The organism is Nocardioides sp. zg-1230 (assembly GCF_013155335.1).
Taxonomy (GTDB): Bacteria; Actinomycetota; Actinomycetes; order Propionibacteriales; family Nocardioidaceae; genus Nocardioides.
In genome coordinates this window covers 1-56,945 of the sequence record NZ_JABJQZ010000008.1, presented here as the reverse complement: position 1 = coordinate 56,945, position 56,945 = coordinate 1, and the positions used below count along the sequence as shown (strand labels likewise).

The window sequence follows — 56,945 nt, the reverse complement described above, 5'->3', positions numbered from 1 at the left end:
CGGGGTGCTGGGGTAGATGTACGACGAGAAGCGTGGGCACTCCCACCGCGCCACGGAGCAGCCCGACGGGCTCGCGGCGGCGTAGGTGCTGAACCGACCGGGCGTGCCGCCGCTGCCGTGGTCGTCCCCGGTGGCGACGACCACCGCCTTGTGGGTGCCGGGGAAGTACCAGAACCGGGGCACGGGCAACCGGTCGCGGGCCGTGACGGTCACGAGGTTGGCCAGCAGCCGCTGCTGCTCGTCGGCCTGGGGGATGTGCGCCTTGGCCAGGTCGACCCAGTCGGTGGCGCCGCTGCCGCCGAAGAAGAGGTCGTTCGACCGGTTCGGCGTGGCGCCGTCGCGGTTCTGCCCGGCCCAAGCGAGGTTGCCCTGGCGCGTGGCGATCACCGAGCGAGCGAGGTCGAACGCGAAGGTGGCGACCTGGCCACCATTGCTGCCGACGCTGCGCAACGTCACGGCCGGCAGCCCGGTGCTGGTCGTGGCGTTGGAGTACAGCGTCGCCACGGCGGTGGCGCCGTTGAGGGAGTAGCGGTCGGCGGACCCGTGGAACTGCATGGTCTCGGTGGTGATGCCCGCGCCGGGCTCGGTGGCGGCGTTGACGGCGAGGTAGCCGTCACCGACGGTGCCTGTCTGCGCCGTGATCCCGGCAAGGGCGTGCAGGCGGGTGTCCGGTCGCAGCGCGACGAGGTTGCCCCCGGCGTTCACCCAGCTGGTCAGGGCCGTCACCTGGGCGTCGGTGATCGCGACGTCTCCCAGGACGACGACGGCGTACGGCGCCAGCGCGGCGGCGTCGAGGGCGTTGACCCGGAGGTTGGCGAACTCGTTGAGCCCCTCGGCCCGCAGGATCTCGGTGAGGTACGCCGAGGACGGGTTGCCGTTGCTGGTCACCACGGCGATCGGCCCGCCGGGGCCGTCCGCGATCCCGGGCGGGGGCTCGCCGGCGGTCTGGAAGGACCACGACACCGGTGCCATGGTGTTGCCCGAGGTGTCGCGGGCGCCGCTCACCTCCACGGTGTAGGAGGACGTGTAGGTCAGGTCGGCGGCAGGCGTCAGCGTCATGGTCGAGGTGCCCACGTCGTACGCCGTCGTGGCCGGGACGGTCTGGCCGCCGGAGGTCCGGAGCGCCATCGAGACGCTGGAGCCGGTGACGAGCTCGTTGAAGGTCACGCTGGGCCGGACCCCCACCGGCACGCCGGTCGCGTCTGCGGCGGGGACCCGGGACGACACGGTCGGCGGGGTCGTGTCGTTGGACTGCTCGGAGAACACGACGTCCACCCAGTAGTTCTCGCTGTTGTAGGTCAGGTTCGGGAACGTGCTGGGAGCGCCGGTGTAGCGGTAGAGGCCGTTGCCGCCGTCGGTGCCGTTCTGCAGGGCGGTCAGCGGCCCCCGGGTGGTGGCGGCGTTGGCGAAGTAGCCGCCGTTCACGACGTAGCGGCTGGGCGTGAAGTACGAGGCCACGTAGGTCGTGCCGGCACTGACCGGGATGGGTGCGGCGAAGGTCGCCTGCTGCCAGCCGCTGGCCGACTCGTTCGTGAAGGTCACCTGGCCCAGCCGGGTGCCGGTGGCGGTCCACAGGGAGCCGACGTGCGTACCGGTGCTCTGGCTGGGCTTGTAGTAGCGGATGCCGGTGACGAAGCCGGCCGTGCTCGTCCGGAACCGCACGCCGAGCTCCACCGAGCTGGTGTCGGGGTCGGTGCCCGCGGGGGCCGCGGTCGCGGGCCAGATCGTGCAGGGGCAGCCCGACGTCGTCGCCGCGGTGGTGAAGGACCAGGACACGCCGTCCATCTGGTTGCCGGCCGCGTCGCGTGCCCCGCTGACGGTGGCCGTGTAGGTGGCGCTGGTGCCGAGGGTCGCCGTCGGGTCGAACGTCACGGTTCGGCTCGCCGCGTCGTACGTGGTGGAGCCGGCGACGAGGGTGCCACCGGGGCCCCGCAGCTCGACGACCGGGGTGGCGGCCTGGACCGCCTCGCTGAACGTCGCCGTCACGTTGGTCGCTGTCGCCACACCGGTCGCCCCGGTCGCTGGCGTCCGGGCGGTGACGGTCGGCTTGGTGGTGTCCACGGCCTCGGTGGTGAACGTCCAGGAGACCGGGTCCACCTGGTTCCCGGCGGCGTCGCGCGCGCCGCTGACCGTTGCGGTGTAGGTCGTGCTCGCGGTGAGCGCGGCGGTCGGGTCGAGTCGCGACGTGCGCGTCGCCGCGTCGTACGACGTCGTGCCGGCGACGAGCGAGCCACCCGGGCCGCGGAGCTCGAGCGCCACCGACCCTGCCTGCACCGGCTCGCTGAACGTCGCGGTGACGTCGCTGCCCACGGGGACGCCGGCGGCCCCGGCGTCGGGGCTGCGGCCCGTCACGGTCGGCTTCGTCGTGTCGGGGCCGTCCTCGAAGACGACGTCGACCCAGTAGTTCTCGCTGTTGTAGCTCAGGTCGGGGAAGGCGCCGGCCGTGGCGGTGTAGCGGTAGACGCCGTTCCCGCCGTCGGTGCCGTTCTGCAGTGCCGTGAGGGGGCCTCGGGTCGTCGGGCCGCCGGCGAAGTAGGCGCCGCTGACGGCGTACCGGCTCGGTGTGAAGTACGACGCCACGTAGGTCGTGCCGGCGGTGACCGGGATCGGGTCGGCGAAGGTGGCTTGCTGCCACCCGCTCGCGGACTCGTTGGTGAAGGTCACCTGCCCGAGCCGGGTCCCGGTGCGGGTCCACAGCGAGCCCACGTGGGTGCCGCTGGTCTGGGTTGGCTTCCAGTAGCGGATGCCGGTGACGAACCCGTCGGTGCCGGCGCGGAACTTCACGCCGAGCTCCACGGAGCTGGTGTCGGGGTCGGTGCCTGCCGGCGTCGCGGTCGACGGCCAGATCGTGCACGGGCACCCGGACGTGGCGGCGGTGGTGGTGAAGGACCACGACACCGGGTCCATCTGGTTGCCCGAGGTGTCCCGGGCGCCGCTGAGGTTGACGGTGTAGGTCGTGCTGGCCGCGAGGTTGGCGTTCGGGTCCAGGGCGGCCGTGCGGCTGGCGTCGTCGTACGCCGTGGTGGCAGGCACCAAGGTGTTGCCGGGCCCGCGCAGCTCGAGCGCGATCGTCGATTGCTGCACGGCCTCGCTGAACGTCGCGGTCGGCGAGACCCCCAGCGCCACCCCGGTCGCACCGACGGCGGGGGTGCGTGCGGTGATCGTGGGGCTCGTCGTGTCCGGGGTGTCGGTCGTGAAGGACCACGTCACGGGGTCCATCTGGTTGCCGGCCGGGTCGCGAGCACCGCTGACCGCTGCCGTGTAGGTCGTGGTGGCCGCCAGGGCCGCCTGCGGGTCGAGGGTGGCGGTGCGGGTCGCGGCGTCGTACGACAGCGTGGCCGGCACGACGGCGCCCCCGGGTGCGCGGAGCTCGAACGCGACCGTGGACTGCTGCACCGGCTCGGAGAAGGTCGCGGTGACGTCGGTGCCGAGCGGGACGGCCGTCGCCCCCGGCGCCGGGGTGCGGCCGTTGAGGCCCGGCTTGGCCGTGTCGTTGGCCTCGGTGAAGACGACGTCGACCCAGTAGTTCTCGCTGTTGTAGGTCAGGTTGGGGAACACGCCGGCCGTCGCGGTGTAGCGGTAGACGCCGTTCCCGCCGTCGGTGCCGTTCTGCAGCGCGGTGAGGGGGCCGCGTGTCGTGGGACCGTTCGCGAAGTAGCCGCCGCTCACGGCGTAGCGGCTCGGGGTGAAGTAGGAGGCGACGTACGTCGTCCCGGCCGTCACGGGGACAGGCGTGGCGAACATTGCCTGCTGCCAGCCGCTGGCGGTCTCGTTGGTGAAGGTGACCTGGCCCAGACGGGTGCCGGTGCTGCTCCACAGGGAACCCACGTGGGTGCCGGTGCTCTGGGTCGGCTTGTAGTAGCGGATGCCGGTGACGAGGCCGTCGGTCGAGGCCCGGAACCGGACCCCGAGCTCCACGGAGCTGGTGTCGGGGTCCGTGCCGGCCGGCGTGGCGGTGGCCGGCCAGATCGTGCACGGGCACGCGGCTGGCGGCGAGCCCACGGTGACGCTCGCGGTCGATGCCGTGCCGAGGTTCGCGCTGTCGTCGACGGCACGCGCGCGCAGGGTGAGGCTGCCCGTGGCGGACGGGGTGAACGTGTAGGTCCACGAGGCACGCCCGGTCGCCCGTCGCCACGTGGCCCCGTTGTCGGTCGACACCTCGACGCCGCCGACCCGGCCGCCACCGGTGTCCGTGGCCGTGCCGCTGATGGTGACGGGTGAACCCACGGGGAGCGTCGCGCCCGCCGCCGGGGACGTGATGGCCGTCGTCGGCGCCGTCGTGTCAGTCGATGCCGTGGCGGGGGTGAGGCCGGCGGTCAGCGTGTCCGGCTGGACCCCCATGTCGGCGAGGAGGTTGACCGTGGCCTGCTGGGCGGCCGTGTCGGGAGGGGCGGAGCCGCGGTCGTGGTTGCCGTCGAGCGCCCACGCCCACTGGATCGTGCCCGCGCTGAAGACCAGGGCGCCGCTGGCGGCCCGGTAGGTCGTCATCGCATGGGTGGCCTGCCCCTGGGCGTAGCTGTTTCCCTGGTCCTGGAGCCGTTGGCCGCTGTCGGTCGTCTGGGACACGCGGAACAGGCCCGCCGGTCGGGAGTCGTTGTCGGGGTCCTCGTCCCACTCGTAGCCGATGACGTTGCTGCCGATCGTCGTCGTCGCGTTGTTGCCCAGGCTCGCCACGCGGGTGTTGCGCCAGAACCGCATCTGGCCGTCCGCCTGGCCGACCACCATGTCCACGGCACAGCAGTTGATCGCGAACCACGTCCCGGTGAGCCCGTTCTCGGGGCGGCCCCCGTCCGCGGGCGGGCTGAAGCGCGGGTCGCGCCAGGTCCCGGTCCAGGTGTTGGCGAGCGGGTCGATCTTCGCGTTGGCGTGGGTCTCCTTGTAGGACACGAGGGTGCGGTGCGGGGTCCCGGAGCCGTCGATGCTGTTCTCCCAGCGGGTCTTCCAGAAGACCTCGTTGCCCGAGAAGAAGGCCAGGTGGACGCCCGCGTCGCGGGCCGCCTCGACGTTCGCCCGCTGGGTGCCGGACCAGTACTCGTCGTGCCCGACGCTCAGGAACGCCTCGTGCTCGAGGAGCTCGGCGCCGCGGCGGTCGGTGTCCACGCCAGAGCTGTAGCTGACGTCGTACCCGTTGGCCTCCAGGAAGCGCACCATCGGGTACTCGGCGTTGAAGACCCAGTCCTCGGGCGCGTTGGCGCGGGTCGTGAACGGGCGGTTGTAGCTGACCTTGTACGCGCGTCCCGCGGGGGCACCGGTGTAGAGGCTGTTGCCGCCGTAGGTGTTGTAGGCGTGCCACGTGGTGTCGGAGGTCTGGAAGAGCAGGTCCGAGCCGCCGTCGTCGTCGCGCACCACGAAGAAGACGTGGCTGGAGCCGGCAGTGCCGTCGGTGCGCACCAGCTTGGCGAAGTAGATCCCCGACACGGCGGTCGCCGGCACGGCCCAGGACGCGTTCTGGGTCCAGTTGCCGCAGTCGACGAGGCCGGTCGTGGAGTTGGTGAGGCAGTTGGGCTGGTTGTTCAGCACCGTGGGGGTGACGGTTGCGACCCGACGCGCCCCGGCACCGGCGTAGTAGCCCATCCGGTAGATGTCGAGCCGGTACGACGAGGCGCTGGTGTCGACCTTGAACCCGACCGTCTGACCCTGGTCGACGCTCATGTCGGTCGCGAAGCCCTGGATCGAGGACGAGCCGGCCCCGGTGATGCCCCATTCGCTCTCGGGACTGCCCGGGAGGGTGTTCTCGCAGGCCACCGGGTTGGTCACGGGCGGGTCGCAGGGCGCGGCGGCTGCGGGCGTGGCCGCAGTGACGATGCTGAGGGTCGTGGCCGCCAGCAACAGCGTGAGCAGCACGGCAAGGCGTCGAGGCACGGGCACGGCAACGCTCCTTCTCCCGGCCCACGGACCCCTCGCGCCCCGCGCGTCGACCGCCGCGGACACCGTGTCCTCCATCCTGAGTCGGCGTCGCGCCGACGTCATGCCCAGAACTGGGCATCGGGGGCGCGGCGGCCGTACCCGGCTGGCGATAGCGTGCCCGGCATGCCCCTCGAGCCAGCCCAGCGCTACCGCGGACCGGTCCTGCCCGACGGCGAGCCGCGTGACCTCTACGTCGTCGACGGCCGCGTCACCTACGAGCCCCAGGCGGGGGCCGACACCGTCGCAGAGGGCTGGATCGTCCCCGGCCTGGTGGACGCGCACTGCCACCTCGGGCTCGACGACTTCGGCGCCACCGACGACGCGGCCACCGAGCAGCAGGCCATCGCCGACCGCGACGGCGGGGCCCTGCTCATCCGCGACGCCGGCTCGGCGGCCGACACCCGCTGGATCCACGACCGCGACGACCTGCCCCGCCTGATCCGGTGCGGTCGGCACATCGCCGCCACGAAGCGCTACATCCGCGGCTACGCCCACGAGGTGGAGCCGGCCGACCTGGCGTCGTACGCCGCGCAGGAGGCCCGCAGCGGCGACGGGTGGATCAAGCTCGTCGGCGACTGGATCTCTCGGGACGAGGGCGACCTCGCACCGTCCTTCCCGGCGCAGGCGTTCGCCGACGCGATCTCAGCGGCCCACGCCGAGGGCGCCAAGGTGACGGCGCACTGCTTCGGCCACGGGGTGCTGCCCGGGCTCATCGAGGCGGGCATCGACTGCATCGAGCACGGCACCGGCCTGACCGAGGACCTCATCGACGCGATGGTCCAGCACGGCACCCGCCTGGTGCCGACCGTCATGCAGCTCGACAAGTTCCCCGAGCACGCTGCCGCGGGGCAGGAGAAGTTCCCGGCCTACGCCGAGACGATGAACGACCTCTACTCCCGCATGCCTGCCACGATCATGGCGGCCTACGAGGCGGGCGTGCCGATCTACGCCGGCTCCGACGGCGGCGGCATCAGCCGCCACGGCAACATCGCCGGCGAGATCGAGGCGCTCGTGCGGATCGGGATGCCGGCGCACGACGCCCTCGGCGCGGCCAGCTGGCGGGCCCGGGAGTGGCTGGGGGTGGACGGTCTCGTCGAGGGCGCGTCCGCCGACTTCGTCGTCTACGACCGCGACCCGCGCGCCGACCTGTCCGTGCTGCGTACGCCGACGCGGGTCGTGCTGCGCGGCCAGTCAGTCCTGGGCTGAGTGCTGGGCTGAGTGGGGGCTCAGTGGTGGGCTGAGCCCATCGACGACGAGGGGCGGTCACCCGGCCGGGTGACCGCCCCTCGTGCGGACGCGATGTGCGATCAGGCGGTGGTGTCCGCCTCGGTCTCGCCCTCGAGCTCGGCCTGGGCAGCCTTGACGTGGTCGCGCACGTCGCGGATGTCGGCCTTGGTGCTGGTGGCGGTGATCTCCAGCGCGGCGGCCTCGGCGGCCGCCAGGTGGCTGACGGCCTCCGGGTCGGTCGCTGCGGCCTCCTCGAGGCCCTCGACCTTCTTCACGATGTTGACAACGATCCGGAAGTTCTCGACGCGGAACGAGCGCAGCTCCTTGCGGACGGCCCGGGTGTCGACGGTGCTGTCGGCCGCCTCGACGGCGGCCTTCAGGTCGGTCAGGGCGGTCCGAGCGTCGGTCACGTTGGCCACGACCTCGGCCTCGGTGTCGTCGGCCAGGGCCTCGACGGCGTTGCTGGTCGACAGCCGGGCGAGGCGCTTGTCCTTGCCCGCGATGTCCTTGAGCAGCTGCTTGGTCTGCGCCTTGACCGTCTTCGCCGGCTTGGTCGGCTTGTCCGGCGCTGCCACGGCAGTGGCGGACAGCGCGGACGGCGCGACGAGCGCAGCGGTGGCGAGGGCGGTGGCGGTGATGCGCCGGGTGGTGTTCATTGAGAGTGCTCCTGTGAATTGGGGGGATGGAGTACTGACGGCGACCCACCTTGCAGTAAGTCGGTGGTCCAGACAATTCGAGGAACGGGCATGTCGTGTAGTCACTTCGGGCCATGTCCCCTCGGACGACCTGCTGTGTCGAAACCGATTTGAGCGGCGATGCCCCGGCGGGATGGGATAGGCCCGTGAGCACACTCGTCGACCTCTTCCCGCCGCTGGGCCTGCACGTGCAGGCCGGCCCCCTCGAGCTGCGGGGACTCTCCGACGAGCTCATCCTCGAGCTGTGCGACCTCGCGGAGCGGGGCATCCACCCTCCCGACGAGATGCCGTTCTACTTCCCGTGGACCGCGGCCCCGCCCGGCGAGCTCGCCCGCAACACCGCGGCGTACCACTGGGGCAAGCGCTCCACCTTCTCGCCCGAGGAGTTCTGCCTCGACCTCGCCGTGCTCCTCGACGGTCGGGTCATCGGCGCCCAGGGGGTCGCATCCAGGCACTTCCCGGTGACCAGGACGGGGGAGACCGGGTCGTGGCTCGGGCGCGAGTTCCAGGGGCGCGGGCTCGGCACGGCCATGCGCCGGGCGATGTGCGAGCTGCTCTTCGACCACCTCGGCTTCGAGGAGATCACCTCGGCGGCCTTCCTCGACAACCCCGCGTCGCTCGGCGTCTCCCGCAAGGTCGGCTACCGACCCACCACGGTGAGCCGGATCAAGCGGCGCGAGGGCGAGCTCGCGCTCAACCAGGGCCTCGTCCTCACCCCCGAGGACCTCGTCAGGGGCGCCGAGCCCATCCGCGTCACCGGGGCCGAGGCCGTGCGCGCCTTCATCGGTCTGGACGCCGCCTGAGCCCCGCGAGAAGATGAGCGGGACGGGTCAACCGTCGAGCTGCCGCGCGGCTGTTCCCTGTCATGGAGGCATGGCATGCGAGCCGCTGAGCAGCAGGAGTACGACTGGTACTTCCGGGCCTGCTTCGCGCCGGTGTCCAGGACGGTCTACCTGATCGTCCGCGACCGGGGTCGCGCCGAGGACATCACCCAGGAGGCGCTCTACCGCCTGCTGCGGCACTGGCGCACCGTCTCGGCGTACGAGCGCCCGGAGGCGTGGGTGAGGAGGGTCGCGATCCGGATCGCGGTCCGCGAGGTGCAGCGCGCCGCGGCCCGTCCGGAGAAGGAGCGGCTCGCCCAGCCGGCGTCGTACGACGAGACCCCGGACCCCGACGTGGCCAGGGCCGTGGCCGAGCTCGCGCCCATGCAGCGGGCAGCCGTCGTCCTCTACTACTGGGAGGACCGGTCCGTGCACGAGATCGCCGAGCTCCTCTGCGTCTCGGACTCCACTGTCAAGCAGCACCTCTACCGGGCGAGGCACCGGCTCGCGACCGTGCTCGGCGAGGAGGAGGTCGACGATGTCCGTCGATGACCGCCTGCGCCGGGGTCTCGAGACCAACGCGATGTCGTTCCGACCCGAAGGAGAGGCGCGCCTCGTTCGCGTCCACCGGCGCAACCGTCGTCACACCGTGCTCACCGGAGCATCGGCGGTGGTCCTGCTGCTGGGCAGCGGCGCGACGCTCGGGTGGGTGCTGGGCGGCGATGGGGTGGCCGGGGGGCGAGGTGCGGACCCGGTCGACGCACGCACTGCCACGGTCGCGTCCCCGTCTCACCCGGTGATCCCTCCCTCGAACTGGCGCAGGGTGATCACCCGTGAGGAGCTGGTCGCAGCCGGGGCCGACGGTGCCTTCCTGCGCGAACACCTGGGGTCCGCCGACCGACTGCCCGTCCTTCTGTCCTTGTCGCGTGACGTCTTCAGCCAGAGCGGTCGCTACGCCGACGGCTGGAGCGGAGGCGATGCCGGACGCGTGTCCTACGACGACGAGGGTCGGCTCGTGCTCACCAGCAGCAGCAGCGGCTGTCCCGGCTGCGTGCTGGCGCTCGACTGGCGCCTCGAACCGGGGGAGCTGCACCTCGGCGACGCCACCGGCATGCTCGATCCCATCGACCGGGTCGTGTACGTCGGTACCTGGCAGTCCGCGGACGATTGAGGTCAACCCCGGACCTTGCCGGTGGCTGTAAGAGGGCATCACCTACTCACGGAGGGACCCCGCCATGACGTCTCGCTCGTTCAGGACGCGAGCAGCTGTCCTCGTGCTCCTGCTCACCGCCACCGCGTTGCCGGCCTCGGTCGCGCAGGCCGACCCACCTGAGGAGGTCGACCAGTCCTTGCTGGTGCCGACCACCCTCGACTCGTCCTTCGCGCCGTTCACGTGCCGCGTGCGCCGGACCGGGCCTGTCTGCACCGGCGAGCGACACCTCGACACGGGGTGGCAGCCGGTCGACTTCCCGTGCCACACCCAGCTGCACAACCGGTTCGTCTCGTACCGTCACCAGACGCGCTACTACGACCACGACTACCTCAACTACGACCGCCACTTCCGCAGTCGCGACATCGACTACTTCAGCGCCACGCCCGGCGGTCCGACGACGGCGACGATCATCACCAATGTCCGCTTCGACGAGCCGTTCGGCGTCCGGGGCGACGATTCGACCGTCACGATCATCACCACCGGCACCATCTGGGACATCCGCCCCGCGGATGGCCCGTCGCTGGTGCGCGTGGTCGGGACCGTCGTCGAACCTCCGGGGGAGGTCGGCACCTTCAGCGGCCACGTCACGCGGGAGGGCGTCACGACCCACCACGAGGAGACGCCGCTGGACGAGGTGATGCCGGAGACGTACTTCTTCGAGACCGTCTGTCGAGCTGCCACGGGCGGGTGAGGCGACCCGATTGGTGGGTGGGTCGTACCTCTGGCAGAATCTTCCCTCGTGTCCTGCGCGCCCGGACCCTCTCATCCGAGCGACGCAGAGCCCTTCGAAGGACCAGCACCGGTGACCCCACCTGGGAACGGTCCCTCACCCACGACAATTCCTGAGGAGACACCACAAACGTGGCCGTCAAGATTCGTTTGAAGCGCCTGGGCAAGATCCGGGTGCCGCAGTACCGCATCGTCGTCGTCGACTCGCGCAAGAAGCGCGACGGTCGGGTGCTCGAGGAGATCGGCAAGTACCACCCCAAGGAGGAGCCCTCCCTCATCGAGGTGACCTCCGACCGCGCCCAGTACTGGCTCGGCGTGGGTGCGCAGCCCTCCGAGGCCGTCGAGGCGATCCTCAAGGTCACCGGTGACTGGCAGACGTTCAAGGGCCTGCCGGGCACCGAGGGCACCCTCAAGGTCAAGGAGCCCAAGCGCTCCAAGCTCGACATCTTCAACGAGGCCCTCAAGGAGGTGTCCGCCGAGTCGAAGGGCTCCGCGACCACCTCGAAGAAGAAGGCCGACAAGAAGGCCGACGAGCCCGCCGCTGCCGAGGCTCCGGCCGAGGTTCCCGCGTCGGAGACGCCCGAGGGCGCCGCTGACGCCGCGGAGGCTACCGAGACCGTGACGGCCGAGGACGCCGGCAAGAGCGAGGCGTGAGCGACGTGCTGGCCGAGGCTCTCGAGCACCTGGTGCGGGGCATCGTCGACCACCCCGACGACGTCACGGTCCGCGACAAGCAGCTGCGTCGAGGCTCGATCCTCGAGGTCCGGGTGCACCCCGACGACCTCGGCAAGGTGATCGGCCGCAACGGCCGCACCGCGACCGCCTTCCGCACCGTCGTCTCGGCCCTCGCCGGCCGCGGCGGCGCGCGGGTGGACTTCGTGGACACCGACCGCCGGCGGTAGCGCTAGGCACCTGCCGGTGTCCGCGAAGCATCCGACGTAGCGTGGACACCGACCGCAGGCGCTGACCACAGCATCATCAGGCGGGCGTCACCCCTATCCGGGGTGGCGCCCGTCGTGCATGTCCGGCCCTGAGTCGCTGGGAGACTCACCGCCGAGTCCCTCTACGCTTGCCCGGTGAGCGAGGACATCGAGGTCGTGGTCGGCCGCATCGGCAAGCCCCACGGCATCCGCGGCGAGGTCACCCTCGACGTACGCACCGACGAGCCCGAGCGGCGCTTCGCCCCTGGTACGACGCTGCGCGCCGAGGCACCCGCGGGGGCCGACCGGCGTCCGTCGAGCCTCACCGTCGCGCGCGCCCGGTGGCACCAGAGCACGCTCTTGGTGACCTTCGAGGAGCTGGCCGACCGCAACGCCGCGGAAGCCGCGCGCGGCACCGTCCTGTACGCCACCATCGGCCTGGACGAGACCCCTGACGACCCCGAGGAGTTCTACGACCACCAGCTCGTCGGGCTCGACGTCGTCGACGTCGACGGCACGCCGCTGGGCACCGTGACGGCGCTGGTCCACGGTTCGGCGCAGGACCTGCTGACCGTCCGCACGGCCGACGGCCGTGACGCGCTCGTGCCGTTCGTGACCGCGCTCGTGCCCGAGGTCGACCTCGAGGCCGGTCGGGTCGTGGTGGCCGACCGGCCGGGCCTGGTCTCGCCCTTCCCCGACGACGCGGCGGACGAGGCCGGGTCGTGAGGATCGACGTCGTCACCATCTTCCCCGACTACCTCGCCCCGCTGCAGCTGAGCCTGCCGGGCAAGGCGCGCGACAAGGGGTTGCTCGACATCGAGGTGCACGACCTGCGGCAGTGGACGAGCGACCGCCACCGCACCGTCGACGACACGCCCTACGGCGGCGGCGCCGGCATGGTCATGAAGCCCGAGCCGTGGGGACAGGCCCTCGACGCCGTGGCGCAGGGAGCGACCATCGTCTTCACCACTCCGAGCGGTGAGCCCTTCACGCAGGCGCTGGCCCACGAGCTGAGCGGCGTCGACCACCTCGTCTTCGCCTGCGGGCGCTACGAGGGCATCGACCAGCGGGTCATCGAGCACGCCGCCACGATCGGCACGGTGCGGGAGGTCTCGCTCGGCGACTACGTCCTCAACGGCGGCGAGGTCGCGGCGCTCGCCATCACCGAGGCGGTCGTGCGGCTGCTGCCGGGCTTCATGGGCAACGCCGAGTCCCTGGTCGAGGAGTCGCACGCCGACGGCCTGCTGGAGTACCCCGTCTACACCAAGCCGGCCTCCTGGAACGGGCGCGACGTCCCCGACGTGCTGCTGTCCGGCGATCACGCGCGGATCGCCGCCTGGCGCCGCGAGCAGGCCGAGCGTCGCACGGCCGAGCGCCGTCCCGACCTGCTGCCGGCGACCGGACTCGTGGCTGCCCTCGACGACCTCGACGTGCGCCCGGCCGTCCCTGCCGACGCGGGCGAGCTCTACACGCTGCAGCGCGCCTGCTGGCTGCAGGAGCTCGAGGCCAACCCGGGCGTGGAGATCCCGGCGCTGCGCGAGTCGCTGGACGACGTACGCCGCGGGCTGGGGGAGTGGACCGTCATGGTCGCTCGCGAGCCGAGCTCGGGACGCCTCGTCGGAGCCGTCCGGGGTCGCGTCGACTCGCACGGCGAGTGGGACATCGGCCGGGTCATGGTCGCCCCCGACCTGCAGGGACGGGGTCTGGGACGCGCGCTGCTCGAGCTCGTCGAGGCACTCGCCCCGGCCGGCGTGACGACGTACGTCCTCTTCACGGGGGCGGGCTCGACCGACAACCTGCGCATGTACAAGAAGGCGGGGTTCCGCCTGCGCGCCGACCGGAAGGCCCCGCCGGGTGCCGTCGTGCTCACCAAGGATGTCCGGAAGCGGATTTCACGCTGACCGCTGGGCTCTGGCAGACTTCACCCTTGGTCCGCTCGAGGCCAGGGTCGCCCGGATGCATCAGTCGATGCACCGCGCCGGGGTCCCGCCGTACCGCACCTGCCACAGGGGGCGCGCCGGCCGGTCGCACCGAGCACCAGCCAAGTCCATCACCACCACGAACCGCGGCTGACCTGTGGCACTCGCGAGGAGCAACGTCATGACCAACGTCATCGCCGACCTCGGCACCGCCATCAAGCGTGACGACGTCCCGGACTTCCGCGCCGGCGACACCGTCAAGGTCCACGTCAAGGTCATCGAGGGCAGCCGCTCGCGTGTCCAGGTCTTCCAGGGCGTCGTGATCCGCGTGCACGGCTCGGGCATCGGCCGCACCTTCACCGTCCGCAAGGTCTCCTTCGGCGTCGGCGTCGAGCGCACCTTCCCGGTCAACTCCCCGATCTTCGAGAAGATCGAGGTCGTGACCCGCGGCGACGTGCGCCGCGCCAAGCTCTACTACCTGCGCAACCTGCGCGGCAAGGCTGCGAAGATCAAGGAGCGCCGCGAGGCGTGATCCGTCGCACCGCGCCGCGAGGCGTCGGTTCGACCAGGGACTCGTTAGTCTCTGCGAGTGACTTCCGATGGCCGCGGTTCCTCGTCCCTCTCAGCGGGCGAGGAACCGCGGTCGTCGCGTGTGAAGGAGCAGTCTGAGGATGGCGCGATGAGTGGTCGCACCCAGCGGGTGTCGGAGCAGAAGGCCGGTCGCGGCAAGCGCAAGCAGCTGCCGCTGTGGCAGGAGACGATCCTGCTGCTCGGCGTCGCGCTGGTGCTCGCGATCGTCATCAAGACCTTCTTCGTCCAGGCCTTCTACATCCCGTCGGAGTCGATGGAGCCGGGCCTCATCCTCAACGACCGGATCCTGATCCAGAAGGTCTCCTACTGGGGCGACGGCGAGCCCGAGCGCGGCGACGTCGTGGTCTTCAAGGACCCGGGCGGCTGGCTGCCGCCGGTCGACTCGGCCGGCCCCACCAACCCGGTCGCCAAGGTGATGGCCAAGGTCGGGCTCTACCCGACCGGTGGGCACCTCGTGAAGCGCGTCGTCGGCGTCGCCGGCGACACCATCGAGTGCTGCGACGACCAGGGGCGCCTCATCGTCAACGGGCAGCCGCTCGACGAGTCCGACTACGTCAAGCGTGGTGGCGCGAGCTGCAACGGGCCGATGCCGACCAACGGTGCGTGCGACGAGAAGTGGACCGTGGGCCCCATCCCCGACGGACACATCTTCGTCATGGGTGACAACCGCTCCCGCTCCGCCGACAGCTCGCAGAAGATGTGCCAGTCCGACGAGACAGAGTGCGTCCCGGGGGACGAGTTCGTCCCCGTCGACCTGGTCGTCGGCAAGGTCTTCGTGCTGCTGTGGCCCGCTGACCGCTTCCGCTGGAACTCCCGTCCGACCACGTTCGAGGACGTGCCGGACCCGACCCCGTGACGCTCTCGCCACAGCTGCCGCCCGAGCCGCTGCCGGGCGGGATGACCGTACGCCGCGACGCCGGGATCTACGGCTACGAGCGTGCGCTGCGCCGGGCCGGGCTGGACCCGATCGCGGGCGTCGACGAGGCGGGGCGGGGTGCGTGCGCCGGGCCGCTCGTCGCCGGCGCCGTCATCCTCCCGCCGGGCAAGGCGGGCATCGTGCCGGGGCTGGCCGACAGCAAGCTCCTCACCGAGGCCGCACGCGAGCGCGTCTACGCCCAGGTGGTCCGCCGGGCGCTGGCGTGGTCGGTCGTGGTGATCGACAACGAGGAGTGCGACCGGCTCGGCATGCACGTCGCCAACGTCGAGGCGCTGCGTCGCGCGGTGGCCCGCCTCGGAACGCGGCCGTCGTACGTCCTCACCGACGGGTTCCCCGTCGACGGCCTCGGCGTCCCGGGCCTGGCGGTCTGGAAGGGCGACCGCGTCGCGGCCTGCATCGCAGCAGCCTCGGTCGTCGCGAAGGTGACGCGCGACCGGCTGATGGTCGGCCTGCACGACGAGTGGCCCGACTACGACTTCCGCACCCACAAGGGCTACATCACCGCCGACCACGAGGCAGCGCTCGCCCGGCTCGGCCCGTGCCCGGCCCACCGGATGCGGTTCGTCAACGTGCGGCGTGCGGCGGGTCTGGAGCCGGTCGGCGAGGACCAGGTGGCTAGTGTCGGCCTCGAGCCGGGCAGCACGACCGAGGAGGACCGATGAGCGCCGAGGATCTCGAGAAGTACGAGACCGAGATGGAGCTCACCCTCTATCGCGAGTACCGCGACGTCGTGGGCATCTTCAAGTACGTCGTGGAGACCGACCGTCGCTTCTACCTGTGCAACCAGGTCGACGTGAAGGCCCGTTCGGAGAGCGGCGACGTCTTCTTCGAGGTCTCGATGACCGACGCCTGGGTCTGGGACATGTACCGCCCGGCCCGCTTCGCGAAGAACGTGAAGGTGCTGACGTTCAAGGACGTCAACGTCGAGGAGCTCGCGCCGCAGGACATCGACCCGCCCAAGGACTGACCGGCGCCCGGTCGCTCTGGCGGTGTTGCCGCAGATCTGGCCACCGATCGTCCACAGCCCCGCCGATCCGGGCGTCCTCCACAGGTGCGGCGCGGTCCCCGCCAGCTCCGTCGGTGCCGCGCGGTGTGCTGGTGCCTTCCCGCACCTGTCCACGGAAGGCGCCCACCATGGCCCGACGAGCTGCCGCTTCCCCGTTCGCCCCCGACCCCGCAGCCGAGCACCGTCGCCGGCTGGGGGAGCGCGGCGAGTCGATCGCGGCCCGCCACCTCTGCCGGCTCGGGCTGGTCCTGCTCGACCGCAACTGGCGTTGCGACGCCGGTGAGATCGACCTGGTGCTGCGTGACGGCAACACCCTCGTGATCTGCGAGGTGAAGACCCGCACGTCGACCGACTTCGGTGATCCGCTCGAGGCGGTCGACCGGCGCAAGGCCGACCGGCTGCGGCGCCTCGGGGCGCGCTGGCTGCTCGTGCACGACTGCCATCCCGACGACATCCGCATCGACCTGGTGGGCGTCCTGGCGCCGCGCGGCCGACCGGTCGAGGTCGAGCACGTCGAGGGGGTCGGCTGATGGCCTTCGCGACCGCTCGCTCGCTGGCGCTCAAGGGAGCTGACGGCCACGTCATCGACGTCCAGGTCGACGTCTCCCCGGGCCTGGTCAACACCACGATCGTCGGCCGGGTGGACAAGACCTTGTCCGAGGCCCGCGACCGGGTGCGGATGGCGATCAACAACGACTGCGGACGCTGGCCGGCGACCAAGCGGGTCACGATCCTGCTGGCGCCCGCCGACCTCCCCAAGAGCGGCACACACTACGACCTCGCGATCGCGATGGCGGTCATGGCCGCCGACAAGAAGCACGAGGACCTGACGCCCGACCTGCTCGAAGGCTGGGCGTTCATCGGAGAGCTGTCCGTCGCCGGTGCCCTGCGCCCGGTGCCAGGGGTCCTGCCCATGGTGATTGCCGCAGCCGCCCACGGCATCACCCGCGTCTTCGTCCCCGAGCCGCAGGCCGGTGAAGCCGGGCTCGTGCCGGGGATGACGGTGTTCGGCGTCCGGTCGCTGGCGCAGGTGTCCGCGGTGCTCCGCGGGACGGAGGTGCCCGAGGCCGACCCCGTCGTGGGGCCGTCGTCCAGCCCCCTGGCGACGTGGCGCGGCGAGGACCGCCTGACCGACCTCGACCTCCGTGACCTCGACGGGCTCGAGGACGTCCGCTACGCCGTCGAGGTCGCCGCGGCGGGCGGTCATCCCACGATGCTGATCGGCCCCCGCGGCACCGGGAAGACGTCGATCGCCGAGCGCATCCCCACGATCCTGCCCGACCTGACGACCGAGCAGGCCCTGGAGGTGACGGCGCTCCACTCGGTCGCCGGCGTCCTTCCGGAGGGGACCGGTCTCGTGCGCCGTCCGCCGTGGTTCGCCCCGCACCACTCGGCCACTGCCGCGAGCGTCCTGGGAGGCGGCACCGGCCGGGTGCGGCCGGGGCAGGTCAGCCTCGCGCACCACGGCGTGCTCTTCCTCGACGAGTTCCCGCACTTCCGTGCCGATGTCGTCGAGGCCATGCGGCAGCCGCTCGAGTCCGGGGAGGTGACCATCGCCCGCGGCGAGGAGTCGGCCACCTATCCGGCCCGCTCGCTGGTGGTGCTCGCGGCCAACCCGTGTCCGTGCGGCAACTTCCACGGACTCTCCGGCGGCAGCTGCGAGTGCAGCGACGTGCAGCGTTCCCACTACCGTCGCAAGCTCACGGGTCCGATCCTCGACCGGGTCGACATCTGGATGGAGGTGCGCCCCCAGGGCAGGCGGACGGGGTCGTCGTTCCGCCCGGAGCCGGAGTCGTCCGCCGACGTGCGGGCGCGGGTCGTCGAGGCCAGGGCGCGCCAGTCGCGCCGCTACCGCGACTGCTCCTGGCTCCTCAATGCGTCCTGTCCGGGCCCGGTCCTGGTCGAGCGGTGGCCCCTGGAGCCCGCGGGCCAGCGAGTCGTCGACAAGGAGCTGGCCGACGGCAGGCTGACCCGACGTGGGTTGACCCGCGTGCAGCGCCTGGCGTGGACGGTGGCTGACTGTGCGGGGGTGGCGAGGCCGGGCGAGCGCGAGGCCGAGATCGCCCTGGCGCTGCGGTCCGACGACTCCGCCCGCTCGCTGCCGGCGAGCGTCGTCCGGGTGGCGTCGTGAGTGCCGCACACCTGCGGTCCGTGCCGCCCGTCGCGGAGCCGATGAGCCGGACGCGCGACGCCGAGCGCCTCGCGCGGGTGACCCTGAGCTGCGCCGTGGAGCCCGGTGACGGCACGACGTCGTCGCTCGTGCGCCAGATGGGCGCGGAGCGCGCACTCGAGAAGGCGCGGTCAGCGGGTGAGGGCGAGCCCGGGGAGATGCTGGCGCTGCGGCTGGCCGAGGTCGACGCGGTCCGGCAGCTCGACCAGGCCGAGCGGTGCGGCATCCGCTTCCTCGTCCCGGGTGACGCCGAGTGGCCCGTCGGCCTCGACCAGCTCGACGACGCCATCACCACGGACGGGTTCGGCGGCACGCCTCCGGGCCTGTGGGTGAAGGGTCCGATGCCGCTCACCGAGCTCGCCACCTCGGTCGCCGTGGTCGGCTCGCGGGCCGCCTCGGTCTACGGCGTGGAGATGACCCGCTCGGTCTGCGCGCACCTCGCGCTCTCGGGGGTGCCGGTCGTCTCCGGTGGGGCGCTCGGCATCGACTTCGAGGCGCACGACGCCACGCTGTCCGCCGACGGTGTCACGGCCGCTGTCCTGGCCTGCGGTGCGGACCGGGTCTATCCCGCCCACAACCGGCTCCTGCTCCAACACCTCGCCGCCGAGTTCGCCGTCGTGTCCGAGCAACCACCCGGCTCGGCGCCCACGCGGCCGCGGTTCCTGGCCCGCAACCGGCTGATCGCCGCCATGACCACCGGCACGGTGGTGGTCGAGGCGGCCCTTCGGAGCGGCGCCCTCAACACGGCCGGGTGGGCCGAGAGCCTGAACCGCCACGTGATGTGCGTGCCGGGTCCGGTCACCAGCTACACCTCCCGGGGCGTCAACAACTTCCTCCGCGAGGGCCGCGGCACCGTCGTGACCCACGGCGCAGAGGTGCTCGAGCTGGTCGGCGCGGCGGGGGAGCACCTGGTCGAGCCACCGCGGGGCGAGGATCGACCGCGCGACGACCTCACTCCGACCGAACGGACCGTCGTGGAGTGGGTGCCGGTCAGCGAGCCGGCGAGGGTGGACTCGATCTCCCGCCTCTGCGGGCTCCCGCTCCGCACCACCGAAGGCGCGCTGCGTCGACTGAGGTCCAAGCGGTTCGTCCAGCTCACCGATGAGGGATGGCGGCTCGCGCCTGACGTGTGAGCACCCTCGGCGCGCCTAGGCTGCGAGGGTGAGCGAGCCGGCCGTGCCCGACCAGGGCGAAGGGAAGGACCTTCCCGAGTCCTTCATCCGCCTCCTCGGCGACTACGAGCGCCACCTCGTCTCGGAGCGCGACCTCGCCCCGCACACGGTGCGCGCCTACCTCGGCGACATCGCCGGGCTGCTCGACCACTGCCAGCGGCTCGGGGTCACGGACGTGGCCGACCTCGACCTGCGCACGCTCCGCAGCTGGTTGGCGCGGCTGCAGACGACCGGTCGCAGCCGTACGACGATCGCGAGGCGGGCCACCGCCGCGCGGGTGTTCACCGCGTGGCTGCACCGGACCGGCCGGTTGCCGAACGACCCCGGGGCCGCGCTGGGCTCGCCCAAGAAGCACAAGACCCTCCCGCCGGTGCTGCGTGCCGACGAGGCCGAGGCGCTGATCCGGTCGGCCGCAGACCTCGCCGACGACGGCACCCCGGTCGGTGTGCGCGACGTCGCGATGCTCGAGCTGCTCTATGCCACGGGAATCCGGGTCGGTGAGCTCGTCGGCCTCGACATCGACGACGTGGACGACGAGCGCCGGGTCGTGCGCGTGTTCGGCAAGGGCCGCAAGGAACGCTCGGTGCCCTACGGCACCCCGGCCGGTCGGGCGGTCGACCGCTGGCTGACGGCCGGCCGGCCGCGCCTGCGGGTCGAGGGCTCAGGCCCGGCCCTGTTCCTGGGGGTGCGGGGGCGGCGCATCGACCAGCGTGCGGTCCGCCACCTCGTGCACCGCCGCATCGCCGACGTACCCGGGGCTCCCGACATCGGACCGCACGGTCTGCGCCACACGGCCGCCACCCACCTGCTCGAGGGCGGCGCCGACCTCCGCTCCGTGCAGGAGCTCCTCGGCCACGCCTCGCTCGCGACCACCCAGCTCTACACCCACGTCACGACCGACCGGCTGCGCCGGGCCTACCAGCAGGCCCACCCCCGCGCCTAGCCGGATCCCTCCGGCGGGCCGGGAGCGTCATACGGATCCGCACCCATGCGTGCTGACGGGTATGACGTCGGCCGGCGGGCGCTGGGCAGCAGCGTGTCAGGGGACGCTTGCCAGCCGCTCAGGCGATCCAGTCGACCGGGCGTCGCCAGCGTGCGAGGGGTGGGCTCCACGGAATCCGTGCGGTGACGGGGTCGTCGCGCCACAGCGGGAGGAGCCGCACCGGACCTCCGCCGACGAGGGTGAGCGGGTCGAGATAGGTCCGGTCGTCGCCGTCGCCCTCCACGAGTCCCCAGTGCAGGCAGGCGGCGGGGAAGCAGTGGCTGTCGGTGACCACCAGGCGGCCGAGCACGTCGCCGGCCGCCACCGCCTGGCCGCGCTCGACCGACGCCACGACCGGCTCGTACGTCGTACGACGACCGCCGTGCAGCACGGTGACGACGGGCTTGCCGCCGATGGAGCCGGCGAAGCCGACCGTCCCGGCCAGCGCGGCGTGCACCGACTGGCCGGGGGATCCGGCCAGGTCGACGCCGCGGTGTCCGGCGGCGTACGGCGTGGGCGGCGGCTCGAAGTGGCGTACGACGTCGGGGCGGGGGTCGAGCGGCCACACCCCGGTGGGCTGCTCGTCCGGACGCGCGTGGGCAGGCCCGGCGACACCGAGCGCCAGCAGGAGCAGGACGGTTCCGAGGACGGCTCGCATCCGGCGATCCTCACCCGAGGCGGGGCGTCGGACGAGCCGCAGCGACGATGGCTGTGGACAACGACCTCCACGCCCCGCCTGTGGACGTCCGAGGGCCCCGGATCAACGCTCGGATCCACGCTCGGCCCACGCTCAGCGCAGCGGCCGGCAGTGATTCGCCTAGCAGGGAACCTCTGGCCTACGATGTGCGGAGCAGTCCATCCGGACTGACTTCGCACGCTCGCCGACCGTGCCCGGGATGCTCCTCGATCCCGGACCACCCGCGGGCGTCGGTCCTCAGTTCCTGCCAGCCCCACCGGCGGGATCGGACCGGCGTGCGAGCGTCAGGGCTCCCGGCACCCGCCGGGCGCAGCAACTGAAAACAACAGGAGCCACGCTCCCGGCCCGACCTGCCGAAGGCCGGGCACATCGGTGAGCGTCCTCCGCGAAAACAGGAGAACCCATGGCAGTCGTCACCATGCGCCAGCTGCTCGAGAGCGGCGTCCACTTCGGTCACCAGACCCGTCGTTGGAACCCCAAGATGAAGCGCTTCATCATGACCGAGCGCAACGGCATCTACATCATCGACCTGCAGCAGTCGCTGGCCTACATCGACCGCTCGTACGCCTTCGTCAAGGAGACCGTCGCCAAGGGCGGCGTCATCATGTTCGTCGGCACGAAGAAGCAGGCCCAGGAGGCCATCGCCGAGCAGGCGACGCGCGTCGGGATGCCCTATGTCAACCAGCGCTGGCTGGGCGGCATGCTCACCAACTTCCAGACCGTGCACCAGCGGATCAACCGCCTCAAGGAGCTCGACGAGATCGACTTCGACGACGTCGCGGGCTCCAACCGCACGAAGAAGGAGCTCCTCCAGATGCGCCGCGAGCGCACCAAGCTGGACAAGACGCTCGGCGGCATCCGTGACATGACCAAGGTCCCCTCCGCGGTGTGGATCGTCGACACCAACAAGGAGCACCTGGCCGTCGAGGAGGCCCGCAAGCTGCGGATCCCGATCATCGGCATCCTCGACTCCAACTGCGACCCCGACCTGGTCGACTTCCCGATCCCGGGCAACGACGACGCCATCCGCGCGGTCGGCCTGCTGACCCGCGTGGTCGCCGACGCCGTCGCCGAGGGCCTCATCGCCCGCTCCGGCGCCAAGGCCGGCGACGCCGACGAGACCGTCGGTGCCGAGGAGCCCCTCGCCGAGTGGGAGCGCGAGCTCCTGGCCGGTGACGCCGAGAAGGCGGCCGCGACCGCCACCGGTGACGCCGCCGCCGAGACCCCGGCCTCCGAGGCCACCGGCGCCGCTGCCGAGGCCCCGCAGGCCGAGGCGGCTGCCGACGCCGCGACCGAGGCCCCGGCCGAGGCTGCCGCCGAGGCGCCCGCGGAGACCGACGCTCCCGCCGCCGAGGCGCCCGTCGAGACCGACGCTGCCGCCACCGAGGCGCCCACCGAGGCCGAGGCCGACAAGAAGGACTGATCCGGTCACGCCGGCCGCGGGCTCACGTCCGCGGCCGGCGCCCGCGTCGTCCCACCCACCGCAGGGCCGCCCCCGAGTGGCCCGCGAAACCCCTGGATCGAAGGAAGAAGGACCATGGCCAACTTCACCGCTGCCGACGTCAAGAAGCTCCGCGAGCTGACCCAGGCCGGGATGATGGACTGCAAGAAGGCGCTGACCGAGGCGGACGGCGACTTCGACAAGGCCGTCGAGCTGCTCCGCGTCAAGGGTGCCGCCAAGGCTGCCGCCCGCGGCGCCGAGCGCGAGACCGCTGCAGGCCTCGTCGCCACCTCCGGCAACGCGCTGGTCGAGCTCAAGAGCGAGACCGACTTCGTGGCCAAGAACGAGGAGTTCATCGCCAAGGCGCAGCAGATCGCCGACGTCGCGGACTCCGTCAAGGCCGCCGACACCGAGGCCCTCAAGGCCGCCGAGCTGGACGGCAAGACCGTCGGTGAGGTCGTCGAGGACCTGGCCATCACCATCGGCGAGAAGATCGAGCTGGGCGACGTCGCCTACTTCGAGGGCAACACCGTCACCTACATGCACAAGCGTGCCGCTGACCTCCCGCCCGCCGTCGGCGTGCTCGTGGAGTTCGAGGGTGACGAGACCGCCGCCCGCGCCGCCGCGATGCAGATCGCCGCGATGAAGGCCCAGTACCTCACCCGCGACGAGGTCCCCGCCGACGTCGTCGAGTCCGAGCGCTCCATCGCCGAGCAGAAGACCCGCGAGGAGGGCAAGCCGGAGCAGGCGATCGCCAAGATCGTCGAGGGCCGCCTCGGTGGCTTCTTCAAGGAGATCGTCCTGCTCGAGCAGGAGTCGGTCACCGAGTCCAAGAAGTCGGTCAAGGCCGTCCTGGACGAGGCCGGCACCACCGTGAAGCGGTTCGCCCGCTTCGAGGTCGGCGTCTGAGCCAGCTCCACCTGATCACCGACGAGGGGTCGTACGCCACCGGCGTACGGCCCCTCGTCGCGTGCGGGGGCGCGGGGCCTCAGCCCTCCTCGCCGCGGGCCACCCGGTGCCAGTACGCCGCGATCTCGCTGCCCTCGCGCACCACGGCCTCCGGTGCCTGCGGGGCGGGCCAGAGCTGCAGCAGGTAGCGGTCGGGCGCCTGCTCGCCCTCGTCGGGGGTGTCGACCCGGTTGCCCTCGTCCATCGCCGCCGCGCAGTAGCGGGCGCGGTGGCAGCCGGCCTGCGGCACGGTCGCTCCGTAGCCGCCCTCGAAGGTCTCGAGCGCGAGCGTGGTGCCGCGCAGCTCGACCGACACCTCGACCGCGTCGGTCCACTCCTCGTCGAGCGGAGGCTCCTCCTCGTCCCAGGAGATCGTCAGCGGTACGTCGCCGGTGTGCACGCCGGTGACGAGCGAGAGCTGGTGCGGGATGCGGGCACCGGCGAGCCCGCACACCTGGCCCATGACCGGGCCGACCGGGTCGCCGTCGAACCCGCCCGTCGCACTCGGGGGGAACTCGTCGTCGTCGACGAGGGAGAAGACGTGGATGAACCCGTAGTGGACGTCCACCAGCTCGTCGAAGATGATCACGCGGCCCACCCTAGGGACTGGCGGGTTCGTCGGGCCCCCTCCGTTCCGGTAGGTTTCGGATGACCCACCCAGGCGCGCGAAGGGAACCACGTGGCGTACAACCGAGTCCTGCTCAAGCTCTCCGGCGAGGTGTTCGGTGGAGGCGAGGTGGGGTTGGACCTCGACGTCATCAACGCCCTCGCCGGCGAGGTGGCCGAGGTCGCCAAGTCCGGCGTCCAGATCGCGATCGTCGTGGGCGGTGGCAACTTCTTCCGCGGCGCCGAGCTCCAGCAGCGCGGCATGGAGCGCGCCCGTGCCGACTACATGGGCATGCTCGGCACGGTGATGAACTGCCTCGCCCTCCAGGACCTCATCGAGAAGCACGGCGTCGAGACGCGCGTGCAGACCGCCATCACGATGGGCCAGGTCGCCGAGCCCTACATCCCGCGCCGCGCGATCCGGCACATGGAGAAGGGCCGCGTCGTGATCTTCGGCGCCGGTGCCGGCATGCCGTTCTTCTCCACCGACACCGTGGCCGCCCAGCGTGCACTGGAGACGCGGTGCGAGGTGATCCTGATGGGCAAGCAGGGTGTCGACGGCGTCTACGACTCCGACCCCAAGACCAACCCGGACGCGGTGAAGTTCGACCGGCTCAGCTACGACGAGTACCTCGCGCGCGACCTCAAGGTCGCCGACGCCACCGGCATCGCCATGGCCCGCGACAACAAGATGGACATCGTCTTCTTCAACCTCTCCACGCCGGGCACGATCGGGCGCGCGGTGCGGGGTGAGAAGATTGGCACGCTGGTGAGCAGCACGGCCTGACCGGGCCGTCCCACCCTGCCTGCGCCACCAGCACCACGACGTACGAGGAGAGAGAGCAACCGTGATCAACGACGTCATGAACGATGCCGACGCCAAGATGGGCAAGTCGGTCGAGGCGACGCGCGAGGAGTTCGCCGCCATCCGGGCCGGCCGCGCCAACCCGGCGATGTTCGCCAAGATCACGGCCGACTACTACGGCACCCAGACCCCGCTGCAGCAGCTCGCGAGCTTCACCTCGCAGGACGCCCGCACCATCCTCATCCAGCCCTTCGACATCGGCGCGATGGGCAACATCGAGCGTGCCATCCGCGACTCCGACCTCGGGGTCAACCCGGCCAACGACGGCAAGGTGCTGCGCTGCGTCTTCCCCGAGCTGACCGAGGAGCGCCGCAAGGAGTACATCAAGCTCGCCAAGGCGAAGGCCGAGGACGGGCGGGTGTCGGTCCGCAACGTGCGTCGCACCGCCAAGCAGGGTCTCGAGAAGCTCGAGAAGGACGGCGAGGTCGGCAAGGACGACGTCACCGGTGCGGAGAAGCGCCTCGACGCCCTCACCAAGACCCACACGGACAAGATCGACGAGTTGCTCAAGCACAAGGAAGCCGAGCTGCTCGAGGTCTGAGCCACCCCGTCGATGACCACACCTGACCCACCGGCGGCGCCGGCTCCGCAACCGAAGGCGCCCAAGGACCACGGTCGCGCCGGTCGCGACCTGCGTGCTGCCGTGATCTCGGCGGTCGTCCTCGTCGCGGCGATCCTGGTGTCGCTGCTGTTCTGGAAGCCCGCCTTCATGGGCATCGTGGCGATCGCGGTCGTGATCGCCGTCTGGGAGCTGCACCGGGGCCTGTCGGCCAAGGGCGTCGACATCCCCGAGCAGCCCCTGATGCTCGGTGGCGTGGTGATGGTCGTCGTGGCCTACGTCTGGGGGGCGCCGGCTCTGGTCACCGCGACCGCCGTCACCGCGCTCGTCATCATGCTGTGGCTGCTGCGGCGCGGCGTCGACGGCTACGTCAAGAACGCCACCGCGTCGGTCTTCACCCTCGTCTACGTGCCGTTCCTGGCCTCCTTCGTTGCGCTGCTGCTCGGCGAGGGCGGCACCGCCCCCGCGTTCGGGCTGGACGTCGACGACCCCGGTGTGCGGGGCGTGATCACCTTCATCGCCATCACCGTCGCCTCCGACACCGGCGGCTACGTCGCCGGCGTCCTGTTCGGCAAGCACCCGATGGCCCGGGTCATCTCGCCCAAGAAGTCGTGGGAGGGCTTCGCCGGCTCCATGGTCGCCACCATCGCGGTCGGCGTCTGGCTGGTGTCCTCGTTCCTCGGTGGCGACTGGTGGGTCGGCGTCCTCCTCGGAGTGATCGCCGCGGTCATGGCGACCCTCGGAGACCTCTGCGAGTCGGTGATGAAGCGTGACCTCGGGATCAAGGACATGAGCCAGGTCATCCCCGGTCACGGCGGGCTGATGGACCGGCTCGACTCGCTGCTGGCCACCGTCGCCCCGATCTGGCTGGTCCTCTACTACCTCGTCTTCTGATGCGCCTGCTCGTCACCGGTGGTCGTACCGGTTACCTGGGGCGCCACGTCGTCGCGGCCGCGGACGGACACGACGTCGTCGCGGTCGCCTCGGCGGACTGCGACGTCCGCGACCCTGCTGCCGTGGACGTGCTCCTGGAGACCTGCCGGCCCGACGCCGTGATCCACACGGCCTACGTCCAGTTCGACTGGGCCGTCACCGCCACGGGGGCGGCGCACGTGGCGCTGGCCGCGGCGGCGTACGACGCGCGGCTGGTGCTGGTGTCGAGCGACGTCGTCTTCTCCGGCGACGACGTCCACTACGACGAGACGGCCCACCCTGATCCGATCACCGCCTACGGAGCGGCGAAGGCGGCAGCCGAGACGACCGCGCTGGCCGCCTGCGAGGACGTCGTGGTGGCACGCACCTCCCTGATCCTGGGGGACGGCGCGTCACAGCACGAACGGCTCGTCCATGCTCTCGCAGGCGGAGCGGAGGGTGCGCTGTTCGACGACGAGGGGCGGTGCCCGGTGCACGTCGGCGACCTCGCTGCTGCCCTCGTCGAGCTCGCAGTCGGCGACTACCGGGGCGTGATGCACGTCGCGGGTGCGGAGGCGATGAGCCGGCTGGAGCTGGGTCGCCTCATCGCGCGGCGCGACGGGCTGGACCCCGACGTGTTGCGGGGAACGAGCCGCGCGGGGCTCCCCGGCCCCGTCGACGTACGCCTCGACTCCCGCCTGGCCTCGACCGTCCTCACGACGCGCCTGCGTGGGGCGCGCGAGTTCCTGGCGTCATGACCCTGTACCTGGTCCGGCACGGCCGTCCCGCGATGGTCCCGGGCGTGCCAGCAGCCGAGTGGGAGCTCGACCCGGCGACGTACGACGACGTGTGGGCGCTGCGCTCCTCGGGTCGGCTGCCTCGGCGAGCGGCGTGGTTCTGCTCCGCCGAGCCGAAGGCGATGCAGACCGCCCAGCTCCTGACCGACGCCGAGGTCGGGGTGCTGCCCGACCTCGGCGAGCACGTGCGGTCGGGGGAGTGGATCGACGACTTCGCCGGCACCGTCCGACGCGCCTTCGCGCGCCCGGGCGAGCCGGCGGCCGACGGGTGGGAGCCGCTCGATGCCTGTCGTGCACGCGTCGTCCCCGCCGTACGCCGGGTCCTGGAGGTGCACGGCGGCGAGGACGTGGTGCTCGTGGGACACGGCACGGCGTGGACGCTCGTCGTCGCGGACCTCACCGGCGAGCCCCCGGACCTGGAGCGCTGGAGTGCGCTCGCGATGCCCGACCTGATGACGGTGGAGACCTGACGGTCCCTCCCAGCCGGTGGACGTGTCACCGCGAGCCCCGCGCAGCAGGGGAGATGCGAGCGCCTAGGCTGGTGGCGTGGAGACCGAACAGGCGCAGGAGCACGAGGTGTCGCAGGACCGGCACTTCGAGTGGTGGCACCACAGCCACCCCACGTTCGCGGGCATCACCGGCTTCTTCGCCGGGATGCTCTTCGTCACTGCCCTGCCGGGCGCCTTCGCGGGGGTGCTGCGGCTGCTGTTCAGCCACGAGACCGCCGAGCGGCTGTTCCCGTTCGTGCTCCTCGCGCTGGCCCTGCCGATCGCGATGCTCGTGATGCGCAAGACCCGGCGCTTCGCCCAGTTCATGTTCGTGGGCATGATCGTCACCGCCCTCGTCGTCGGTGGTGTCGCCTCCCTCGTGCTCTACTTCATGGTCGACGCCTGAGGCGTGACCCGCTGAATGGCCCCCACGCCCGGGGGATGGGAGGATCGGGGGCGATGACCGAGCCGATCAAGACCCTTCCCCTCGTCATGGACGAGCCGCGCGGGCGCAAGAAGCCGCCGCCGCACCTCGCCGACCTCGACGAGGCCGGCCGCAAGGCGCGCCTGGAGGAGATGGGCCTGCCCGGGTTCCGGGCCAAGCAGCTGTCGAACCACTACTTCGCCCGCCTCGTCGACGACCCGGCCGAGATGACCGACCTGCCCGCCGGGCAGCGTGACGACCTCGTCGGCGCCCTGCTGCCCGACCTCATGACGCCGCTGCGCATCATGGAGGCCGACCGGGGCACCACGCGCAAGACCCTGTGGAAGCTCTTCGACGGCGCGCTGGTCGAGTCGGTGCTCATGCGCTACCCCGACCGCGCCACCATCTGCGTCTCCAGCCAGGCGGGCTGCGGCATGGCATGCCCGTTCTGCGCGACGGGGATGGGCGGCCTGCAGCGCAACATGTCGACCGCCGAGATCGTCGAGCAGGTCGTCGCAGGTGCCCGGTCGCTCGCCCGCGGCGAGGTGCCCGGCGGGCCGGGCCGCGTGTCCAACGTCGTGTTCATGGGCATGGGTGAGCCGTTGGCCAACTACAAGGCCGTCATCGGGGCCGTACGCCGCCTCACCGACCCGTCCCCGGCCGGGCTCGGGATGAGCGCCCGCGGCGTCACCGTCTCCACCGTCGGGCTCGTCCCGCGCATCAACCAGCTCGCCGACGAGGGCATCCCGGTCACGCTCGCCCTCAGCCTCCACGCGCCCGACGACGAGCTCCGCAACGAGCTGGTCCCCATCAACACCCGCTTCTCGGTCGCTGAGACCGTCGAGGCGGCCTGGAACTACGCAGCGAAGACCAAGCGCCGCGTCTCCATCGAGTACGCCATGATGCGCGGCATCAACGACCAGGCCCACCGGGCCGACCTGCTCGGCGACGTGCTCAACTCCTACGGCGACTGGGGGTGGGTGCACGTCAACCTCATCCCGCTCAACCCCATCGAGGGCTCGAAGTGGACGGCGTCCGACCCGGCCGACGAGCGCGAGTTCGTCCGCCGGCTCGAGGCCAAGGGCATCCCCACCACGGTCCGCGACACCCGCGGCCGCGAGATCGACGGCGCCTGCGGCCAGCTCGCCGCCAAGGAGTAGCGCCAGCGGGCTGGACCGCGCACCGCAGCGTCGGGGACCGTTCACGTGTCGTCTGCTCGGACAGGACGTGGCGTTGCGGCGCGCTTCCTAGCGTCCGTGGCATGGACCTGCTCGAGAGGCGGCGTCACAGCCGCACCGTCCCGGCCACCGTCGTCCCCCTCGCGCCCGACCTGCCGACGCCGTCGCGAGGCGACCGGCTCCGCGTGCTGGTGGTGACCGAGTCCTTCCTGCCCCAGGTCAACGGCGTCACCAACTCCGTGCGCCGCGTGCTGGAGCACCTGGCGGCCGAGGGTCACGTGGCCGAGCTGGTCGCGCCCACCGGCCCGGCGACGTACGCCGGCTTCCCGGTCACCCTCGCCCGTGGCGCGAGCCTGCCGTTCTACGCCGACTTCCGCATCGGGCTCGAGACGCGGCGCCGGCTGCGCGCAGCGATGGAGCGCTTCCGTCCCGACGTCGTGCACATCGCCTCACCGGCGACCCTCGGCTACCAGGCGGCGAGGGCGGCCCGCTCGCTCGGCATCCCCACCGTCGCGATCTACCAGACCGACCTGGTCGGGTTCGCGGACCGGTACGCCGTCCCCGGCGGCGCCCGCGCGATGGAGGCGCTGACCCGGCAGATCCACCTCGGCGTCGACCGCACCCTCGCCCCGTCGACGGCCAGCATCGAGCAGCTCGCCCGGCTCGGCGTGGACGCCGTCTCCCGCTGGCCGCGCGGGGTCGACCAGGTGCTCTTCGAGCCGGCGAAGCGCGACGAGTCGCTGCACGCCGAGCTGGCCCCGCACGGCGAGGCGCTCGTGGGGTACGTCGGCCGCCTCGCGCCGGAGAAGGAGCTCGAGCTCCTCGCCCACGTCGACCGCCTCCCGGGCGTGCGCCTCGTGCTGGTCGGCGGCGGGCCGGACGAGGCCCGCCTGCGGAGGCTGCTGCCCGGTGCCGCGTTCCTCGGTGTCCTGCACGACGACGAGCTCGCCCGGGCCTACGCCACCCTCGACGTCTTCGTCCACACGGGACGCCACGAGACCTACTGCCAGTCCGCCCAGGAGGCCCTGGCCAGCGGCGTGCCGGTGGTCGCGCCCCGCTCGGGCGGTCCGATCGACGTGGTGGCCGACACCGTCGCCGGCCATCTCTACGAGCCGGGTGACGCGGACGAGCTGGTGGCCCACGTAGAGCGGCTCGTGAACCAGCCCGTGCTCCGGCGCCGGATGGCGCTGGCCGCCCGGCAGAGCGTGCAGGGAAGGACCTGGCAGGCGGTCAACGACCTGCTGGTGAGCCACTACCGCGACGTCAGCGCGCCGCCCGCGAGTCGCCGTCGCGCCGGCTGACCGTCTCCCGCACCACCTCCACGGCCTCCTCGACCGTGTCGACGAGGTGGACGAAGGGCTCCATCACCCGACCGGCGGCCAGCGCCTGGAGCAGCGGCCAGACAGGCAGCTCCTCGGTCCAGTAGCGGCGGCCGAGGAGCACCATCGGCGCCACGGCGGTCCGACCGGCGTAGTAGTTCTCGCAGGCGTCCTGGAAGATCTCCTGCACGGTGCCACCGGCGCCCGGCAGGAAGACGATCCCCGCGGTGCACACCTCGAGCAGCAGCGCCTCGCGCGGTGCGTTGGCGAAGAACTTCGCGATCGACGTGGCGAAGACGTTGGGCGGCTCGTGGCCGTAGTGCCACGTCGGGATGCCGAGCGACTCCCGGCCGCCGGCGGTGTCGCGCACGACGTCGAGGGCGACACCTGCCCAGGCGCCCACGTCGGGCTGGAACGACGGGACCGCGACGAGACGGGCCAACGCGTCGTCGAGGCCGTCGGGCACGAACGCCCCGAGGTTGGCCGCCTCCATCGCGCCGGGCCCTCCGCCGGTGGCCACGGTCAGGTGGTCGCCGAGCGCGTGGCCGAGACGGGCGGCGGCGGCGTACGCCGTGCTGCCGCGCTCCAGGGCGTGCCCGCCCATGACCCCGACGACCTCGCGGTCGGCCACCCACGTCGCCAGGGCTGCGTCGACGTGGTGGTCGTGCAGCGCCATCGCGAGCGTGTCCTCCGGGCTCGTGCCGTGCCGCGACCAGGCGTAGGTGCGCGCGTCGAGGGTGTCGTCGTAGCGGGGCGCGTCGTAGAGGTCGCCGGGGGAGTAGAGGGACGCCCGGTAGGTGTCGACCGGGATGCCCGGGATGTCGTGCAGCACGATCGCGCCCGCACGGCGTACGTCGTCGTCGTCGCCGTCCGCGAACTCACAGCCGAGGAACAGGGCCTGGCCGAGCGACCGCTCGAGCAGGGCCGGGCCGCGGCCGGTGAGGTCCAGGCCGACCACCCGCCAGCCGGCGAGCGACTGCGCTCCGGCAGCGAGCCTCCGGTCGAGGTCGGCCAGGGTCGTGACGTCGACGACGCGTCCGTGGGAGTACTTCACGGGCCAAACCTAGGGTGCTCGCCCTCGAGTCTCCTGCCGACTCGAGGGCGAGCGGCGCCCCGGGTTCCGGGTCAGAAGGCGTGCGCCATCAGCTCGCCGAAAAGCTCCTGCTCGTCGACCGCCAGCCCGCGCGAGCGGAACCAGGCGCACATGTTGGCGCAGTCGCGCAGCAGGAAGTCCATGCCGCGCGGGTTGCCGACGAGGTCGACCATCTGCGGGAGGTCGATGATCACCAGCCGGTCTCCCGCAGCCAGGGTGTTGTAGGGCGAGAGGTCGCCGTGCACCAGCCCGGCCTGCACGAGGGTGGTCAGCGCGTCGCGCAGCTGCTCGTAGAAGCCCTCCACGACCGAGGGCTCCGGACGCACCTGGGCGACGCGCGGGGCGGTCTCGGTGTCGCCGTCGACGGTCACCGTGATCCACTCCATAAGGATCTCGGTCTCGTCGATCTGGACCGGGTAGGGGACGGGCAGCCCGAGCTCCCAGCAGCGGCGCAGCGCGTTCCACTCCGAGACGGCCCACTCGCCGGCCGCGACCTGCTTGCCCCACGTCGACTTGCGCTTGAGCGCGCGGTTGTCGCGCGATCGCTTCATCGACCGACCCTCGGTGTAGGAGGCGGCGCGGTGGAAGGTGCGGTGGTCGGTGTCGCGGTAGCGCTTGGCGGCCATCACGACGGCGGTCTCCGGGCGGTGCGGGTCCTCCCGCTCGAGCAGGAAGACGTCGGCCTCCTTGCCGGTCTTGAGGACGCCGAGCTCGGTGTCGATGGCGCCGCTGGAGGTCACGACCCAGTCGGGGCGTGGCTCGGGGCCCTTCATCAGGGCCTCGAGGTCCTCCCAGCGGGACCAGCGCTGACCCGCGCCGAGCTCGTCGGCGTAGGTGTCGTAGGTGAAGACGAACGACTCGTCGATGCCCTCGAGGGGCGAACGGTCGTCAGGCCGGAGGAAGTCCTCCGGGAAGGATGGATCGGTGTAGAGGTGCGACAACGTGGGTGCTCCGTGGGTGAGAGAGGTGGTCGGCGGGCAGGCCGAGGACAGTCGTGGACATGTCACGGCTCCTCTCGTCTCGGGGCACCGGCGTGGGCACGCGGTGGGCGCGCACGATCGGCGACGCCGGCCACATCGTCGCTGATCCCGGCTCGGCAGCGCAACGCGATTAACCGCGCTAGGTTCGGACGGTGACCACGCGCCCGACGCACCGAACCGTCCGCCCCGCCCTGTCCGCCGCCCTCGCCACGGTGCTGGCCGCTGGGTTGGGCGTCGGGGTCGGCAGCACGACGACGGCGCACGCCGCTGCCGCGCCCGTCGACGGGGCGTCCGGCATCGGCGACCCCTACTGGCCGCTCGACGGCAACGGCGGCATCGACGTGACGTCGTACGAGATCCGCAACCGCTACGCGTTCGCCAGCAAGGGTCTCTCGGGACGCACCCGGGTCGAGCTGACGGCGACCAGCGACCTCCGCAGCTTCTCCCTCGACTTCCTGCTCGACGTGTCGAAGGTGACCGTCGACGGCGCGCCCGCCCAGTTCACCAAGACCGACGGGGACCACGAGCTCCGGATCACCCCCGCGGGGCCCCTCGCCGCCGGCACCGACCACGCGGTCGTGGTGACCTACGACGACTACCCGGCCGACCACTCCTACGCAGGGGAGTTCAACTGGCTGGCCAACCGGCGCGAGGTCATCACGATGAACGAGCCGCACATGGCGCCGTGGTGGTTCCCTGCCAACGACCACCCGCTCGACAAGGCGAAGGTGGACGTCCGCATCAGGGTGCCCAACGGTCGCGAGGTGATCTCCAACGGCGAGCTCAAGGGCCGCCGGGTCGGCAAGCGCTCGACGCAGTGGCACTGGCGGGCCGACGAGCCGATGGTGCCCTACCTCGCGTTCTTCGCTGCCGGGGACTTCGCCATCGACAAGGGCAGGCACCGCGGGCTGCCGTGGCTCGTCGCGGTGTCCGAGCGCCTGGGCGAGCGCGACCAGGCGGCCAGCATGCGGCTGATGCGGAAGACCCCCAAGGTCGTCGCCGGGCTGGAGAAGGACCTCGGTGACTACCCGTTCTCGGTCGTCGGCGGCATCACCACCGGCCTGAACCCCGGGTTCGCGCTGGAGAACCAGACCCGGCCCACCTACCCCGCGGTCGGCGCGAGCGCGACCAGCCTCGTGGTCCACGAGCTGGCCCACCAGTGGTTCGGTGACGACATCGCCGTCGAGCGGTGGTCCGACATCTGGCTCAACGAGGGCTTCGCCACCTTCATGGAGTGGCGCTGGACCGAGACGCACGGTGGTCGCTCCGCCGCGGCGATCCTGCGCAGCTACTACGACAACGTCGCCGCGACCTCCGACTTCTGGCAGGTGGTCGTGGGCGACCCCGGCGCGGACAAGGTGTTCGACGCCGCGGTCTACGGCCGCGGTGCCATGACGCTGCAGGCGCTGCGCAACCGGGTGGGTGACCGGGTGTTCTGGCAGGTCGTGCGCACCTGGCTCCGCGAGCAGCGCGGCGGCAACGGCTCCACCGCCGAGTTCGAGGAGCTGGCCGCCCGGGTGAGCGGTCAGGACCTGGGCGCCTTCTTCGACGCGTGGCTCCGCGCGCCCGCCAAGCCCGCGGCCACCGCCGCCAACGGGCTGGGCTGACGATGACGAGCGGGACGACGGGCGTGACCTGGTTCCGAGCGCCCAGCGACGACCACCCCGGCACCCTCAACGCCTGCTACAACGCCCTCGACATCCACGTCGTCCGCGGCCGCGCCGACGACGTCGCGGCGGACCTCGACGGCTCGGGGCGCACCTTTGCCTGGCTGCTCACCGAGGTCGCCGCGTGTGCCGGCGTGCTGCGCGCGTTCGGTGTCGAGGTCGGTGACCAGGTCGCGCTGGGGTCCGTGCCCCAGGGGGCCGGCGTCGTCGCCGTGCTGGCGGCCGCGCGTGTCGGCGCCCTGGTGCAGTACGACGACTCGGCCGGCGCGACCGGGAAGGTGGTCGTCCGCGGTGGCTCGGACGGTGTGGCGTTCGCGGTCGACGGAGAGGACCTCCCGTGGGACGTCGCGATGCGCGCCGGCCGCACCGACCCGGCCGGCTGCGCCGACGTACCCGGTGACGCGGTGCTGTCGCGGCACGGTCCGGACACGCTCACGGTCCTGGCCGCCCTCGGCGCGTCCGACGACCACGACCTGCCGGTGCCGGATGGCGCGACGCTCGTCGAGGTCGGTGGGTTGCGGTTCTGGTCGTTCGACGCGCCGCAGGCCGGCTGAGTCAGCGCCGCTTGCGCAGCCACTTCGCCAGGTCGTCGTACTCCCCGGACGCGTTGGCGTAGAGCGCGACGTTGCGCGCGGTCTCGACCCAGGGGCCGATCGACGGGCGGATCTCCGACAGCGCCCGGTCGAAGTCGGCCATCTGGATCATCCGGACCGTGCCGGAGCCGACCGACTCCATCAGGGCGTTCTCGGACGCCGACTCGCACAGGTGGGCGAGGTCGGCGCCGCTGAAGCCCTCGGTGGCCTTGGCGAGCCGCCGGGTGTCGATGCGCTCGACGGGCCGGTCGCGCAGGTGCGTGCGCAGGATCGCCTCCCGCGCCTCGCGGTCGGGCGGCAGCACCAGCAGCGTCCGGTCGAGCCGGCCCGGGCGGCGCAGCGCGGCGTCGACGTCCCACGGGTGGTTGGTCGCCGCGAGCACGAACACGCCCTCGTTGTCCGACCCGACGCCGTCGAGCTCGGTGAGCAGCTGGTTGACCGTCGTCCGCGCGCCGGAGCTGCGGTTGAGCGACCGCTTGCCGCCGATGGCGTCGAGCTCGTCGAGGAAGAGCACGCACGGCGCGGAGGTGCGGGCCACCTCGAACAGCTCCTTGACGTTGCGCTCGCTCTGCCCGATGTACATGTCGAGCACGTCCGCCAGCGACACGTGCAGGAACGACGCGCCCAGCTCGCCCGCAATCGCCTTGGCGAGGAACGTCTTGCCGCACCCGGGCGGCCCGTAGAGCAGCAGCCCGCCGCGCAGCGACTTGCCGTAGAGCGCGCGCAGCTCGGGGTTGCGCAGCGGGGCGAGGAAGCTGGCCTCGAGGCGCTTCTTGACCTCCGTCAAGCCGCCCACATCCGCCAGCCGCACCCCCGCCGCCTCGACGTCGTACGCCGCCGGGCCGGAGTCCTCGGTCGAGCCGTCGACGAACATCGGACCCACCGGCTCGCCGAGGTCGGACTCCGCGGCGTGCCAGTCGAAGGTCGACGGCTCTGCCGGGGAAGCCTCGTCCGAGGGTGTCGCAGGAGCTTCAGCCGGGGCGGCGCCCATCGCCCGCGCCATCAGCTCGCGCGCCTGGGTCGACGTCGGGTCCTTGGCGAGCGCGGTCGCGACGTGCTCGACCGCCTCGGCGCCCCGGTCGGCGTCGACGAGCAGCCCGGCCAGGTGCAGCCGCAGCGGCAGGTCGTCGGGGGCGGCGCGCACGGCGGCGGCCAGGCTGTCGATCAGGCGCTCGTCCACGAGCCCCACCCTAGGAGAGGCGTCAGCGGCCGCGCACGAGGTTGACGAGCGCCAGGACCACCCAGCCGACGACGCAGATGATGCCGACCGTGCGGAGGACCGCTGCCAGGACGAGGCCCGCGCCCGCGGCGACGGCGTACGGGGCGACGGACATGACCAGCACGGCGACCGAGAGCAGACCCAGCAGGGCGAGGAGGTACTTGCCCTGCCACTTCACGCGCCCGAACAGCCCGCGCCCCCAGCGTCCGACACCGCGCGGCAGGTCGCGCACCACGCGGCGCACCAAGACCGCCACCCCGCCGACGTACGCCGCTCCGACCAACAGGCGCGACCACCACGGGGCCTCGGTCACGAGCAGGACGCCGAGCACGACGACCGCGGCGAACAGCGACCACATCACCCGCCGGCCGAGGAGCAGGAGCACCGTGTCGAGGTTGTCGCGGACCTGCCGCTGCTGGGGGTCGCTGCTGACGGCACCGCGCAGCAGCCCGGCCGCCCGGCCGAGGCGACCGCGGTCCATCTCCGAGGCGGCGAGGTTGTTCTGCGCGAGCGTGTGCTGGGGGTCGAGCCCCAGCGCGTTGCGGAACGCCCCCTGGGCGCCCTCGTGATTGCCCAGCGCGTCGAGGCAGAGGCCGACGAGGTTGTGGGCGTCGGGGCTGTGCGGGGCCGCCTCCACCGCGCGCAGCGCCGCGTCGTAGGCGTCACGGACCCGCGGCCGGCGCAGGCTCAGCAGAGCGCGGGCGTGCTGGTAGTGCGAGGTGAAGTCGTGCGGCGCCAGCCTCAGCCCGGACTCCGCGGCCGTGACGGCGCCCGGACCGTCCTTGCGGTCGCACAGCACGTCGACGAGCACGTGGTGGGCGCCGGCGTGCTCCGGGTCGAGCGCAAGCGCGCTGCGGACGGCCTGCTCCGCCTCCGCGTGCCGGTCCTGGCGGTTGAGCGCCCGGGCCAGCCCCAGCAGGGCGCGGCCCGACCCGGGGTCGGCGGTCAGCACCTCGCGGAAGCGCTGCTCGGCCTCGGCGTCGCGGCGCAGGTCGAGCAGCTGCTCGGCATGGGCCAGCGCCCGCCAGTCCGCCCCGTCCCCGTCCACGGGCCCCATCCTGACAAACTGCTGGGGTGACTGCGCGCGACATCGTGATCCTCGGCTCGACCGGGTCCATCGGCACCCAGGCCCTCGACCTCGTGCGGGCCCACCCCGACCGCTTCCGCGTCGTCGGGCTGACCGCCGGCGGGTCGAACCGTGAGCTGTTCGAGGCCCAGGTCGCCGAGTTCGCGCCGACGTACTCCGGGCTGGGGGAGGAGGCCTCCACCGAGGCCGCCGGCCGGGCGTGCGACGTCGTGCTCAACGGGATCACCGGTGCCGTCGGGCTCCGGCCCACCCTCGCGGCGCTCGACGCCGGCACCACGCTGGCTCTCGCCAACAAGGAGTCGCTCATCATCGGCGGACCGCTGGTGAAGGAGCGCGCCCGACCCGGGCAGATCGTGCCGGTGGACTCCGAGCACAGCGCCATCGCCCAGAGCCTGCGCGCGGGCTCCGCCGAGGAGGTACGACGCCTCGTCCTCACCGCGTCCGGCGGGCCGTTCCGCGGGCGCACCGCCGCCGAGCTCGCCGACGTCACGCCCGAGCAGGCCCTCGCCCACCCCAACTTCGCGATGGGCCGGGTCATCACGACCAACTCGGCGACGCTCGTCAACAAGGGGCTCGAGGTCATCGAGGCCCATCTGCTCTTCGACATCCCCTTCGACCGCATCGACGTCGTCGTCCACCCGCAGCAGCTGATCCACTCGATGGTGGAGTTCGTCGACGGTGCCGTGGTGGCCCAGCTCGGGCTGCCCACCATGCTGGTGCCGATCGCGCTGGGGATGGGCTGGCCCGACCGGGTCCCCGACGCCGAGACGCCGATCGACTGGACGAAGGCCGCCGACTGGCGCTTCGAGCCCCTCGACGACGTGGTCTTCCCCGCCGTCACCCTCGCCCGCACGGCGGGGGAGCGCGGCGGCACGGCGCCCGCGGTCTACAACGCCGCCAACGAGGTCGCCGTCGACGCCTTCCACGAGGGCCGGCTGCGATTCCCCGACATCGTTTCCGCGGTGGCACACGTCCTTGACCGTCACGACGTACCATCGAAGGAGCACCTCACCGTCGACGACGTCCTCGCCGCGGACGCCTGGGCGCGAGCCGAGGCCGCCGCCCTCATCCGACGCCGCACCTGACGCCCTCACCCCAGAAGGACCCCCACGCACATGTCCGCCCTGCTCTACACCCTGGGTGTCGTCGCCTTCGTCGTCGCGATCCTCGTCTCGATCGGGCTGCACGAGTTCGGGCACCTGGTGCCGGCCAAGAAGTTCGGCTGCAAGGTGCCGCAGTGGTTCATCGGCTTCGGCCCCACCGTGTGGAGCAAGCAGATCGGCGACACCGAGTACGGCGTGAAGGCGATCCCGCTCGGCGGCTACGTCAAGATCGTCGGGATGCTGCCTCCGGGCGCGGAGGACCTCGTCGAGGAGACGACGTACGACGAGGACGGCGAGGCGGTGCACAAGGTGCGCCGCTCCAACACGGGCATGTTCACCCAGCTGATCTCCGACGCCCGCGCCGCCGAGTGGGAGTACGTCAAGCAGCACGACACCGACCGGCTCTTCTACCGCCTCGCGTGGTGGAAGAAGGTGATCGTGATGGCGGGCGGGCCGATGGTCAACATCGCCATCGCCTTCGGGCTCTTCACGCTGCTCTTCGCCACCTACGGCAACCCGCGCGACGAGGTCGTCGAGCCGGTCGTGGCCGCCGTGCCCGAGTGCGTGGTCCCGGTGGAGGACCAGGGCCGGGCCTGCACCGCCGACGACCCGCCCACGCCCGCCAAGGAGGCGGGGATCCGCCCCGGCGACGAGATCCTCAGCTTCAACGGCACGCCCTTCCGTGACTGGGACAGCTTCCAGTCGCAGATCCGCGCCAACGCCGACGGCGACGCCGTCATCGAGGTCAGGCGCGGCGACGAGCAGCTGACGCTGACCACCAACACGACCGTCACGCTGCGCCAGACGTCGATCGAGGACCGCACGCTCACCGAGGTCGGCTTCCTCGGCGTGCAGCCCGAGACCCACCTCGAGACCGGCGGCGTGCTCTACACCACGCAACAGATGGGGACGATGACCGTCGAGACGGTCAAGGCGCTCGGCCAGCTGCCCGTCAAGGTCTACGAGGTCGGCCGCGCCATCGTCGGGCTGCAGGAGCGCGACCCCGAGAGCCCCGTGTCCATCGTTGGTGGCGGACGCTTCGCCGGCGAGGCGGCGTCGGCCGAGTCCTTCCCGGTCATCGACAAGATCGTCACGCTGCTGTTCCTCATCGCGAGCTTCAACTTCTTCATCGGCATGTTCAACTTCGTGCCGCTGCTGCCGCTCGACGGCGGCCACATCGCGGGCGCCCTCTACGAGGGCCTCAAGCGCGGCCTCGCCCGGCTCCTCGGGCGTCCCGACCCCGGGCACGTCGACGTCGCCAAGCTGCTCCCGGTGGCGTACGTCGTCGGGCTTGCGATGCTGGTGATGGGCGTGGTGCTCATCGTCGCCGACATCGTCGTACCCCTGCGCCTGAGCTGACCCGACCAGCCCGCGGCTGTGCGGGTGGTCCACACCACTGGGCGATCGCCGGACACGGGCTGCCCGCTGTGGAATCGTGCGACGGGTGCCGCTGCCCGGGCGTGCGCGGGAGGCGTGCCCGAGCAGCGGCGTCCTGCTGCCCGGCCCGTACGATGGCGCCATGACTTCCGTCGGCCTGGGCATGCCTGCCCTCCCGCCCCCCGTCCTGGCTCCCCGCCGCAAGACCCGCCAGATCAAGGTGGGGTCCGTGGGTGTCGGCAGCGACTCGCCGATCTCGGTCCAGTCGATGACCACCACGCTGACCTCCGACGTGAACTCGACCCTCCAGCAGATCGCCGAGCTCACCGCCACGGGGTGCGACATCGTGCGCGTGGCGTGCCCCAGCCAGGACGACGCCGACGCGCTGCCGGAGATCGCGCAGCACTCGCAGATCCCCGTGATCGCCGACATCCACTTCCAGCCGAAGTACGTCTTCGCCGCCATCGACGCCGGCTGCGCGGCCGTCCGGGTCAACCCCGGCAACATCCGCAAGTTCGACGACCAGGTGAAGGAGATCGCCCGGGCCGCCAAGGACCGCGGCACCTCGATCCGGATCGGCGTGAACGCCGGCTCGCTCGACAAGCGCATCCTCGACAAGTACGGCAAGGCCACGCCCGAGGCGCTCGTCGAGTCCGCGGTGTGGGAGGCCAGCCTCTTCGAGGAGCACGACTTCCACGACTTCAAGATCTCGGTCAAGCACAACGACCCCGTCGTGATGGTGCGGGCCTACGAGCTGCTCGCCGAGGCCGGTGACTGGCCGCTGCACCTCGGCGTGACCGAGGCCGGCCCGGCCTTCCAGGGCACCATCAAGTCCGCCGTCGCCTTCGGCCACCTGCTCAGCCAGGGCATCGGCGACACCATCCGCGTCTCGCTCTCCGCGCCCCCGGTCGAGGAGGTCAAGGTCGGCCTCCAGATCCTGGAGTCACTCAACCTCAAGCCGCGCCGGCTCGAGATCGTCTCCTGCCCGTCCTGCGGTCGTGCCCAGGTCGACGTCTACAAGCTCGCCGAGGAGGTCACCGCCGGCCTCGACGGCCTCGAGGTGCCGCTGCGCGTGGCCGTGATGGGCTGTGTCGTCAACGGGCCGGGCGAGGCGCGCGAGGCCGACCTCGGCGTCGCCTCCGGCAACGGCAAGGGCCAGATCTTCGTCAAGGGCGAGGTCATCAAGACCGTCCCCGAGTCGCAGATCGTGGAGACCCTCATCGAGGAGGCCATGCGCATCGCCGAGGGGATGGAGCCGGTTGACGGCGCTGAGGCGACCGTCAGCGTCTCCTGACAGCCCCACCGGGTGGGACCGCTGGTCCCGCGCCCTTGCGCACCCCTAGGCTCACGAAGGTGCTGAGGACCCGCGAGCAGGTGCGCGTGCTGGGCCCGGAAGACCGGGACGCGTTCATCGCGCTCGCGGAGCAGGACCCGGTCGTCAACGTCTTCGCCGACTACCGCGCGCGCCTCACCAACCTCGACGAGCGGTGGCTCGGGGGACAGGTGTGGGGGCGCTTCGAGGGCGACCGGCTCGTCGCGGGGTGCCACCTGGGGGCCAACCTGGTCCCGGTGCAGTGCACTCCCGACGACGTGGGCGCGTTCGCCGACGTGGCGCTGCGCCGTCGCAACACGGTCGGCACCATCGTGGGCCCCGCCGACGTGGTGGCCGCGCTCTGGGAGATGATCGAGCCGCGCTGGGCCCGACCCCGCGAGTTCCGCCCCGACCAGCCGCACCTGGAGATGAGGCGGGTCCCGACGATCGCCGCGGACCCCCGCGTCCGGGTCACCACGCCTCGTGACCTCGACGTGCTCTACCCCGCGTGCGTGGCGATGTACACCGAGGAGGTCGGTGTCTCGCCCGAGAACGACGCCGGTGGGGGAGACCTCTACCGCGCGCGGATCCAGCAGCTCATCGGTCGCGGCTGGTCGATGGCGAGCTTCGACGACCAGGGGGTGGTCTTCAAGGCCGAGGTCGCCTGCGTCACGCCGTACGCCGCCCAGGTGCAGGGCGTGTGGGTCCGCTCCGACCGCAGGGGCGAGGGTCTCTCCACCAGCGGCATGGCGGCGGTGGTCTCGCACGTCATCTCCACCGGCCTGGCCCCGGTCGTCTCGCTCTACGTGAACGAGTGGAACACCCCCGCGCGGGCGGCGTACGCACGGGTCGGTTTCGAGCAGACCGCGACCTTCGCGACGCTGATGTTCTAGGCCGCACGACGGCGGTGAAAAACATTTGTCCGTCGTGTATCACACAGGGGTGTACGCGCACCTGAGCTGACATGGGGACAATGGTCACCATGTCAGAGGACCGAAGGACTGAGGGGCAGTCCGAGCAGTCACCGTGGGACATGGCCAGTGGGGCGTTCATCGCCTGGCGTTCGGGGGACGCCAAGGCGATGGACGAGCTGGTTGCCACGATGACGCCGATCCTGTGGCACGTGGTGCGGGCCTACGGGCACGACCGCCAGAGCGCCGAGGACGTGATCCAGGCGACCTGGCTCGGTTTCGTACGCCTCCACCGGACCATCGAGGACCCACAGGCGGTCGCGTCCTGGCTGATCACCTCAGCCAGGCGCGGCGCCGCCGCACATGCCCGGGCCGCGCGACGTGCGACCCCGGTGCAGGACGAGACGCTGCACGCCGCCCTCCCTGACGCGGAGTCGGCCGAGGCGCTCGCCGTGCTCGACGACGAGGCGTCACGGCTGTGGGGAGCCGTGGCCTCCGTCGACGAGCGCTGCCGCAAGCTGCTGAGAGTCGTGGCCTTCATGGATCGCCCCGACTACCAGTCGATCAGCCGGGACCTCGACATGCCGGTCGGGAGCATCGGCCCCACAAGGGCCCGGTGCCTGGCGAAGGTCCGGACCGCCCTGATGAAAGGAGGCGAGCGATGACTGATGGGGACGCCGCTCTCCTCGGAGACCTACGTGACATGTGGATGACCTACGACCCGCCGCCGCCCGGCCTCGTCGCGACGATGATCGCCGCCGTCGCTGCCGCCGACCTCGACGCGGAGTGGGAGATGCTCACCCTGGTCCGCGACTCGCGTGACGAGCCCGCCGCCCAGGTGAGGGGGCTCGCCACGTCGCGGATCCTCTACTTCACCGCCGCCGAGGGCTGGTCGCTCGACGCCGAGCTCGACGAGGGGCAGGTGCGCGGACAGCTGCTCGACTTCGACGGTGACATGGGGGCCGTCGAGGTCGTGGTGGAGACCACAGACGGGCAGAGCTGGGCCACCGGCCTCGACGAGGTGGGGTTCTTCGTCCTCACCGCCGAGCCGACCGGGTCGGTCCGCTTCACGGTGCGTGACGGCGACCGGTCGGCGACCAGCCGCTGGATCGAGCTCTGAACCAGTTCTCCGGAGCCACCCCTCACACGTAGGGGCGGCGCAGCTCCTTGACCGGCCCGATGGTCGGGTCGGAGTCGCGGACAGCGCGCTTCAGCACCGCCGTGCGGGCGTCCGCGGCGCTCACGCCGTGCTCGCTGATCTCGCGGGCGATCAGGCCGGCCACGAGCGGGGCCGCGAACGACGTCCCGCTCCACCGCGCCATCCCGGTGCCGAAGACCCGGACGTCGCCCTTGTTCGGGGTCTCGTGGCACGTGAAGGTCCCGTCGGGGAACGCGTTGACGTGGTTGCGGCCGACGACGTAGACGTCGGCCGACACGCCGAAGTTCGAGAAGGACGAGACCCGCTCGTCGCGGTCGAGCGACCCGACGCCGACGCACCAGTCGAAGGCGGCCGGCCAGAAGGGGGCGGCCCACGAGTCGTTGCCCGCCGCGGCCACCATGACGCAGTCGCTGCCCTTGAGGAGGTCCCTGTAGAACGCAGCGAACGCCTTGGAGGGGCGGTCGCGCCACGTGCGGCACCCGGCCGACAGGTTGATGACCTGCGGGTCGTGGGTCATCGCCTCCTCGAGCTGGAGCAGCATCTCCGACTCCAGGATGCCGCCGCCGCCGACGCCGTCGACCGCGAAGCCCTCGACGAAGATCCGGGTGCGCGGGGCGGCGCAGCGCACGACACCGGCGATGAAGGTGCCGTGGCCGGCGTAGGGCCGCAGGTGGGCGCCGTTGTTCTCGTCGTCCCCGTCGACCCCCTTCAGCCACGGCGTGCGGGGATCGGTGGCTGCGGGCGGGTGCCATCCGGTGTCCACGACGACGACGCTGACCTCGTCGCCCTTCTCCTGCGGCTCGATCGGTGGCCACGGATCGGTGAGGCCGGTCTCCTCGGGCTCGACGGCCGGGCACGCCGCCCCGCCACCTCCGCCCGGGGAGACGTGCACCCAGTGGTCAGGGGACGCGGCTCCGTCGGGCAGCCCAGCCTCCTCCAGCAGGTCGAGCACCTCCGGCACCGTCTCGCCCCCCTGACGCGTCGGCAGGACGTAGCGCACGAGGGCTCCGTCGAGCAGGCGGACGTCGTCGCGCCGCGGCGGCTCGGACAGGACGCCCTTGTCGAGGCGTGCCACCGCCTCCTCGAACACGTCGACGTCCTCGGCGTCCACCAGCAGGTGGTCGGGGTGGAAGAGGAACGTGAAGTCCGCCGGAGCCTCGGTGTCCCAGTGGACCTGTCCCTCGTTGGCCCTGCGGAGGTGCCGCAGCTGGTCGGTGGTGCGTCGTCGTCGGTCGTCGCCGATCTTCCAGTCGCTCATGCACCGACGCTAGCGGCGTGCGCGTCTCGGGCCGAGAGGTTTCGGAGAGTTTTCGACGTCGATCCGCGAGGATGGATGGGTGGATCGGGACGAGGCGGAGGAGCTGCTCCGCAACCTCTTCTCCGATCCGCAGTCGGCGCGCCGGATGGCGCAGGAGCTCCTCGTGCACGACCCTGACCCGGCGCTCGCCTCCATCGGGCACCAGGTCGTGGGCATCGTGCTGCGCGAGGTCGGCGACATCGACGGCGCGCTGGGCGAGCTGCGCGCGGCCCGGCGGCTGGCCCGGCACTCCGGCGACCCCGACCGCGCCGCCGAGGTCATGGCGACGCTGGGCACCACCTTGTGCGTGGTCGGTCGCATGCGCGACGGCCTGCGATACCTGGACGAGGCGTCGACCATGCTCGACGGCGTACCGCTCGCGCGGGTGCTCCACCGGCGGGCCTACGTCCTCGGCCACCTGCTCGCCCGGTTCGAGGAGAGTGCCGCAGACCTGAGGAGGGCCCGCGAGCTGTTCGCCGGATCCGGCGACCAGGTGTGGGAGGCGCGCGTGCTCAACCTCCAGGCCCTGGTCGAGGTCAAGCTCGGTGACGTCGGGTCCGCGGCGGACGGGTTCGCTCGCTTCGGCGAGATCTCCGCCTCCCTCGGCGACATGTACGGCGTGGCCGTCGCCGAGCACAACACCGGCTGGCTGGCCTTCGTGCGCGGCGACCTGCCGCGCGCGCTCCAGCAGTACGCCGCAGCGGCCGCGCTCTTCGACTCCCTCGGCGTGACGAGCGTCGACCTCGTCCTCGACCAGGTGGCTGCCTATCTGGCCGGCGGGCTCGCCCAGGACGCCCGCGCCGTCGTCGAGTCCGCCCTTGCCGCCCGGCCTCTCCAGCCGCGCGAGGAGGCGGACCTGCTCGTGGCGGTTGCGGGCGCGGCCCTCGCTGCCGGCGACCTGGACCGCGCCGCGGCGGCCGCCGACCAGGGTTCGTCGCTCCTGCGCGCACAGTCGCGGCACGTCCACCGGATGGATGCCGACCTCCTCTCGATCACCGCGCGTGACCGGGCCGGCGGCCGTGGCAGGCCCTTGCTCACCCGGGTGCAGCGCGTCGTCGACGGCATGCGCGAGGCCAGGGCGCCCCAGCTGCCGCATGCTCTCCTCGTCGGGGCAGGTCTAGCGAGCCGTGTCCGGTCCGAGCGCGCCGCGACGCTCGCGTCGGACTGGCTGGCCGAGGCTGCGTCCTACCGTCGTGCCACCACGGGTTCCGAGCGGGCCCTCGGCTGGTTGGCGCAGGCGCGGGCGCGCGACCTGGCCGGCGACCGGGGCGGTGTGCTGCGTGCGTGCGAGCTCGGCCTGCGCGCGCTGGACGAGCAGCAGGCGACGCTGGGCAGCCAGGAGCTGCGGGCCGGGTCCGCCGGTCACGGTGCTGCCCTGGCGGAGCTCGGCACGCGGACCGCGATGGCCGGCAGAGACGCTCGACAGCTGCTGCGATGGTCCGAGCGGTGGCGGGCCACGGCCCTCTCGACGCCCCTCCGGAGCGCTCGCCCCGACGAGGCGATCGCGGCCGACCTGGCTGCCCTCCGGGCCCAACGCCAACGCCTCGACCAGGCCCGCTCTGAAGGAGCGCCAGCCGATGCGCTCGAGGCGCGCGCGACGCGGCTCGAGCAGCAGGTCCGCCGGCGGCTCCTGCAGCAGCGGGGGTCGGGAGAGGCGGCGGCGGCCCTCGACGTGGGCGCGCTCCTCGACGCGCTCGCCGAGGACGACACCGTGCTCGTCGAGCTGACCGAGCTCGACGGCGTGCTGCACGCGATCGTGGCCGGCCGCGGGCGTGTACGTCGTCGGGTGGTCGGCGATGCCGCGGCAGCCGCCGCCGCCGTGGACTTCGCGCTGTTCACCCTCCGCCAGGCCGCGCGCGGAAGACGGGCGCAGCTGGACGTCGCCGGATCGCGGCTCGAGCGAGCCCTGCTGGGGAGTGCGCTCGCCGGGGTGAAGGGCGGGCACGTCGTCATCTGTGCCCCGGCTGCGTTGCAGAGCGTCCCATGGGGGTTGCTCCCGTCGCTGGCGCACCGACCGGTGACCAGCACGCCGTCGGCGCGGCTGTGGCTGCGGGCACGGGACTCCAGACCGGTCGACGACCGGCGGGTGATGCTCGTCGGCCCGGGTCTCGGGAGCGGCGGCGCCGAGGTCCCGGCCGTGGCGGCCGACGACCCGCATGCCCAGGTGCTCGACGGCGGGGAGGCGACGGTCGCGGCCGCTCTTGCCGCGCTGGACGGGGCCGCGCTCGCGCACGTGGCCGCGCACGGTCACTTCCGTGAGGACAGCCCGCTGTTCTCCTCGCTCACCATGGCCGACGGCCCCCTGCTCGTGCACGACCTCCAGGGCCTCGAGCGACCGCCGCACCGGGTCGTGCTGTCGGCCTGCGAGTCGGGCGTCATGCAGCCGGTCGGCGACCAGGAGCTTCTCGGCCTGGCGGCCGCGCTGTTGTCCATGGGAACCGCCGGCGTCGTCTCGAGCCTCGCCGAGGTCGACGATGCCGCCACCGTCGAGGTGATGGTCGCGCTCCACGCCCGGCTGCGCCAGGGCGGCGGGCTCGGCGACGCGATGCTCGCCGCCCGCGAGGCGGCGGCCGGCGATCCCGTGCTCGCCGCTACCGCCGCGTCGTTCACCGTCCTGGGGACCTGAGGGTCACGCGCCGCGCCCGCCGATGGTGGCGGCACATCGCACGCGGAGGGCCGCTGGACGTGCGATCTGCCGCCACCATCGGGTTCGTGCGAGCAGAGGTGGCGGCACATCGCGGGCGGAGCGCCGTCGTACCTGCAACCTGCCGCCACCCCGGGAGAGGCCGCCGCCCACGGTGGCGGCGTACGACATCAGTTTCGCGCGCCCGGATGTCGTACGTCGCCAGGATCAGGGCGTGCGGACCTTCACCGGGTCCGTCGCGTTCTCGCAGGCGCCGAGCGTGCAGCGCACGGTCGCGGACTTCCGCTTCCCGTTCACGTCGAGGAGCACGGTGCCCGGCGACTCCCACCCCCAGCTGCCGAACCAGTTGGTGGTGTACGTCGCCAGCCGGGTGCCGTCGACCTCGCGCAGGTGGATCTCGCCGGGGCCGAGGCCGTCGGTCAGGATGTGGAAGGTGAGGATCTCCGTGCCGTCGGGGGAGATGGCGGCGACCCTGTCCCGGCACGACCTCCAGACGGTCACCTTGGGACGGCTCAGTCGCGCGAGTCGCATGCATCCACCGAGGTAGGGGTCCTTGGTGTAGGTGACGAGCAGGTCGTGCTCGATGCTCGCGGTGCCGGTGATCTTCCGCGTGAGGGGGCGGCGCACCTCGTCGCGCGCGTAGTTCCACCAGAAGGTCCGCGTGGCGGTGCGAACCAGCACCTTCGCGCCGTCGGCCGCAACCACCTCGGGCCAGTGGCGGAACGCCCGCGACCCGGCCACCGCGCCGGTGATCGGTGACCACACCGTGACGGCGGCGCGTGACCTGCCGGTGTCGGGGACACCGAGCAGGGCGCTGCCGTCCTCGCTCACCTGCACGATGGCCGGGTCGATGTCGCGCAGGACGGTGCGGACGGTGCCGTCCGGCGTGAGGTGGACGACCCGACCTCCGCGCTGCTCGCCGACGCGGTTGGTGCGGTGGGTGCCCACCATCCAGCCGCCGTGCGACCGGCCGATGATCCGGGCCTCGGTACCGGGCAGCTCGATGCGCTGCGCGCCGTCGACGAACACGCCGCCCTCGACGTGCGGGATCGCGATGTCCGCGCCACGCGTCAGCTGCTGCGGCTGGAGCTCGACGGTGGGTGCGGCGGCCTGGGCGGGCACGGTGAGCGCGGCTGCTGCGGAGAAGACGGTGAGGAGCGTGAGGGCGAGCGAGCGACGCATGATGGTCCCCCCTGTGAAGTGCTGTCGTCGAGGAGACGTCGCGGGCCCGCCACAGGTTGCCTGAGACTCTGGACGAATCTGGTTCGCGACGCCTGCGACCCCACCCCTATCGTTGCGCCCATGACCGGCCGCATCCTCCGCATGTCGACCCTGTTCGTGCGCACCCTGCGCGACGACCCCAACGACGCCGAGGTGCCGAGCCACAGGCTGCTCGTCCGCGCCGGCTACATCCGCCGCGCCGCACCCGGCATCTACACGTGGCTCCCGCTCGGCCTCCGGGTGCTGCGCAAGATCGAGGACATCATCCGCCAGGAGATGGACGACATGGGCGCCCAGGAGCTGTCGTTCCCGGCGCTGCTCCCCAAGGAGCCCTACGAGTCGACCGGCCGTTGGGCCGACTACGGCCCCAACATCTTCCGGCTGCAGGACCGCAAGGGCGGTGACTACCTCCTCGGCCCCACCCACGAGGAGATGTTCACCCTCGTCGTGAAGGACCTCTACTCGTCCTACAAGGACCTGCCGCTCTCGATCTACCAGATCCAGACCAAGTACCGCGACGAGGCGCGGCCCCGCGCCGGCCTGCTGCGCGGGCGTGAGTTCGTGATGAAGGACTCCTACTCCTTCGACGTCGACGACGCCGGGCTGGAGGTGTCCTACCAGAAGCACCGCGACGCCTACATCCGCATCTTCGACCGGCTCGGCTTCGAGTACGTCATCGTCAAGGCGACGTCGGGCGCCATGGGCGGCTCGGCGAGCGAGGAGTTCCTCGCCAAGGCCGAGGTCGGCGAGGACACTTACGTGCGCTGCACGCACTGCGACTACGCCGCCAACGTCGAGGCCGTCACCGTGCCCGCCCCGCCCGCGGTGCCGTACGACGACGCTCCCGCCGCGCACGCCGAGGACACCCCCGACACCCCGACGATCGACACCCTGGTCGACCACCTCAACGCGGCCTACCCGCGCGACGACCGTCCGTGGGCCGCCGGCGACACCCTCAAGAACGTGATGGTCGTGCTCAAGCACCCCGACGGCACCCGCGAGCCCCTCGCGATCGGCGTGCCCGGCGACCGCGACGTCGACCAGAAGCGTCTCGAGGGCCAGCTCGAGCCCATCGAGGTCGAGGCCATGGACGAGGCCGAGTTCGCGAAGCACCCGGCACTGGTCAAGGGCTACATCGGTCCCGAGGTCCTCGGTGAGGAGTCGAAATCCGGCATCCGGTTCCTCGTCGACCCGCGCGTCGTCGAGGGCACCCGCTGGGTCACCGGTGCCAACGTGCCGGGCTCCCACGTGCTCGACCTCGTCGTCGGACGCGACTTCACGCCCGACGGCACCATCGAGGCCGCCGACGTGCGCGACGGCGATTCCTGCCCCAACTGCAGCGAGGGCACCCTGGAGTCCGCCCGCGGTGTCGAGATGGGCCACATCTTCCAGCTCGGCCGCAAGTACGCCGACGCGCTGGGGCTCAAGGTGCTCGACGAGAACGGCAAGCTCGTCACCGTCACGATGGGCTCCTACGGCATCGGCCCCTCGCGGGCCGTGGCCGCGATCGCCGAGGGCACGCTCGACGACATCGGCCTGTGCTGGCCGCGCAACGTCGCCCCCGCCGACGTACACATCGTTGCCGCGGGCAAGGACGAGGCGGTCTTCTCCGCAGCCGAGGTGCTCGCCCAGGACCTCAAGGCCGCCGGCGTCGAGGTGCTCCTCGACGACCGCACCGGCAAGGTCAGCCCGGGCGTGAAGTTCAAGGACGCGGAGCTGATCGGGGTGCCCACGATCGTCACCGTCGGCCGCGGCCTGGCCGACGGCAACGTCGAGGTCCGCGACCGCCGCACGGGTGAGCGCGAGGACGTCGCCGTCGGCTCCGCGGTTGCCCGGATCACCGAGATCGTCCGGTCGTGATCGAGGCAGTCATCTTCGACTGGGGCGGCACGCTGACCCGGTGGCACGACGTGGACTTCCACGCCGAGTCCCTGGCGCTCGCGGAGGCCGTCCGTCGTACGCCCTCGCCCGACGACGACCACCACGCCCACGCCGAGCGCCTGCACCGCGCGGGCGACGTCGTGTGGGGGCGCAGCCGCGACCACCAGCAGAGCGCCACCATCGCCGACCTCTTCGCCGAGGCGGGGCTCGACCACGACCCCGACCTGCTGAGCGCGTACTACGAGTTCTGGGAGCCGCACACGCTGACCGATCCGGAGGTGAGGCCGATGTGGGAGGAGCTGCGCGCGTCGGGGATCAAGGTCGGCGTGCTGTCCAACACCGTGTGGCCGCGTGAGTGGCACGTGGGCTTCTTCGAGCGCGACGGGGTGTACGACCTCGTCGACGGGGACGTCTACACCAGCGAGGTCCCGTGGACGAAGCCGTCCCCGCTCGCCTTCGGCGCCGCGATGGAGGCCGTCGGGGTGAGCGACCCGGCCGCCTGCGTCTACGTGGGGGACCGGCTGTACGACGACGTCTGGGGCGCCCACAACGCCGGGCTGCGGGCGATCCACGTCCCGCACAGCACGATCCCGGTCAACCAGGTCGGGCACACCGAGGGCGAGCCGGACGCGACGGTCACTTCGCTGAGTGAGATCCCCGCCGTCGTACGGCGTCTCGACGCCACCTGACGGGCCGGTCGGAGGGGTCCTGAGCGTGGGACTTCTGCAACTTCGTGCGTTGCAGGAACATGCAAGCGGATCCTGCTTTCGGATCTGCCGGATCGAATGCATGATTGTGCATGTCGCTCCACCACCCCCACAGGTTGGGCGACACAGGGTGATGCTGACCAACCCCACGGAGCGGTCCGCGTCCTCGGCCTTTGGGAGAGATCTCGGGACTTTCCCAAGGGTTGAGGCCGCGGGCCGCTCTTCCTGTGTCCGGGCCTTTGTCCTCGCAGCGTGCGTCAGGGACCGTCGAGCTCGGGCGCGCCCGGCCACGTCTCGGCCGTCCCCCCCAGCTGGAGCTGCCACATGGCCGACCACGTCGCCTCGGTGAGCGCCCACTCGCGCACCGAGCCGCTCGACCGGGCGACGAGCGCGAGGAGCACCTCCACGCTCCCGGCCTCGATGTCTGCCGCCGCTCGCTCGATCTGCGCGGGGCGGAGCAGTGGGCCGTCGAGGTCGTAGACCACCTCGGCGGCGACCGGGTCACCGCCGGCGTCGCGCACCATGAGCCGGAGCTGGTCGCGGCGGGCCCGGTGGCGGCGGTAGCCGGCCGTCAGGGTCTCGAGGAGCGCCGGCGAGGTCGCCTGTGACGTCCGTGCGCCGAGCACGCCGTAGGTGTAGAGCGCGGCGTGCTCGTCGGCCAGCGTCTCCTGGAGGGCGTCGAGGACGGTCACGTGACCTCCCCGGCGGCGGAGACGCCGGGCGGAGCGGCGAGCACCGCCCCGTGCTGGGCGGTGGAGGCGGCGATGCTGGCCAGCACCCGGGCGAGGTCGCCGCTGGCCGCGCCGACGCAGCCGCGGCGCACCTCGCGCAGCAGGCGCTGCTCCGAGCGACGTACGACGGTCAGCGCGCGGGCCCGGTCGCCCGCGATCGTGGGCGGCGCCGGGGCGGGGACGTCGGTGTCGGCGACCGCGCCGGCGAGCACCTCGAGGTGGGCGGCGTGCGACGTCGCGACCGGCTCGAGGACCGGCGTCAGCCCGGGAACCGCCAGCGTCGCCGCCTCCACCACCGACCGGGCCCGGACCAGCTCCGCGACGACCGCGGCCACGAGCTCGGAGTCCTCCGGCGGGGGCGGCGTCGGGTCCGCGGAACCGTCGTCGCGAGCCGGCGGGTCGATGTCGCAGGCGGCCGCCGCGAGCGGGGCGAGCAGCGCCGCGCCCACCGTCGTACGACGGGTCAGCGGGCGTCCGGGCACCCCCGAACCCTATCCGCCCCGCGAGCCGGTCCGGACCGGCCACGGGTGTTTGTCGCGGCCCACCCGAAGGCGGCTATCGTGGTCCTCGGACAACTACACAAGGAGGTCGCAACCCGATGAGCACCCCCCACCAGGACGCCACCCGGGACCGCATCGAGGCGGAGCTGGTCGACCCCTTGCGAGCGATGGCGCTCGACGTCGAGGCCGTCGAGGTGACGCCCGCCGGCAAGCGCCGGGTGCTGCGCGTCGCGGTCGACAAGGACGGCGGCGTCACCCTCGACGACGTCGCCGACGCGACGCGCGAGGTGTCGCGCGTGCTCGACGAGTCCGACGTCATGGGCGAGATGCCCTACACGCTCGAGGTCACCTCGCGCGGCGTCGACCGGCCCCTCACCCTGCCGCGCCACTGGCGCCGCAACGCTGACCGCCTCGTCAAGGTCACGCTCACCGACGGGTCGAGCCTCACCGGCCGGATCCTGTCCTCCACCGAGGAGTCGGTGACCCTGGACGTCTCCGGCAAGCAGCGCGAGGTCGCCTACGCCGACGTGGCCAAGGCGCTCGTGCAGATCGAGTTCAACCGCAAGACCGACAAGGCCGGGACGACCGGCGAGAAGGACGACTGATGGACATCGACCTGAGCATCCTGCGCATGCTGGAGCGGGAGAAGGAGATCTCCTTCGAGGTGCTGGCCGAGGCCATCGAGCAGGCCCTGCTCACCGCCTACCAGCGCGCGACCGAGTCCTCGCGCCCCGCGCGGGTCGAGCTGGACCGCAAGACCGGCCACGTCACCGTCTGGGCACGCGAGCTCGACGAGGACGGCACGGCCGGCCCGGAGTACGACGACACCCCCCAGGGGTTCGGCCGGATCGCGGCGACGACCGCCAAGCAGGTCATGCTGCAGCGGCTGCGCGACGCCGAGGACGAGAAGACGTTCGGTGAGTTCTCCGGCAAGGAGGGCGACATCATCTCGGGCACGATCCAGCAGGGCCGCAACCCCGACGACGTCATGGTCGACCTGGGCAAGCTCGAGGCCATCCTGCCGATCAGCGAGCGGGTGCCGGGGGAGAAGTACGTCCACGGCGAGCGCATCAAGTGCCTCGTGACGTCGGTCCGCAAGGGCATGCGCGGTCCCCAGGTCACCCTGTCCCGGTCCCACCCGACGCTGGTCAAGAAGCTCTTCGCGCTCGAGGTGCCCGAGATCGCCGACGGCACCGTCGAGGTCGCCGCCATCGCCCGCGAGGCCGGTCACCGCACCAAGATCGCGGTGCACTCGACCGTCCCCGGCGTCAACGCCAAGGGCGCGTGCATCGGTCCGATGGGCCAGCGGGTGCGCAACGTGATGAGCGAGCTGCACGGCGAGAAGATCGACATCGTCGACTGGGCCGAGGACCCGGCCGAGCTCGTGGCCCACGCCCTCTCCCCGGCCCGGGTCACGGCAGTCGAGATCGTCGACCTGGCCGCCCGCTCGTGCCGCGTCGTCGTGCCCGACTTCCAGCTCTCGCTCGCGATCGGCAAGGAGGGGCAGAACGCCCGCCTCGCCGCTCGCCTCACCGGCTGGCGCATCGACATCCGCTCCGATGAAGCTCCCGCCCCCGGCGCGGGCTGAGGCGAAGCGCCCAGTTCGTAAACCACTGGCCGCACCGGCTAGAGTGGAGGTCAGTGGCCACCACGTCTGACAACCCTGCGCCCGGACCCGTCCGGACCTGTGTGGGTTGCCGGACGAAGGCCGCTGCGAGCGAGTTGCTGCGTGTGGTCGCAGGCTCGGACGCCGAGGGCAGACCCGCCCTGGTGCCCGATCCGGACCGCCGGGCACCCGGCCGCGGGGCGCACGTCCACCCCACGCCCGAGTGTTGGCAGCTCGCGGTGCGACGCCGAGCGTTTCCCCGAGCACTCCGCTCGGGGGTCTCGCTCGCCGGCGCGCCGGTGGAGGACTACCTCGCCTCGCTGCACCACTTTTCCGATCCACAGCACGACCGACCAGAAACTGGAGCACGCAGCTCATGAGCACTCGATGAGTAACTCGTAATGAGTGTGCACACCCACTAGCTGTTCCGTTTCCCCTCCTTCTGGGGTCACGGACCAGAAGGAGTAGTAACCAACCGTGGCAAAGACCCGAGTCCACGAACTCGCCAAGGAGTTCGGAGTCGAGAGCAAGTTCGTTCTCGAGAAGCTCAAGGAGATGGGGGAGTTCGTCAAGTCGGCATCGTCGACTGTCGAGCCGCCCGTCGAGATGCGCTTCAAGAAGCAGTACGGCGACGAGCTGAAGGCCGCAGCGGCCTCGGCGCCCGCCGAGACCGCTGCGCCGGCCGAGAAGTCGGCCGCCAAGAAGGCCGCGCCCAAGCCCGGCCCCAAGCCCGCACCGGCACCCGCCGCCACCGAGGCCCCTGAGGCCCCGGCCGAGGCACCCGCCGTCGAGGCCCCGGCTGAGGCGCCCGTCGCCGAGACCGCGGCTCCGGCTGCCGAGCCGGCAGCGCCCGCCGCCAAGCCCGGCCCGAAGCCCGGCCCGAAGGCACCTGCCGCCGAGCCCAAGGCCCCGCCGGCCGAGCCCGAGGCGCCTGCTGCCCCGGCCGCGAAGGCCCCGAGCCCGGCACCTCGCCCCGTCGGTCGCCCCGGCGCACCGCGTCCGGGCAACAACCCGTTCGCCCCCAGCCAGGGCATGGGGCAGCGCCCCGCCCCGCGCACCTCGAGCGGCGACGACAACCGCCCGCCGCGTCCGCCGGCCGGCGGCGAGGGACGTCCCGGCATGCCGCGTCCCAACCCGGCGATGATGCCCAAGTCCCCGGCCGCCTTCGGCAACGGTCCGGGCGCGCGTCCGGCCCGTGGTGGCCCCGGTGGCGGTCCCGGCCGTCCGGGTGCCCCCGGTCGCGGCGGTGCCCCGGGTCGTCCCGGTGCCGGTGCCCCCGGTGGCGCTCCCGGTCGTCCCGGCGGCTTCGGCCCGTCCGGTGGCGGTCGTCCCGGTGGCGGTCGTCCCGGCCAGCGCGGCCAGACCCAGGGTGCGTTCGGTCGCCCCGGTGGTCCGTCGCGCCGCGGTCGCAAGTCGAAGCGGGCACGTCGTCAGGAGTTCGAGGCGATGGACGCCCCGACCCTGGGTGGCGTGCGCGTCCGCAAGGGCAACGGAGAGACGGTCCGGCTGCCTCGTGGTGCGTCGCTGACCGACTTCGCCGAGAAGATCAACGTCGACGCGGCCGCCCTGGTCCAGATGCTGTTCTCGCTCGGCGAGATGGTCACCTCGACCCAGTCGGTCGGTGACGAGACGTTCGAGCTGCTCGCCGAGGAGCTCAACTACGTCGTCCAGATCGTCTCCCCGGAGGACGAGGACCGCGAGCTGCTCGAGACGTTCGACCTCGAGTTCGGTGCCGACGAGGGCGACGAGGCCGACCTGGTCGTCCGTCCGCCGGTCGTCACGGTCATGGGTCACGTCGACCACGGAAAGACCAAGCTCCTCGACGCGCTGCGTGACGCCAACGTGGTCGACAAGGAGGCCGGTGGCATCACCCAGCACATCGGTGCCTACCAGGTCCACACCGAGGTCGAGGGCGAGGACCGTCGCATCACCCTGATCGACACCCCCGGTCACGAGGCGTTCACCGCCATGCGTGCCCGTGGTGCCCAGGCCACCGACATCGCGATCCTCGTGGTCGCGGCCGACGACGGCGTGATGCCGCAGACGGTCGAGGCGCTCAACCACGCGAAGGCCGCCGAGGTCCCGATCGTGGTCGCGGTCAACAAGATCGACAAGCCCGAGGCCGACTCCACCAAGGTCCGCGGCCAGCTCACCGAGTACGGCCTGATCCCCGAGGAGTACGGCGGCGACGCGATGTTCGTCGACGTCTCGGCCAAGGCCGGGCTCAACCTCGACAAGCTGCTCGAGGCCGTCGTCCTCACCGCCGACGCCTCGCTCGACCTGCGGGCCAACCCCGACCAGGACGCCCAGGGCCTCGTGGTCGAGGCGCACCTCGACCGCGGTCGCGGTCCGGTCGCCACGGTCCTGGTCCAGCGCGGAACCCTGCGCGTGGGCGACTCGATCGTCGCCGGTCCGGCCCACGGCCGCGTCCGCGCGATGCTCGACGAGCACGGCAACGAGATCACCGAGGCCGACCCGTCGCGTCCGGCGATGGTGCTGGGTCTCTCGGCGGTGCCGGGTGCGGGCCAGAACTTCATCGTGGTCGAGGACGACCGCATGGCCCGCCAGATCGCCGAGAAGCGCGAGGCACGTGAGCGGGCGGCCATGCAGGCCAAGCGTCGCGTGCGCCGCAGCCTCGAGGACTTCATGGCCTCCATGGAGAAGGGGGAGAGCCAGGAGCTCAACCTCATCCTCAAGGGCGACGTGTCCGGTTCGGTCGAGGCGCTCGAGGACGCGCTGTCGCAGATCGACGTGGGCGAGGAGGTCTCGCTCCGCGTGATCGACCGCGGCGTCGGTGCGATCACCGAGACCAACGTCGACCTCGCCGCCGCCTCCGACGCCATCATCATCGGCTTCAACGTCCGCCCGCAGGGCAAGGCGAGCCAGATGGCCGACAAGGAGGGTGTCGAGATCCGCTACTACTCGGTCATCTACCAGGCGATCGAGGAGATCGAGGCGGCCCTCAAGGGCATGCTCAAGCCCATCTACGAGGAGTCGACCCTCGGCCAGGCGGAGATCCGCGAGATCTTCCGCTCGTCCAAGGCCGGCAACATCGCGGGCTGCATGGTCACCTCCGGCCTCATCCGCCGCAACGCCAAGGTGCGGGTCCTGCGCGACGGAGCGGTGGTGGCCGACAACCTCGACCTCGCCTCGCTGCGCCGCGAGAAGGACGACGCGTCCGAGGTCCGCGAGGGCTTCGAGTGCGGTCTGGTGCTCCGCAACTTCCAGGACATCAAGATCGGCGATGTCGTGGAGGCCTTCGAGATGCGCGAGATCCCGCGCAGCTGATCACCGAGCGGGCACTTGCTCGCGCTGGACAGAGCCGACCGGGCGG

At 72.0% G+C, this 56,945-nt stretch carries 54 protein-coding genes (1 of these 54 running past the window's edge); 42 read left to right on the top strand and 12 right to left on the bottom strand.

What is annotated here, in order from left to right:
• Window positions 1-5,868 carry the 5' portion of a DUF4082 domain-containing protein gene (locus tag HOO61_RS19635; protein ID WP_172259161.1) on the bottom strand. Its footprint begins 1,812 nt before the window's first position, so only the first 5,868 of its 7,680 coding nucleotides appear in the window; it begins with the start codon at window positions 5,866-5,868; its stop codon lies off the left edge, out of view.
• Window positions 5,869-6,030: 162 nt separating this feature from the next.
• Between HOO61_RS19635 and HOO61_RS19630 the strand changes: the two genes are divergently transcribed.
• Window positions 6,031-7,113 (top strand): amidohydrolase family protein, encoded by a 1,083-nt coding sequence (locus tag HOO61_RS19630; protein WP_172259162.1) that lies wholly within the window; start codon window positions 6,031-6,033, stop codon window positions 7,111-7,113.
• A 101-nt stretch (window positions 7,114-7,214) separates the two neighbouring features.
• Here the strand turns inward: HOO61_RS19630 and HOO61_RS19625 are convergent, their stop codons facing one another.
• On the bottom strand, window positions 7,215-7,790 hold the full coding sequence (locus tag HOO61_RS19625; protein ID WP_172259163.1) for a hypothetical protein: 576 nt from the start codon (window positions 7,788-7,790) through the stop codon (window positions 7,215-7,217).
• 185 nt (window positions 7,791-7,975) lie between these two features.
• Here HOO61_RS19625 and HOO61_RS19620 point away from each other — a divergent pair, with 185 nt between their 5' ends.
• The 16 genes from HOO61_RS19620 to HOO61_RS19545 all read left to right on the top strand — a co-directional run bounded on the left by HOO61_RS19620 (window position 7,976) and on the right by HOO61_RS19545 (window position 20,250).
• Window positions 7,976-8,632 carry a GNAT family N-acetyltransferase gene (locus HOO61_RS19620; RefSeq protein WP_367650153.1) on the top strand — a complete coding sequence of 219 codons (657 nt, stop codon included), beginning with the start codon at window positions 7,976-7,978 and terminating at the stop codon, window positions 8,630-8,632.
• 75 nt (window positions 8,633-8,707) lie between these two features.
• Window positions 8,708-9,202, top strand: a complete 495-nt coding sequence (locus HOO61_RS19615) for an RNA polymerase sigma factor (RefSeq protein WP_172259165.1) — start codon at window positions 8,708-8,710, stop codon at window positions 9,200-9,202.
• On the top strand, window positions 9,189-9,821 hold the full coding sequence (locus tag HOO61_RS19610) for a hypothetical protein (RefSeq protein WP_172259166.1): 633 nt from the start codon (window positions 9,189-9,191) through the stop codon (window positions 9,819-9,821). The genes HOO61_RS19615 and HOO61_RS19610 overlap by 14 nt, the downstream gene beginning before the upstream one ends.
• Before the next feature lie 64 nt (window positions 9,822-9,885).
• Window positions 9,886-10,554: a hypothetical protein gene (locus HOO61_RS19605; RefSeq protein ID WP_172259167.1), complete on the top strand. Its 669-nt coding sequence runs from the start codon at window positions 9,886-9,888 to the stop codon at window positions 10,552-10,554.
• 170 nt (window positions 10,555-10,724) lie between these two features.
• The gene (rpsP, locus tag HOO61_RS19600; protein ID WP_172259168.1) at window positions 10,725-11,246 is read left to right on the top strand and encodes a 30S ribosomal protein S16; all 522 of its coding nucleotides are present in this window, start codon (window positions 10,725-10,727) and stop codon (window positions 11,244-11,246) included.
• Window positions 11,247-11,251: 5 nt separating this feature from the next.
• On the top strand, window positions 11,252-11,494 hold the full coding sequence (locus HOO61_RS19595) for an RNA-binding protein (RefSeq protein ID WP_090973096.1): 243 nt from the start codon (window positions 11,252-11,254) through the stop codon (window positions 11,492-11,494).
• A 174-nt stretch (window positions 11,495-11,668) separates the two neighbouring features.
• Window positions 11,669-12,238, top strand: a complete 570-nt coding sequence (gene rimM, locus HOO61_RS19590; protein ID WP_367650154.1) for a ribosome maturation factor RimM — start codon at window positions 11,669-11,671, stop codon at window positions 12,236-12,238.
• The gene (gene trmD, locus HOO61_RS25060) at window positions 12,235-13,413 is read left to right on the top strand and encodes a tRNA (guanosine(37)-N1)-methyltransferase TrmD (RefSeq protein ID WP_172259169.1); all 1,179 of its coding nucleotides are present in this window, start codon (window positions 12,235-12,237) and stop codon (window positions 13,411-13,413) included. The genes rimM and trmD overlap by 4 nt, the downstream gene beginning before the upstream one ends.
• A gap of 199 nt (window positions 13,414-13,612) precedes the next feature.
• Window positions 13,613-13,963: a 50S ribosomal protein L19 gene (gene rplS / locus HOO61_RS19580; protein ID WP_135840759.1), complete on the top strand. Its 351-nt coding sequence runs from the start codon at window positions 13,613-13,615 to the stop codon at window positions 13,961-13,963.
• Window positions 13,964-14,110: 147 nt separating this feature from the next.
• Window positions 14,111-14,878, top strand: coding sequence for a signal peptidase I (gene lepB / locus HOO61_RS19575; RefSeq protein WP_172259170.1), 768 nt, complete (start codon window positions 14,111-14,113; stop codon window positions 14,876-14,878).
• A gap of 41 nt (window positions 14,879-14,919) precedes the next feature.
• Window positions 14,920-15,621 (top strand): ribonuclease HII, encoded by a 702-nt coding sequence (locus HOO61_RS19570; RefSeq protein ID WP_172260063.1) that lies wholly within the window; start codon window positions 14,920-14,922, stop codon window positions 15,619-15,621.
• A complete protein-coding gene (locus tag HOO61_RS19565) occupies window positions 15,618-15,926 on the top strand; it encodes a DUF2469 domain-containing protein (protein WP_172259171.1) in 309 nt (102 codons plus the stop codon). The genes HOO61_RS19570 and HOO61_RS19565 overlap by 4 nt, the downstream gene beginning before the upstream one ends.
• 167 nt (window positions 15,927-16,093) lie before the next feature.
• On the top strand, window positions 16,094-16,495 hold the full coding sequence (locus HOO61_RS19560; protein WP_172259172.1) for a YraN family protein: 402 nt from the start codon (window positions 16,094-16,096) through the stop codon (window positions 16,493-16,495).
• Window positions 16,495-18,096 (top strand): YifB family Mg chelatase-like AAA ATPase, encoded by a 1,602-nt coding sequence (locus HOO61_RS19555; protein ID WP_172259173.1) that lies wholly within the window; start codon window positions 16,495-16,497, stop codon window positions 18,094-18,096. Before HOO61_RS19560 ends, HOO61_RS19555 begins: the two co-directional genes overlap by 1 nt.
• A complete protein-coding gene (gene dprA, locus HOO61_RS19550; RefSeq protein WP_172259174.1) occupies window positions 18,093-19,268 on the top strand; it encodes a DNA-processing protein DprA in 1,176 nt (391 codons plus the stop codon). Before HOO61_RS19555 ends, dprA begins: the two co-directional genes overlap by 4 nt.
• Window positions 19,269-19,296: 28 nt before the next feature.
• The gene (locus tag HOO61_RS19545) at window positions 19,297-20,250 is read left to right on the top strand and encodes a tyrosine recombinase XerC (protein ID WP_367650155.1); all 954 of its coding nucleotides are present in this window, start codon (window positions 19,297-19,299) and stop codon (window positions 20,248-20,250) included.
• 118 nt (window positions 20,251-20,368) lie between these two features.
• Here the strand turns inward: HOO61_RS19545 and HOO61_RS19540 are convergent, their stop codons facing one another.
• Window positions 20,369-20,947: a M23 family metallopeptidase gene (locus HOO61_RS19540; RefSeq protein WP_172259175.1), complete on the bottom strand. Its 579-nt coding sequence runs from the start codon at window positions 20,945-20,947 to the stop codon at window positions 20,369-20,371.
• Window positions 20,948-21,389: 442 nt separating this feature from the next.
• Between HOO61_RS19540 and rpsB the strand changes: the two genes are divergently transcribed.
• A complete protein-coding gene (rpsB, locus tag HOO61_RS19535) occupies window positions 21,390-22,409 on the top strand; it encodes a 30S ribosomal protein S2 (RefSeq protein WP_172259176.1) in 1,020 nt (339 codons plus the stop codon).
• Between the two features lie 114 nt (window positions 22,410-22,523).
• Window positions 22,524-23,336, top strand: coding sequence for a translation elongation factor Ts (tsf, locus tag HOO61_RS19530; protein WP_172259177.1), 813 nt, complete (start codon window positions 22,524-22,526; stop codon window positions 23,334-23,336).
• A gap of 79 nt (window positions 23,337-23,415) precedes the next feature.
• On the opposite strand, the gene HOO61_RS19525 is transcribed toward tsf, so the two are convergent.
• Window positions 23,416-23,964 carry a hypothetical protein gene (locus HOO61_RS19525; RefSeq protein WP_172259178.1) on the bottom strand — a complete coding sequence of 183 codons (549 nt, stop codon included), beginning with the start codon at window positions 23,962-23,964 and terminating at the stop codon, window positions 23,416-23,418.
• Window positions 23,965-24,054: 90 nt separating this feature from the next.
• Here HOO61_RS19525 and pyrH point away from each other — a divergent pair, with 90 nt between their 5' ends.
• From pyrH to HOO61_RS19485, 8 genes are all read left to right on the top strand, one after another.
• On the top strand, window positions 24,055-24,768 hold the full coding sequence (gene pyrH, locus HOO61_RS19520; RefSeq protein WP_172259179.1) for a UMP kinase: 714 nt from the start codon (window positions 24,055-24,057) through the stop codon (window positions 24,766-24,768).
• Window positions 24,769-24,832: 64 nt separating this feature from the next.
• Window positions 24,833-25,387, top strand: coding sequence for a ribosome recycling factor (gene frr, locus HOO61_RS19515; RefSeq protein WP_367650206.1), 555 nt, complete (start codon window positions 24,833-24,835; stop codon window positions 25,385-25,387).
• Between the two features lie 12 nt (window positions 25,388-25,399).
• The gene (locus HOO61_RS19510) at window positions 25,400-26,299 is read left to right on the top strand and encodes a phosphatidate cytidylyltransferase (protein ID WP_172259181.1); all 900 of its coding nucleotides are present in this window, start codon (window positions 25,400-25,402) and stop codon (window positions 26,297-26,299) included.
• Window positions 26,299-27,075: a sugar nucleotide-binding protein gene (locus tag HOO61_RS19505; RefSeq protein WP_172259182.1), complete on the top strand. Its 777-nt coding sequence runs from the start codon at window positions 26,299-26,301 to the stop codon at window positions 27,073-27,075. The genes HOO61_RS19510 and HOO61_RS19505 overlap by 1 nt, the downstream gene beginning before the upstream one ends.
• Entirely contained in the window at window positions 27,072-27,584 is a 513-nt protein-coding gene (locus tag HOO61_RS19500; RefSeq protein WP_172259183.1) for a histidine phosphatase family protein, read from the top strand. Before HOO61_RS19505 ends, HOO61_RS19500 begins: the two co-directional genes overlap by 4 nt.
• A gap of 76 nt (window positions 27,585-27,660) precedes the next feature.
• Window positions 27,661-28,008: a hypothetical protein gene (locus tag HOO61_RS19495; protein ID WP_216658893.1), complete on the top strand. Its 348-nt coding sequence runs from the start codon at window positions 27,661-27,663 to the stop codon at window positions 28,006-28,008.
• 53 nt (window positions 28,009-28,061) lie between these two features.
• Entirely contained in the window at window positions 28,062-29,186 is a 1,125-nt protein-coding gene (gene rlmN, locus HOO61_RS19490) for a 23S rRNA (adenine(2503)-C(2))-methyltransferase RlmN (protein ID WP_172259184.1), read from the top strand.
• Window positions 29,187-29,287: 101 nt separating this feature from the next.
• Window positions 29,288-30,505: a glycosyltransferase family 1 protein gene (locus HOO61_RS19485; RefSeq protein ID WP_172259185.1), complete on the top strand. Its 1,218-nt coding sequence runs from the start codon at window positions 29,288-29,290 to the stop codon at window positions 30,503-30,505.
• Here the strand turns inward: HOO61_RS19485 and HOO61_RS19480 are convergent.
• Both HOO61_RS19480 and HOO61_RS19475 read right to left on the bottom strand, forming a co-directional pair.
• On the bottom strand, window positions 30,468-31,577 hold the full coding sequence (locus HOO61_RS19480) for an LOG family protein (protein WP_172259186.1): 1,110 nt from the start codon (window positions 31,575-31,577) through the stop codon (window positions 30,468-30,470). The genes HOO61_RS19485 and HOO61_RS19480 overlap by 38 nt on opposite strands.
• Window positions 31,578-31,648: 71 nt before the next feature.
• Window positions 31,649-32,623: a serine protein kinase RIO gene (locus HOO61_RS19475; protein WP_367650156.1), complete on the bottom strand. Its 975-nt coding sequence runs from the start codon at window positions 32,621-32,623 to the stop codon at window positions 31,649-31,651.
• Window positions 32,624-32,748: 125 nt separating this feature from the next.
• Here HOO61_RS19475 and HOO61_RS19470 point away from each other — a divergent pair, with 125 nt between their 5' ends.
• Both HOO61_RS19470 and HOO61_RS19465 read left to right on the top strand, forming a co-directional pair.
• Entirely contained in the window at window positions 32,749-34,203 is a 1,455-nt protein-coding gene (locus tag HOO61_RS19470; RefSeq protein ID WP_172259187.1) for a M1 family metallopeptidase, read from the top strand.
• A 23-nt stretch (window positions 34,204-34,226) separates the two neighbouring features.
• The gene (locus HOO61_RS19465; RefSeq protein ID WP_172259188.1) at window positions 34,227-34,817 is read left to right on the top strand and encodes a hypothetical protein; all 591 of its coding nucleotides are present in this window, start codon (window positions 34,227-34,229) and stop codon (window positions 34,815-34,817) included.
• Window position 34,818: 1 nt separating this feature from the next.
• Here HOO61_RS19465 and HOO61_RS19460 read toward each other — a convergent pair whose 3' ends face one another.
• The gene (locus HOO61_RS19460) at window positions 34,819-36,036 is read right to left on the bottom strand and encodes an AAA family ATPase (protein ID WP_367650157.1); all 1,218 of its coding nucleotides are present in this window, start codon (window positions 36,034-36,036) and stop codon (window positions 34,819-34,821) included.
• A gap of 22 nt (window positions 36,037-36,058) precedes the next feature.
• A complete protein-coding gene (locus HOO61_RS19455; RefSeq protein WP_172259189.1) occupies window positions 36,059-37,123 on the bottom strand; it encodes a tetratricopeptide repeat protein in 1,065 nt (354 codons plus the stop codon).
• Between the two features lie 26 nt (window positions 37,124-37,149).
• Here HOO61_RS19455 and dxr point away from each other — a divergent pair, with 26 nt between their 5' ends.
• The 6 genes from dxr to HOO61_RS19425 all read left to right on the top strand — a co-directional run bounded on the left by dxr (window position 37,150) and on the right by HOO61_RS19425 (window position 42,985).
• On the top strand, window positions 37,150-38,247 hold the full coding sequence (dxr, locus tag HOO61_RS19450; RefSeq protein ID WP_367650158.1) for a 1-deoxy-D-xylulose-5-phosphate reductoisomerase: 1,098 nt from the start codon (window positions 37,150-37,152) through the stop codon (window positions 38,245-38,247).
• A 30-nt stretch (window positions 38,248-38,277) separates the two neighbouring features.
• Window positions 38,278-39,624 carry an RIP metalloprotease gene (locus HOO61_RS19445; protein ID WP_172259190.1) on the top strand — a complete coding sequence of 449 codons (1,347 nt, stop codon included), beginning with the start codon at window positions 38,278-38,280 and terminating at the stop codon, window positions 39,622-39,624.
• A 160-nt stretch (window positions 39,625-39,784) separates the two neighbouring features.
• The gene (gene ispG / locus HOO61_RS19440; RefSeq protein ID WP_172259191.1) at window positions 39,785-40,936 is read left to right on the top strand and encodes a flavodoxin-dependent (E)-4-hydroxy-3-methylbut-2-enyl-diphosphate synthase; all 1,152 of its coding nucleotides are present in this window, start codon (window positions 39,785-39,787) and stop codon (window positions 40,934-40,936) included.
• A 59-nt stretch (window positions 40,937-40,995) separates the two neighbouring features.
• Complete coding sequence (locus HOO61_RS19435) at window positions 40,996-41,847, top strand: GNAT family N-acetyltransferase (RefSeq protein ID WP_172259192.1); 852 nt, start codon at window positions 40,996-40,998, stop codon at window positions 41,845-41,847.
• A gap of 89 nt (window positions 41,848-41,936) precedes the next feature.
• Window positions 41,937-42,530 (top strand): RNA polymerase sigma factor, encoded by a 594-nt coding sequence (locus tag HOO61_RS19430; protein WP_216658895.1) that lies wholly within the window; start codon window positions 41,937-41,939, stop codon window positions 42,528-42,530.
• Window positions 42,527-42,985 (top strand): hypothetical protein, encoded by a 459-nt coding sequence (locus tag HOO61_RS19425; protein WP_172259194.1) that lies wholly within the window; start codon window positions 42,527-42,529, stop codon window positions 42,983-42,985. The genes HOO61_RS19430 and HOO61_RS19425 overlap by 4 nt, the downstream gene beginning before the upstream one ends.
• A gap of 22 nt (window positions 42,986-43,007) precedes the next feature.
• Here the strand turns inward: HOO61_RS19425 and HOO61_RS19420 are convergent, their stop codons facing one another.
• Window positions 43,008-44,282 (bottom strand): S8/S53 family peptidase, encoded by a 1,275-nt coding sequence (locus tag HOO61_RS19420; RefSeq protein ID WP_172259195.1) that lies wholly within the window; start codon window positions 44,280-44,282, stop codon window positions 43,008-43,010.
• Between the two features lie 79 nt (window positions 44,283-44,361).
• Between HOO61_RS19420 and HOO61_RS25055 the strand changes: the two genes are divergently transcribed.
• Window positions 44,362-46,947, top strand: a complete 2,586-nt coding sequence (locus HOO61_RS25055; protein ID WP_172259196.1) for a CHAT domain-containing protein — start codon at window positions 44,362-44,364, stop codon at window positions 46,945-46,947.
• A 225-nt stretch (window positions 46,948-47,172) separates the two neighbouring features.
• Here the strand turns inward: HOO61_RS25055 and HOO61_RS19410 are convergent, their stop codons facing one another.
• Window positions 47,173-48,147, bottom strand: coding sequence for a hypothetical protein (locus HOO61_RS19410; RefSeq protein ID WP_172259197.1), 975 nt, complete (start codon window positions 48,145-48,147; stop codon window positions 47,173-47,175).
• Between the two features lie 120 nt (window positions 48,148-48,267).
• Here HOO61_RS19410 and HOO61_RS19405 point away from each other — a divergent pair, with 120 nt between their 5' ends.
• Together HOO61_RS19405 and HOO61_RS19400 are read left to right on the top strand one after the other, a co-directional pair.
• A complete protein-coding gene (locus HOO61_RS19405) occupies window positions 48,268-50,046 on the top strand; it encodes a proline--tRNA ligase (protein WP_253942391.1) in 1,779 nt (592 codons plus the stop codon).
• Window positions 50,043-50,756, top strand: a complete 714-nt coding sequence (locus tag HOO61_RS19400) for an HAD family hydrolase (RefSeq protein WP_172259198.1) — start codon at window positions 50,043-50,045, stop codon at window positions 50,754-50,756. Before HOO61_RS19405 ends, HOO61_RS19400 begins: the two co-directional genes overlap by 4 nt.
• A 275-nt stretch (window positions 50,757-51,031) precedes the next feature.
• On the opposite strand, the gene HOO61_RS19395 is transcribed toward HOO61_RS19400, so the two are convergent.
• Window positions 51,032-51,466, bottom strand: coding sequence for a ferritin-like domain-containing protein (locus tag HOO61_RS19395; RefSeq protein WP_172259199.1), 435 nt, complete (start codon window positions 51,464-51,466; stop codon window positions 51,032-51,034).
• On the bottom strand, window positions 51,463-51,987 hold the full coding sequence (locus HOO61_RS25050) for a hypothetical protein (RefSeq protein ID WP_172259200.1): 525 nt from the start codon (window positions 51,985-51,987) through the stop codon (window positions 51,463-51,465). The genes HOO61_RS19395 and HOO61_RS25050 overlap by 4 nt, the downstream gene beginning before the upstream one ends.
• A 116-nt stretch (window positions 51,988-52,103) precedes the next feature.
• Here HOO61_RS25050 and rimP point away from each other — a divergent pair, with 116 nt between their 5' ends.
• The 4 genes from rimP (at window position 52,104) to infB (ending at window position 56,899) form a co-directional block, all read left to right on the top strand.
• Window positions 52,104-52,610: a ribosome maturation factor RimP gene (rimP, locus tag HOO61_RS19385; RefSeq protein WP_172259201.1), complete on the top strand. Its 507-nt coding sequence runs from the start codon at window positions 52,104-52,106 to the stop codon at window positions 52,608-52,610.
• Complete coding sequence (gene nusA, locus HOO61_RS19380) at window positions 52,610-53,593, top strand: transcription termination factor NusA (protein ID WP_172259202.1); 984 nt, start codon at window positions 52,610-52,612, stop codon at window positions 53,591-53,593. The genes rimP and nusA overlap by 1 nt, the downstream gene beginning before the upstream one ends.
• Before the next feature lie 53 nt (window positions 53,594-53,646).
• Window positions 53,647-53,991 carry a YlxR family protein gene (locus tag HOO61_RS19375; RefSeq protein ID WP_172259203.1) on the top strand — a complete coding sequence of 115 codons (345 nt, stop codon included), beginning with the start codon at window positions 53,647-53,649 and terminating at the stop codon, window positions 53,989-53,991.
• Between the two features lie 97 nt (window positions 53,992-54,088).
• The gene (gene infB, locus HOO61_RS19370; RefSeq protein WP_172259204.1) at window positions 54,089-56,899 is read left to right on the top strand and encodes a translation initiation factor IF-2; all 2,811 of its coding nucleotides are present in this window, start codon (window positions 54,089-54,091) and stop codon (window positions 56,897-56,899) included.
• The last annotated feature ends 46 nt before the right edge of the window (window positions 56,900-56,945 follow it).

Excerpts from the sequence above, each read along its gene's own strand:
- HOO61_RS19630 (WP_172259162.1), top strand. The coding sequence starts at position 6,031 with ATGCCCCTCGAGCCAGCCCAGCGCTACCGCGGACCGGTCCTGCCCGAC.
- HOO61_RS19625 (WP_172259163.1), bottom strand. The coding sequence starts at position 7,790 with ATGAACACCACCCGGCGCATCACCGCCACCGCCCTCGCCACCGCTGCG.
- HOO61_RS19615 (WP_172259165.1), top strand. The coding sequence starts at position 8,708 with ATGCGAGCCGCTGAGCAGCAGGAGTACGACTGGTACTTCCGGGCCTGC.
- HOO61_RS19610 (WP_172259166.1), top strand. The coding sequence starts at position 9,189 with ATGTCCGTCGATGACCGCCTGCGCCGGGGTCTCGAGACCAACGCGATG.
- HOO61_RS19605 (WP_172259167.1), top strand. The coding sequence starts at position 9,886 with ATGACGTCTCGCTCGTTCAGGACGCGAGCAGCTGTCCTCGTGCTCCTG.
- rplS (WP_135840759.1), top strand. The coding sequence starts at position 13,613 with ATGACCAACGTCATCGCCGACCTCGGCACCGCCATCAAGCGTGACGAC.
- lepB (WP_172259170.1), top strand. The coding sequence starts at position 14,111 with ATGAGTGGTCGCACCCAGCGGGTGTCGGAGCAGAAGGCCGGTCGCGGC.
- HOO61_RS19570 (WP_172260063.1), top strand. The coding sequence starts at position 14,920 with ATGACCGTACGCCGCGACGCCGGGATCTACGGCTACGAGCGTGCGCTG.
- HOO61_RS19565 (WP_172259171.1), top strand. The coding sequence starts at position 15,618 with ATGAGCGCCGAGGATCTCGAGAAGTACGAGACCGAGATGGAGCTCACC.
- HOO61_RS19560 (WP_172259172.1), top strand. The coding sequence starts at position 16,094 with ATGGCCCGACGAGCTGCCGCTTCCCCGTTCGCCCCCGACCCCGCAGCC.
- HOO61_RS19555 (WP_172259173.1), top strand. The coding sequence starts at position 16,495 with ATGGCCTTCGCGACCGCTCGCTCGCTGGCGCTCAAGGGAGCTGACGGC.
- HOO61_RS19540 (WP_172259175.1), bottom strand. The coding sequence starts at position 20,947 with ATGCGAGCCGTCCTCGGAACCGTCCTGCTCCTGCTGGCGCTCGGTGTC.
- rpsB (WP_172259176.1), top strand. The coding sequence starts at position 21,390 with ATGGCAGTCGTCACCATGCGCCAGCTGCTCGAGAGCGGCGTCCACTTC.
- tsf (WP_172259177.1), top strand. The coding sequence starts at position 22,524 with ATGGCCAACTTCACCGCTGCCGACGTCAAGAAGCTCCGCGAGCTGACC.
- HOO61_RS19510 (WP_172259181.1), top strand. The coding sequence starts at position 25,400 with ATGACCACACCTGACCCACCGGCGGCGCCGGCTCCGCAACCGAAGGCG.
- HOO61_RS19505 (WP_172259182.1), top strand. The coding sequence starts at position 26,299 with ATGCGCCTGCTCGTCACCGGTGGTCGTACCGGTTACCTGGGGCGCCAC.
- HOO61_RS19500 (WP_172259183.1), top strand. The coding sequence starts at position 27,072 with ATGACCCTGTACCTGGTCCGGCACGGCCGTCCCGCGATGGTCCCGGGC.
- rlmN (WP_172259184.1), top strand. The coding sequence starts at position 28,062 with ATGACCGAGCCGATCAAGACCCTTCCCCTCGTCATGGACGAGCCGCGC.
- HOO61_RS19485 (WP_172259185.1), top strand. The coding sequence starts at position 29,288 with ATGGACCTGCTCGAGAGGCGGCGTCACAGCCGCACCGTCCCGGCCACC.
- HOO61_RS19445 (WP_172259190.1), top strand. The coding sequence starts at position 38,278 with ATGTCCGCCCTGCTCTACACCCTGGGTGTCGTCGCCTTCGTCGTCGCG.
- ispG (WP_172259191.1), top strand. The coding sequence starts at position 39,785 with ATGACTTCCGTCGGCCTGGGCATGCCTGCCCTCCCGCCCCCCGTCCTG.
- HOO61_RS19430 (WP_216658895.1), top strand. The coding sequence starts at position 41,937 with ATGTCAGAGGACCGAAGGACTGAGGGGCAGTCCGAGCAGTCACCGTGG.
- HOO61_RS19425 (WP_172259194.1), top strand. The coding sequence starts at position 42,527 with ATGACTGATGGGGACGCCGCTCTCCTCGGAGACCTACGTGACATGTGG.
- HOO61_RS19420 (WP_172259195.1), bottom strand. The coding sequence starts at position 44,282 with ATGAGCGACTGGAAGATCGGCGACGACCGACGACGACGCACCACCGAC.
- HOO61_RS19410 (WP_172259197.1), bottom strand. The coding sequence starts at position 48,147 with ATGCGTCGCTCGCTCGCCCTCACGCTCCTCACCGTCTTCTCCGCAGCA.
- HOO61_RS19405 (WP_253942391.1), top strand. The coding sequence starts at position 48,268 with ATGACCGGCCGCATCCTCCGCATGTCGACCCTGTTCGTGCGCACCCTG.
- rimP (WP_172259201.1), top strand. The coding sequence starts at position 52,104 with ATGAGCACCCCCCACCAGGACGCCACCCGGGACCGCATCGAGGCGGAG.
- nusA (WP_172259202.1), top strand. The coding sequence starts at position 52,610 with ATGGACATCGACCTGAGCATCCTGCGCATGCTGGAGCGGGAGAAGGAG.